Annotated in this window: 47 protein-coding genes, 1 rRNA gene and 11 pseudogenes (2 of these 59 cut by a window edge); 24 read left to right on the top strand and 35 right to left on the bottom strand. The window is 58.1% G+C overall.

What is annotated here, in order from left to right:
* The 8 genes and pseudogenes from AB4N76_RS05175 to AB4N76_RS05140 all read right to left on the bottom strand — a co-directional run.
* Positions 1-624: the 5' end (the start) of an HD domain-containing phosphohydrolase gene (locus AB4N76_RS05175; protein WP_460164236.1), read on the bottom strand. It extends 2,325 nt beyond the left edge of the window; only the first 624 of its 2,949 coding nucleotides appear in the window; its start codon is at positions 622-624; the stop codon falls past the left edge of the window.
* A gap of 49 nt (positions 625-673) precedes the next feature.
* The gene (locus AB4N76_RS05170) at positions 674-4,318 is read right to left on the bottom strand and encodes a transporter substrate-binding domain-containing protein (protein WP_046032397.1); all 3,645 of its coding nucleotides are present in this window, start codon (positions 4,316-4,318) and stop codon (positions 674-676) included.
* Between the two features lie 8 nt (positions 4,319-4,326).
* A complete protein-coding gene (locus tag AB4N76_RS05165) occupies positions 4,327-4,953 on the bottom strand; it encodes a response regulator transcription factor (protein WP_046032396.1) in 627 nt (208 codons plus the stop codon).
* 227 nt (positions 4,954-5,180) lie between these two features.
* Positions 5,181-5,585: a response regulator gene (locus AB4N76_RS05160; protein WP_046032395.1), complete on the bottom strand. Its 405-nt coding sequence runs from the start codon at positions 5,583-5,585 to the stop codon at positions 5,181-5,183.
* Positions 5,586-5,737: 152 nt separating this feature from the next.
* Positions 5,738-7,069, bottom strand: a complete 1,332-nt coding sequence (locus AB4N76_RS05155) for a deoxyguanosinetriphosphate triphosphohydrolase (RefSeq protein ID WP_046032394.1) — start codon at positions 7,067-7,069, stop codon at positions 5,738-5,740.
* Between the two features lie 163 nt (positions 7,070-7,232).
* Positions 7,233-7,575: pseudogene (locus tag AB4N76_RS05150) on the bottom strand (hypothetical protein).
* On the bottom strand, positions 7,572-7,961 hold the full coding sequence (locus AB4N76_RS05145; RefSeq protein WP_046032392.1) for a phage holin family protein: 390 nt from the start codon (positions 7,959-7,961) through the stop codon (positions 7,572-7,574). The pseudogene AB4N76_RS05150 and the gene AB4N76_RS05145 overlap by 4 nt, the downstream one beginning before the upstream one ends.
* Before the next feature lies 1 nt (position 7,962).
* Complete coding sequence (locus AB4N76_RS05140; RefSeq protein WP_046032391.1) at positions 7,963-8,277, bottom strand: ElaB/YgaM/YqjD family protein; 315 nt, start codon at positions 8,275-8,277, stop codon at positions 7,963-7,965.
* 308 nt (positions 8,278-8,585) lie between these two features.
* Here AB4N76_RS05140 and AB4N76_RS05135 point away from each other — a divergent pair.
* Positions 8,586-9,795 (top strand): annotated as a pseudogene (locus AB4N76_RS05135) (ammonium transporter).
* A gap of 1 nt (position 9,796) precedes the next feature.
* Here AB4N76_RS05135 and AB4N76_RS05130 read toward each other — a convergent pair.
* On the bottom strand, positions 9,797-11,509 hold the full coding sequence (locus AB4N76_RS05130; RefSeq protein WP_046032389.1) for a cation:proton antiporter: 1,713 nt from the start codon (positions 11,507-11,509) through the stop codon (positions 9,797-9,799).
* A 207-nt stretch (positions 11,510-11,716) separates the two neighbouring features.
* On the opposite strand from AB4N76_RS05130, the gene AB4N76_RS05125 reads away from it, so the two are divergent.
* The 3 genes and pseudogenes from AB4N76_RS05125 to AB4N76_RS05115 all read left to right on the top strand — a co-directional run bounded on the left by AB4N76_RS05125 (position 11,717) and on the right by AB4N76_RS05115 (position 13,403).
* Positions 11,717-11,953: a glutaredoxin family protein gene (locus AB4N76_RS05125; RefSeq protein WP_007973483.1), complete on the top strand. Its 237-nt coding sequence runs from the start codon at positions 11,717-11,719 to the stop codon at positions 11,951-11,953.
* A gap of 170 nt (positions 11,954-12,123) precedes the next feature.
* Positions 12,124-12,426: pseudogene (locus AB4N76_RS05120) on the top strand (transcriptional regulator); the annotation flags it as partial.
* 85 nt (positions 12,427-12,511) lie between these two features.
* Positions 12,512-13,403, top strand: a pseudogene (locus AB4N76_RS05115) (pseudouridine synthase).
* A 65-nt stretch (positions 13,404-13,468) separates the two neighbouring features.
* Here the strand turns inward: AB4N76_RS05115 and AB4N76_RS05110 are convergent.
* Complete coding sequence (locus AB4N76_RS05110; RefSeq protein ID WP_046032385.1) at positions 13,469-13,690, bottom strand: YgdI/YgdR family lipoprotein; 222 nt, start codon at positions 13,688-13,690, stop codon at positions 13,469-13,471.
* A 72-nt stretch (positions 13,691-13,762) separates the two neighbouring features.
* Positions 13,763-14,305 (bottom strand): annotated as a pseudogene (locus tag AB4N76_RS05105) (NTP transferase domain-containing protein).
* A gap of 146 nt (positions 14,306-14,451) precedes the next feature.
* On the opposite strand from AB4N76_RS05105, the gene moaB reads away from it, so the two are divergent.
* Together moaB and AB4N76_RS05095 are read left to right on the top strand one after the other, a co-directional pair.
* Positions 14,452-14,991, top strand: coding sequence for a molybdenum cofactor biosynthesis protein B (moaB, locus tag AB4N76_RS05100; protein ID WP_077431667.1), 540 nt, complete (start codon positions 14,452-14,454; stop codon positions 14,989-14,991).
* The gene (locus AB4N76_RS05095) at positions 14,975-16,201 is read left to right on the top strand and encodes a molybdopterin molybdotransferase MoeA (RefSeq protein WP_460164235.1); all 1,227 of its coding nucleotides are present in this window, start codon (positions 14,975-14,977) and stop codon (positions 16,199-16,201) included. The genes moaB and AB4N76_RS05095 overlap by 17 nt, the downstream gene beginning before the upstream one ends.
* 64 nt (positions 16,202-16,265) lie before the next feature.
* Here the strand turns inward: AB4N76_RS05095 and AB4N76_RS05090 are convergent, their stop codons facing one another.
* Entirely contained in the window at positions 16,266-16,574 is a 309-nt protein-coding gene (locus tag AB4N76_RS05090; RefSeq protein ID WP_046032381.1) for a hypothetical protein, read from the bottom strand.
* A 322-nt stretch (positions 16,575-16,896) separates the two neighbouring features.
* On the opposite strand from AB4N76_RS05090, the pseudogene yegS reads away from it, so the two are divergent.
* Positions 16,897-17,814: pseudogene (gene yegS / locus AB4N76_RS05085) on the top strand (lipid kinase YegS).
* Here yegS and AB4N76_RS05080 read toward each other — a convergent pair.
* The 3 genes from AB4N76_RS05080 to AB4N76_RS05070 all read right to left on the bottom strand — a co-directional run bounded on the left by AB4N76_RS05080 (position 17,798) and on the right by AB4N76_RS05070 (position 20,224).
* Positions 17,798-18,457 carry a response regulator transcription factor gene (locus AB4N76_RS05080; protein WP_046032379.1) on the bottom strand — a complete coding sequence of 220 codons (660 nt, stop codon included), beginning with the start codon at positions 18,455-18,457 and terminating at the stop codon, positions 17,798-17,800. The pseudogene yegS and the gene AB4N76_RS05080 sit on opposite strands and share 17 nt — an antisense overlap.
* Complete coding sequence (locus tag AB4N76_RS05075) at positions 18,454-19,347, bottom strand: sensor histidine kinase (RefSeq protein ID WP_046032378.1); 894 nt, start codon at positions 19,345-19,347, stop codon at positions 18,454-18,456. The genes AB4N76_RS05080 and AB4N76_RS05075 overlap by 4 nt, the downstream gene beginning before the upstream one ends.
* Before the next feature lie 406 nt (positions 19,348-19,753).
* The gene (locus tag AB4N76_RS05070) at positions 19,754-20,224 is read right to left on the bottom strand and encodes a hypothetical protein (protein ID WP_046032377.1); all 471 of its coding nucleotides are present in this window, start codon (positions 20,222-20,224) and stop codon (positions 19,754-19,756) included.
* 462 nt (positions 20,225-20,686) lie between these two features.
* Here AB4N76_RS05070 and AB4N76_RS05065 point away from each other — a divergent pair, with 462 nt between their 5' ends.
* Together AB4N76_RS05065 and AB4N76_RS05060 are read left to right on the top strand one after the other, a co-directional pair.
* A complete protein-coding gene (locus AB4N76_RS05065) occupies positions 20,687-21,622 on the top strand; it encodes a chemotaxis protein CheV (RefSeq protein ID WP_046032376.1) in 936 nt (311 codons plus the stop codon).
* 91 nt (positions 21,623-21,713) lie between these two features.
* Positions 21,714-22,521, top strand: a pseudogene (locus AB4N76_RS05060) (MOSC domain-containing protein).
* Between the two features lie 68 nt (positions 22,522-22,589).
* On the opposite strand, the gene ppnP reads toward AB4N76_RS05060, so the two are convergent.
* From ppnP to AB4N76_RS05020, 8 genes and pseudogenes are all read right to left on the bottom strand, one after another.
* Positions 22,590-22,874: a pyrimidine/purine nucleoside phosphorylase gene (gene ppnP, locus AB4N76_RS05055; protein ID WP_085647581.1), complete on the bottom strand. Its 285-nt coding sequence runs from the start codon at positions 22,872-22,874 to the stop codon at positions 22,590-22,592.
* A gap of 68 nt (positions 22,875-22,942) precedes the next feature.
* Positions 22,943-23,485 (bottom strand): 3'-5' exonuclease, encoded by a 543-nt coding sequence (locus tag AB4N76_RS05050; RefSeq protein WP_077431672.1) that lies wholly within the window; start codon positions 23,483-23,485, stop codon positions 22,943-22,945.
* 71 nt (positions 23,486-23,556) lie between these two features.
* Complete coding sequence (locus AB4N76_RS05045; RefSeq protein ID WP_460164234.1) at positions 23,557-25,518, bottom strand: acetyl/propionyl/methylcrotonyl-CoA carboxylase subunit alpha; 1,962 nt, start codon at positions 25,516-25,518, stop codon at positions 23,557-23,559.
* A gap of 116 nt (positions 25,519-25,634) precedes the next feature.
* Positions 25,635-26,433, bottom strand: a pseudogene (locus AB4N76_RS05040) (enoyl-CoA hydratase/isomerase family protein).
* A complete protein-coding gene (gene atuD / locus AB4N76_RS05035) occupies positions 26,430-27,587 on the bottom strand; it encodes a citronellyl-CoA dehydrogenase (RefSeq protein WP_046032371.1) in 1,158 nt (385 codons plus the stop codon). Before atuD ends, AB4N76_RS05040 begins: the two are co-directional and overlap by 4 nt.
* Before the next feature lie 123 nt (positions 27,588-27,710).
* Positions 27,711-29,327 carry a geranyl-CoA carboxylase subunit beta gene (gene atuC / locus AB4N76_RS05030; RefSeq protein ID WP_046032370.1) on the bottom strand — a complete coding sequence of 539 codons (1,617 nt, stop codon included), beginning with the start codon at positions 29,325-29,327 and terminating at the stop codon, positions 27,711-27,713.
* Between the two features lie 3 nt (positions 29,328-29,330).
* Positions 29,331-30,201, bottom strand: a pseudogene (locus tag AB4N76_RS05025) (SDR family oxidoreductase).
* 12 nt (positions 30,202-30,213) lie between these two features.
* Positions 30,214-32,004 (bottom strand): acyclic terpene utilization AtuA family protein, encoded by a 1,791-nt coding sequence (locus AB4N76_RS05020; protein WP_460164233.1) that lies wholly within the window; start codon positions 32,002-32,004, stop codon positions 30,214-30,216.
* A 190-nt stretch (positions 32,005-32,194) separates the two neighbouring features.
* On the opposite strand from AB4N76_RS05020, the pseudogene AB4N76_RS05015 reads away from it, so the two are divergent.
* Positions 32,195-32,822 (top strand): annotated as a pseudogene (locus AB4N76_RS05015) (TetR/AcrR family transcriptional regulator).
* Positions 32,823-32,911: 89 nt separating this feature from the next.
* The gene (locus AB4N76_RS05010; protein ID WP_175648982.1) at positions 32,912-33,706 is read left to right on the top strand and encodes a substrate-binding periplasmic protein; all 795 of its coding nucleotides are present in this window, start codon (positions 32,912-32,914) and stop codon (positions 33,704-33,706) included.
* A gap of 33 nt (positions 33,707-33,739) precedes the next feature.
* Here AB4N76_RS05010 and AB4N76_RS05005 read toward each other — a convergent pair whose 3' ends face one another.
* From AB4N76_RS05005 to dsbD, 4 genes and pseudogenes are all read right to left on the bottom strand, one after another.
* The gene (locus AB4N76_RS05005; RefSeq protein ID WP_077431677.1) at positions 33,740-34,288 is read right to left on the bottom strand and encodes an RNA polymerase factor sigma-70; all 549 of its coding nucleotides are present in this window, start codon (positions 34,286-34,288) and stop codon (positions 33,740-33,742) included.
* Positions 34,289-34,544: 256 nt separating this feature from the next.
* Positions 34,545-35,315 carry a thiol:disulfide interchange protein DsbG gene (gene dsbG / locus AB4N76_RS05000; RefSeq protein WP_046032364.1) on the bottom strand — a complete coding sequence of 257 codons (771 nt, stop codon included), beginning with the start codon at positions 35,313-35,315 and terminating at the stop codon, positions 34,545-34,547.
* Positions 35,291-36,159, bottom strand: a pseudogene (locus tag AB4N76_RS04995) (TlpA family protein disulfide reductase). The gene dsbG and the pseudogene AB4N76_RS04995 overlap by 25 nt, the downstream one beginning before the upstream one ends.
* A complete protein-coding gene (dsbD, locus tag AB4N76_RS04990) occupies positions 36,159-37,892 on the bottom strand; it encodes a protein-disulfide reductase DsbD (RefSeq protein WP_460164232.1) in 1,734 nt (577 codons plus the stop codon). The pseudogene AB4N76_RS04995 and the gene dsbD overlap by 1 nt, the downstream one beginning before the upstream one ends.
* Before the next feature lie 151 nt (positions 37,893-38,043).
* Between dsbD and AB4N76_RS04985 the strand changes: the two genes are divergently transcribed.
* Both AB4N76_RS04985 and AB4N76_RS04980 read left to right on the top strand, forming a co-directional pair.
* Complete coding sequence (locus AB4N76_RS04985; protein ID WP_046032361.1) at positions 38,044-38,724, top strand: response regulator; 681 nt, start codon at positions 38,044-38,046, stop codon at positions 38,722-38,724.
* Complete coding sequence (locus AB4N76_RS04980) at positions 38,721-40,046, top strand: ATP-binding protein (RefSeq protein WP_046032360.1); 1,326 nt, start codon at positions 38,721-38,723, stop codon at positions 40,044-40,046. The genes AB4N76_RS04985 and AB4N76_RS04980 overlap by 4 nt, the downstream gene beginning before the upstream one ends.
* Positions 40,047-40,181: 135 nt before the next feature.
* Here the strand turns inward: AB4N76_RS04980 and AB4N76_RS04975 are convergent, their stop codons facing one another.
* The gene (locus AB4N76_RS04975) at positions 40,182-40,640 is read right to left on the bottom strand and encodes a VOC family protein (RefSeq protein WP_077431680.1); all 459 of its coding nucleotides are present in this window, start codon (positions 40,638-40,640) and stop codon (positions 40,182-40,184) included.
* A gap of 263 nt (positions 40,641-40,903) precedes the next feature.
* Between AB4N76_RS04975 and AB4N76_RS04970 the strand changes: the two genes are divergently transcribed.
* The 3 genes from AB4N76_RS04970 (at position 40,904) to AB4N76_RS04960 (ending at position 43,632) form a co-directional block, all read left to right on the top strand.
* On the top strand, positions 40,904-42,118 hold the full coding sequence (locus AB4N76_RS04970) for an SfnB family sulfur acquisition oxidoreductase (RefSeq protein ID WP_460164231.1): 1,215 nt from the start codon (positions 40,904-40,906) through the stop codon (positions 42,116-42,118).
* Positions 42,119-42,121: 3 nt separating this feature from the next.
* Positions 42,122-42,787, top strand: coding sequence for a methionine ABC transporter permease (locus tag AB4N76_RS04965; RefSeq protein ID WP_046032358.1), 666 nt, complete (start codon positions 42,122-42,124; stop codon positions 42,785-42,787).
* A 74-nt stretch (positions 42,788-42,861) separates the two neighbouring features.
* Positions 42,862-43,632, top strand: a complete 771-nt coding sequence (locus AB4N76_RS04960) for a MetQ/NlpA family ABC transporter substrate-binding protein (RefSeq protein WP_046032357.1) — start codon at positions 42,862-42,864, stop codon at positions 43,630-43,632.
* 84 nt (positions 43,633-43,716) lie between these two features.
* Here AB4N76_RS04960 and soxR read toward each other — a convergent pair whose 3' ends face one another.
* On the bottom strand, positions 43,717-44,184 hold the full coding sequence (soxR, locus tag AB4N76_RS04955) for a redox-sensitive transcriptional activator SoxR (RefSeq protein ID WP_109787096.1): 468 nt from the start codon (positions 44,182-44,184) through the stop codon (positions 43,717-43,719).
* 94 nt (positions 44,185-44,278) lie between these two features.
* Between soxR and AB4N76_RS04950 the strand changes: the two genes are divergently transcribed.
* Positions 44,279-44,644 carry an antibiotic biosynthesis monooxygenase gene (locus AB4N76_RS04950; RefSeq protein ID WP_077431683.1) on the top strand — a complete coding sequence of 122 codons (366 nt, stop codon included), beginning with the start codon at positions 44,279-44,281 and terminating at the stop codon, positions 44,642-44,644.
* On the opposite strand, the gene AB4N76_RS04945 is transcribed toward AB4N76_RS04950, so the two are convergent.
* Entirely contained in the window at positions 44,641-45,744 is a 1,104-nt protein-coding gene (locus AB4N76_RS04945; RefSeq protein ID WP_460164230.1) for a sigma-54 interaction domain-containing protein, read from the bottom strand. The two genes, AB4N76_RS04950 and AB4N76_RS04945, sit on opposite strands and share 4 nt — an antisense overlap.
* A gap of 301 nt (positions 45,745-46,045) precedes the next feature.
* Between AB4N76_RS04945 and AB4N76_RS04940 the strand changes: the two genes are divergently transcribed.
* The 4 genes from AB4N76_RS04940 to AB4N76_RS04925 all read left to right on the top strand — a co-directional run bounded on the left by AB4N76_RS04940 (position 46,046) and on the right by AB4N76_RS04925 (position 50,268).
* Complete coding sequence (locus AB4N76_RS04940; RefSeq protein WP_077431685.1) at positions 46,046-46,315, top strand: hypothetical protein; 270 nt, start codon at positions 46,046-46,048, stop codon at positions 46,313-46,315.
* Positions 46,316-46,418: 103 nt separating this feature from the next.
* On the top strand, positions 46,419-47,033 hold the full coding sequence (locus AB4N76_RS04935; protein ID WP_046032352.1) for a LysE family translocator: 615 nt from the start codon (positions 46,419-46,421) through the stop codon (positions 47,031-47,033).
* Between the two features lie 204 nt (positions 47,034-47,237).
* A complete protein-coding gene (locus tag AB4N76_RS04930) occupies positions 47,238-48,395 on the top strand; it encodes a cysteine desulfurase family protein (RefSeq protein WP_046032351.1) in 1,158 nt (385 codons plus the stop codon).
* Positions 48,396-48,459: 64 nt separating this feature from the next.
* Positions 48,460-50,268, top strand: a complete 1,809-nt coding sequence (locus AB4N76_RS04925) for an aminopeptidase P family protein (RefSeq protein WP_077431686.1) — start codon at positions 48,460-48,462, stop codon at positions 50,266-50,268.
* On the opposite strand, the gene AB4N76_RS04920 is transcribed toward AB4N76_RS04925, so the two are convergent.
* On the bottom strand, positions 50,261-51,181 hold the full coding sequence (locus AB4N76_RS04920; protein ID WP_185752286.1) for a LysR family transcriptional regulator: 921 nt from the start codon (positions 51,179-51,181) through the stop codon (positions 50,261-50,263). The genes AB4N76_RS04925 and AB4N76_RS04920 overlap by 8 nt on opposite strands.
* A 106-nt stretch (positions 51,182-51,287) precedes the next feature.
* On the opposite strand from AB4N76_RS04920, the gene AB4N76_RS04915 reads away from it, so the two are divergent.
* Positions 51,288-52,286: a zinc-dependent alcohol dehydrogenase family protein gene (locus AB4N76_RS04915; RefSeq protein ID WP_046032348.1), complete on the top strand. Its 999-nt coding sequence runs from the start codon at positions 51,288-51,290 to the stop codon at positions 52,284-52,286.
* Here AB4N76_RS04915 and AB4N76_RS04910 read toward each other — a convergent pair.
* Together AB4N76_RS04910 and AB4N76_RS04905 are read right to left on the bottom strand one after the other, a co-directional pair.
* Positions 52,283-52,873, bottom strand: a complete 591-nt coding sequence (locus tag AB4N76_RS04910; RefSeq protein ID WP_460164229.1) for a 2-hydroxychromene-2-carboxylate isomerase — start codon at positions 52,871-52,873, stop codon at positions 52,283-52,285. The genes AB4N76_RS04915 and AB4N76_RS04910 overlap by 4 nt on opposite strands.
* Positions 52,874-52,909: 36 nt before the next feature.
* Positions 52,910-53,638: an SDR family oxidoreductase gene (locus tag AB4N76_RS04905; protein ID WP_046032346.1), complete on the bottom strand. Its 729-nt coding sequence runs from the start codon at positions 53,636-53,638 to the stop codon at positions 52,910-52,912.
* A gap of 90 nt (positions 53,639-53,728) precedes the next feature.
* Here AB4N76_RS04905 and AB4N76_RS04900 point away from each other — a divergent pair, with 90 nt between their 5' ends.
* Positions 53,729-54,301 carry a TetR/AcrR family transcriptional regulator gene (locus AB4N76_RS04900; RefSeq protein WP_046032345.1) on the top strand — a complete coding sequence of 191 codons (573 nt, stop codon included), beginning with the start codon at positions 53,729-53,731 and terminating at the stop codon, positions 54,299-54,301.
* On the opposite strand, the gene AB4N76_RS04895 is transcribed toward AB4N76_RS04900, so the two are convergent.
* On the bottom strand, positions 54,288-54,569 hold the full coding sequence (locus AB4N76_RS04895) for a hypothetical protein (RefSeq protein WP_046032344.1): 282 nt from the start codon (positions 54,567-54,569) through the stop codon (positions 54,288-54,290). The genes AB4N76_RS04900 and AB4N76_RS04895 overlap by 14 nt on opposite strands.
* Before the next feature lie 168 nt (positions 54,570-54,737).
* Positions 54,738-55,625 carry a threonine/homoserine exporter RhtA gene (gene rhtA, locus AB4N76_RS04890; RefSeq protein WP_046032343.1) on the bottom strand — a complete coding sequence of 296 codons (888 nt, stop codon included), beginning with the start codon at positions 55,623-55,625 and terminating at the stop codon, positions 54,738-54,740.
* Positions 55,626-56,249: 624 nt separating this feature from the next.
* Here rhtA and AB4N76_RS04885 point away from each other — a divergent pair.
* Positions 56,250-56,921 (top strand): 16S ribosomal RNA (locus tag AB4N76_RS04885) (it continues 865 nt past the right edge of the window).

Here is a 56,921-nt window from a genome sequence, read left to right as displayed (position 1 = left end):
GAAAAACACATAAGGTTCGGTCGTGATCTGGCCTTCATCACGGCGCGCGCTGGTAAACCAGGCGCGAGTGCGCGGATCGTAGGTTTCGTCGGGGTTATCCTGGCGGTTGATGAGGGCCAGCTTCTGATCAAAAAACAGTGACAGGGACCGCGCTTTCTCACCGCTAGCCGGACGCTCGATGCTCCAGACTTGATAGGCCGCCGAGTCCGGGGCATTAGTGAGTGTTCTCAGGGCCGGGGTTCGCAGGGGGCGTACCATGAAAAAGTCGCCATTGCTGTATCCCAGGTACAGCGAGGCCAGGTTGGGATTGCTTTTGAGCGACTGGCTAAAGGGCTTGAGCAGTGCGAGTCGTTGCTCCAGCGCGGGCGCCTCGGTTGCCGGATTGTCCACCAACAAGCTCAGCAGGTGGCGAATCGGTTCATAGGTGCCTTGCAGGTCCAGCCGGACATCCTGCTCGATGCGGTTGAACAGTTTTTCGCTGCTGGACAGGATGATCTGCGTGGTTTGGTGGTAATTAAAAATGCCCAGCACCACGCCCGTGAGCAGCAGCAGGAAAGTAAACATCACACTGATATGGACGTGCAGCGGAAGCCGTCGTTGATCGGTGCGCAGTGGGCTGGACATTACTGGTCTCTCCGTGATGGTTAACACACTGCTCAGCGCTCAAGCATAGTTAAGGCTCTTTCTTTCTGCTTCGGTCGTTGTGCCCTATTTGTTGCTGCAATGCCTGCTCCAGTTCGAGCATGGTGAGCTCTATGGCCTTGGTGCAATTGGCGACATCTTCGGGGTGGAAAACATCATGGCAGGCGCTTTCGAGTGCCTCACAACTGTCGATCACTCGACTCGCCTGGACGATGCGGGCCGCGCCCTTGATTTTGTGAGCGACGTCCAGGAACGACTGGCGGTCTTTGCATTGTGATAGCGCCAGCAATTCCTGGCGGTCCAGTCGATTGCTGTTCAGCAGTTCGGACAACAAACGCTGGTCCAGCTTCGGATTGCCGCCGGTCAGCAGTTGCAGCCCTTCGAGGCTGAATGCCGGCTCGCGGGCGATCGGTTTGATGCGCTCAATCCATTGCCTCAACGCCATCAAGCTGAGGGGCTTGAACAGGCAGTCGTCCATTCCGGCATTTTTGCAGCGCTGTATTTCTTCCGGCTGCGCGTTGGCGGTGAAGCCCAGCAAGGTGCAGGCCGCGCGCGGCTGTTGCCGTTCATGTTGGCGAATCAGACGGGCCAGTTCATAGCCGTTCATGACCGGCATGTTGCAATCGACAATCACCAGATCGAACCCTCCGTTTTTCCATGCGTCCAGCCCGGTCTGGCCATCCGTTTCAGCGCAGTAGTGGTGCCCCAGAAACTCCAGTTGCTGACACATGAGCAAGCGATTGGCCGGGTGATCATCGACCACCAGGACATTCAAGGGGGATGAGGTGGGGGGAACAGGCGCTTCGGCGGTGTTCGTTACCGGCTCGGGTGGCAACGTGGCCATTTGCAGCGAAATCTCGACCTGAGTACCGACACCGGGCTGACTGCGCAATTGCAGGCTGCCACCCATCATCTCGCACAACGTGCGGCTGATCACCAGACCCAGCCCCGCCCCCCCACGAGTCGACTGCGCGCTATGGGTCGCCTGAGCGAAGGGTTCGAACAGGCGCTGTTGATCCTGTTCGCTGATGCCGATTCCGCTGTCCTGAACCTGCAAACGCAACAAAACCCGATCGGTTTCGTCAGTGGCATGCAACTCACTCACAATCCGGACCTGACCTTGTTCGGTAAACTTGATGGCGTTGCTGACCAGATTGGACAGCACCTGCTTGAAGCGCATCGGGTCTAACAGGACGTCGGTTGGCATTTGGGCAGGGTTGAAGTCGAGCAGCAGGCGTAGGTTTTTCTGGCGGGCAAGGCCGTCGAAGATCCTGACCACCGAAGCCATCGTTTCGCCCAGGTTGACGCGTTCCGGGTTCAAACTCAGGTGCCCGGATTCGATTCGCGCTATATCAAGAATATCCCCGATCAGTTCCAGCAGATCTCTTGCCGAGTTGTAGGCGACGTCGATGGCGGGTCGGTCTGGATGATTCGCTTCGATACGTTTGAGGGTCAGTTCCAGCATGCCGATGATTGCATTCATCGGGGTGCGAATTTCATGGCTCATGGTCGCCAGGAAGGTGCTTTTGGCCCGGTTCGCTTCATCGGCACGTTCCTTTGCGGCGCGAAGTTCATCGAACAGTTGTCGCCGTTCGCTGATATCGATCCAGCCGCCGATGATGCCCTGCACTTCACCGCTGGAGTCCCGGTAAGGCAAAACCCAGTGATAAATCGTCATCTGGCGATTGCCGATGTGCAGCGTGCGATCGAGAATCAGCGGTATCCCTTCACTCATGACGCGCTGGTAATCCGTCTCGTATTCACGCGCTTCGAAAGCATTGCTCATCTTGCCCTCAATGACGCTTTTGCCGATCACGTCTTCGTATTTCGCACTAAAGGCCTCCAGGTAACTGTCGTTGCAGCTTTGCAGTAATCCCTGCCGATCACGCACGTAGATTGGATGCGGCGTTCCATTGACCAGCGACCGCATGAACTCAAGTTGATCATTCAGCGCGAGCTCGGCCGACTGACGCTGTTTTATCTGACGACGCATGTAAGCGTTCCAGGCAATGGAAATCAGCAGCAGCACGCCTACCCCCAGGACCACCTGATAGAACACCCGGTGATAGCTTTGCCAGGTGTTTTGCGAAGTCGACGCGTAACCCCGCCAGCGGCTGTTGATGATGCCCAACTCTTCCGGGGTAATGCTCAGCAGCGCCTTGTCGAGGATGGCACTCAATTCCTTGGCATCACGCCCGGTCGCCAAAGAGAACGCCGCCTGCTGAGTGCCAAGAGTGGAAGTGATCTGAAGGGTGTCTTCGAAGATTCTGGATGAAACAAAGTAGTTGGCGATCACCAGTGAATTGACCGCACCGTCAGCCTGGCCCTCTGCAACTAGTTGCACGGCACTGAAAGTGTCCGGTGTTTCGATCAGATTGATGTGCGGATACTGATGGCGCAGGTAATCCACCATCGGGTTACCTTGGGCAATCGTCAGGCGCTTGCCTGAAAACTGTGTGAGGTTTGTCGAGCTGCCAGCCCCTTTGCGCGTCAGCAGGACAAAGGAGTTTTCCAGATAGGGACGGCTGAAGTTCAGCAGCGTTTCACGTTGTGTGCTGGGTAGCAGCGCGGCAATCAGGTCGGCCTGATGGTGACTGACTCGCTCGATCATCTCGTCATCGCTTCGAGTTCGATGGATCTCGAAGCGCAGTCCGGTGCGTAACCTGATCAGCTCCAGCAGGTCGGCGGTGACTCCCCGGAAATTGTCGTCGTTATCGAAAAACGTCAGCGGCGCAAACGCTTCATTGACCACTACGCGCACGACCGGATGTTGCGCCAGCCAGCGTTCTTCGCGACCGGTCAGTTGCAGCTTGTGATCGGTGAGAAGAATGTCACTGCCGGCACTCCAGCGCTTGGCGATGTTTTCTCGCTCGCTGGTGGGCGTGGCAATCAGTATCGCGTTGATAATCCCAAGAAGGTCCGGGTTGTTCCTGTGCACGGCAAAACTGAAGCCGTGGACTTCGTGCTTACCGAAGTTCGCCATCCGGATGTTGTTCAGGTAGCCCTTGTTGATCAGGTAATGGGTGGAAATGGTGTCGCCAAGAAAGACATCGGCCTGGTCGAAAGCAACGGCGTTGATTGCATTCTGGTAAGACGGGTAGGACGTGATGATCGCCTTTGGATACAGGGCTTTGACTTCTTCCATGGGCAAATAGTGGTACACCATGCTCAACCGCAACCCGGCAAGGCCATCGGTCAGGGATCGGGTTTCTCCTTCCCGTGTCACCAGAACAGGTTGATCCGCGGCGTAAGGTGCTGAAAGCACAATATTGGCGTTACGTGCCTCGAATCCGTTGGCACTGCCGAGCATGTCGACTGCGCCGCTTTCCAGTGCCTCGATCGCGTCTTCCCGGGAGGCATAGCGCTGAACCTTGACTGGCAGGCCGGTGGCCTTGCCAAGGATACCCGCATAATCGGCGGTGAAGCCTTCATAGTCGTTGCCACTTTGCGTCAGGTCGAATGGCGGGTAGTCGGGGGCTGAAGTACCCAGGATCAGTTCACGTTTATTGTTGATCCATTGTCGTTGTGATGAATCCAGTTGGACTTCCATGTGCCCGACCATTGATCGACTGAGCAAGGTGAAATGTTCGCTGGCGGAATGTGCCGCAGACACTGAGGGGCTCAGACAAAAGCCTGCGGTTATCAGTATTAGATAGTCCTTTAAACGACTGGGCATCCGGTCTCTCACACTAAGGCGTTACGTTTTGCCATATCGATGAGTTCAACCAGTGATTTGGCTTTGAGTTTTTGCATCAGGCGCTTTTTATAGGTGCTGACCGTCTTGTTGCTCAGGAACATGCCCTTGGCAATTTCCTTATTGGTGCGACCTTGTGCAAACAGTTGCAATACCATCAACTCCCGGTCGTTGACCGACTTGAAGAGTTCCAGATCGGCGTATCGCGAGTCATCGCTACGGACAGGGTTCAAAGCCTGGCTGGGAAAGTAGTTGTAGCCCGAGAGCACCGCTTTGATTGCACTCACCAGTTCACTGAGGTCTTCCTGTTTGCATACATACCCCGAGGCACCGGATTGCATGCAGCGAATACCGAACAGTGTCGGGCACTGAGCGGTTAACACCAGCGTTTTTAACGGGGTGCACATGGCGTTGAAACGCGAGAGGACTTCCAGTCCATCCAGTTTGGGAATGCTGATGTCGAGAATCACCAGGTCCGGCATGCATTCGCGAACCATCTGCATGGCGTCGACCCCATTATCAGTTTCGCCGACGACTTTATACCCCTCATGTTCGAGCAACATTCGGACGGCAAGACGGATAACGGGGTGATCGTCGACAATAAATACGGAGTTCATAATCAGATCCCATGCGAGCTCAAATAAAGCGCGCACCTTAGCTCAGATAGTTGAGGGGGCGCATGAACTGACAAGCCGATAGCAGTGATATAGGACAAATCCTACAATCAAAGAGGATATGGACTACACCTCAACTAGGTTTTTAATGAAGATCAATGGAAATGCTATATGTGTGAGCAGGACTCTAAATCTATAGTTAGTGTATTAAGTGTGTTGGATTAAAGGACTTATAGTGAGGCCAGGGTCAACAAGTTTCTAAAATCTGATTGTTGCAATGGTTTTATCAAGTAACCCAGTAAGGGGAGATCATGTTCGTCGGCTATTTTTTTGAGCTCGTCCAGTTCTCGGGGTGTCAGACTGCTTAGAAGTATCGCTTGCTTGATCATTCCCTGGTGGCTGGCGAACTCGATCAAATCAAGGCCCGGGAGATCCGGCAGGCATTGATCACACAGAAGAATGTCGAAGGGCTGTGAAGACTCGAGCATCCGGCGTAAAGCGCTCGCGGCACTGTCCGAGGCGGTGAGTTGGGTGAAGCCATAACTCTCTAGCAGGCATTGGGTCGCTTTGAGCTGAAAGGGATGATCTTCCACCAGCAAGATGCGCCAATCGTGTTTGAACCTGACATTTTTCATGCTTCATGTGTCGAGCAGAGTGGACGGTGATTATTGCGCCAGCAGGCGCAGGCAGTCGATCAGCCAGCGCTGCGCACGATGTAGGGCGATTCTGTTTGCGAGTGAACATCAACCAGCTCTTCAGGCAATCTGAACAGCTGGTCGAGGGGGATTCACCCGCGGCTTGAACGACCGGTCATTTCCAGGGCCATTTCACTGGCGTAGCTGTCGGTCATACCGGCGATGAAGTCGATCATGCGCAAGAAAGACGTATGCAAAGGCCCGCGAGGATCGGGTGCATTGTTCCCCAATAGATCAAGGATGCGACGACTTTTGAACGAGGGCGTTCGACCGTTGTGTTGTTCCAGCGCCGCTCCGCAAAACGCGTTCAGAAGAATTTCAAGCGTGGTGTAGGCGCCGATTTCGTGCAGCGTCTTGCGTTTGTCCTGGAAAATCTTTTTTCTGGCCATGTCTTTGGCATTCAAGACGCAACGCTTGGCCGGGCCATGCATGTGCTCCACCAGATCACCGGGCAGTGTGCCGGCCAACAGGGCGTCCTGTTGTTCGACGAAGGCGCGCGCCGCAGCATTGGTCAAGTGTTCGATGGCTTTGCCCCGCAGGATGGCCAGTTTGCGACGCCGCGAATCCAGTGGACCGAGTTGGCGATAGGTTTCCGGAAGGTCGTCGCCCACAAGGTTGAGTAGCAAAGACTCGACTTCGGCGTATTCCAGCAACTCCATTTCCAGACCGTCTTCCAGGTCGATCAGCGCGTAGCAGATGTCATCGGCGGCTTCCATCAGGTACACCAATGGATGGCGCGCCCAGCGCTGCTCTTCCAGTTGTGGCAGGCCGAGTTTGTGAGCGATCTGCTCCAGCAACGGCAGTTCGCTCTGATAACAGCCGAACTTGTGCTTTTTGTAACCCAGTGAGTCCGCGTGCTTCGCCGTCCAGGGATATTTCAGGTACGTACCCAGCGTGGCATACGTCAGCCGCGTACCACCGTCGAACTGATGGTACTCCAGCTGAGTGAGCACCCGGAAGCCTTGGGCGTTGCCTTCGAAATTGAGGAAATCGTTGCGTTCGACTTCGCTCATGGCGTCCAGCCAACCACGGCCTGCGGCCTGCTGGAACCAGTGTCGGATGGCGTCTTCGCCGGAGTGGCCGAAGGGTGGGTTGCCAATGTCATGGGCCAGGCAGGCCGATTGCACCACCATTCCCAGATCGCTCGGGTCGCACCAGTCGGGCAGGGCGTCGCGAATGGTTTCGCCCACACGCATGCCCAGTGAGCGGCCGACGCAGCTGACTTCCAGTGAGTGGGTCAGGCGCGTATGGATATGATCGTTGCTGGTGACCGGATGGACTTGGGTCTTGCGTCCAAGCCTGCGAAAAGCGCCTGAGAAAATAATGCGGTCATGGTCTTTATGGAAAGGGCTGCGGCCGAGTTCTTCCGGGCTGTGCAGAGGTTTTCCGAGGCGTTCGCGGGTAAGCAGGGTTTGCCAATCCAAGGCGGGTCTCTCCGTCAGGTGACTGAGCCCTTAGCTTCCGGGTTCGCGCCGGTGCCTGCAAGTGGAACTGGCGCCCGGCGGCGTCGATGTCGATGTCGATGGACACGCAGGATCGAACCTCTCGATAAAGAGGTTCGTCCCGCGGGTGTTGCAAGCATGCCATTCAGTCTTTACGCGAATTGCTTTGCAGGACCAGTTTGATCAAGGGTGCCAGGCTGGTGCCCAGCCGTACCAGGCGAGTCAGGCTGCTGACGCCACCGCGTTCTGGCGCCTTTGCCGGTCAGGAAGCCCAGCAAAGTGACAGCCGCCACGCCCCAGAGCGGAGCATGCTTGATGCCAAAATTCTCCTGCAGGTTTTGCGTCATCCCGCGCATCCGCTGCAAGGGCAGCAGCAGTTCCCTGGATTCATGGCGAATTTCCTGACGGTGCATTTCCATGCGCAGGCGAATCAACGCCTTGCGCATTTCCGCGCGCGAGCTGTTATGAGGCAGTTCAGGCAGGCTCATGGCAGCAGACGCTCCCGATCGTTGGCCAATTCTTGCAGGGTGCCATGGAAAGGCGAGGACTCATCGAAGACCGCTGCTTTCAAACGCAGCCCACAGAATATGGCGGCCAAGGTATAGAACACGCAGAGCCCGATGATGGCGGCCAGGCGATAAGTGTCCCAGAACACGATCAACACCAGTGTCGACAACCCCACCAGCAGCAGTAATGCAAAGACCAGCGCCAGGCCCGCAAACAGCAGCAGGCTTACGGTGCGCGCTTTTTGTTCCTGCAACTCGATGCCGAACAGTTCGACATGGCTGTGCAACAGTCCAAGAAAAGCGGCGCCCAGGCGTCGTGATGTAGCGCTTGTGCCCGTCGCAGACGAGCTGGATTCGCCGATAGACATATCAGCGCCGAGAAGCCAGCAGGCCAATCAGGAAGCCCACCCCGGCGGCGATCCCGACCGATTGCCATGGGTTGGCCTGAACATAATCCTCGGTCGCGGTGACCGCTGCCTGGCCGCGCTCTTTCAATGAGTCTTCGGTCAACTTCAAGGTTTCCCGGGCACGCAACAGGCTGTCGTGGATCTGGTTACGCAGCTCATCAGCCTGATCGCCGGCCAGGCTGGCGGTGTGTTCCAGCAACCGTTCGGTGTCGCTGACCAGAGTCTGAAAATCGTTCATCAGGATTTCTTGAGCAGTCTTTGCCTTGATGCTGGCCATGGGTGGATCTCCGTCTGTGGCTTCTGATGGGTTCGAGTATGAGCCTTGCGCGAAGGTTCATTACAAATGACTGGTACAACTTTTGCTGTGTCGTGGTGCGTTTGCCGGTGCTGATGCGCTGTTGCCGGGCATGATTTCAGTAATGCCCTGACGCAAACAATCAAAACTCGCGCGAGGGTGACGCTTCTATGCGCCAAAACGGTTCGCAGGGATCAGTGATTCGATCCAGGTGAGCCGCAAACTGGTGCATCGTTTGCTTGCGCGAACTGCTTTGGTGCTTTTTTCAGCCTTAAGGTCTGCCAAACTCCATGGAAAATCTGCAAAGCGCGGTGGACAGTCTGGTCCACAGCTCCAATACATTGTTCATCCTTATCGGCGCAGTCATGGTGTTGGCCATGCACGCCGGTTTCGCCTTTCTTGAGGTTGGCACGGTTCGGCAAAAGAACCAGGTCAACGCCTTGTCGAAGATTCTCAGCGACTTCGCCATTTCGACCCTGGCCTACTTCTTTATAGGCTATTGGATTTCCTATGGCGTTACCTTCCTGCAACCGGCAGGCGGTGATCAACGCCGACCATGGTTACGCACTGGTGAAATTCTTCTTTTTGCTGACCTTCGCCGCGGCGATTCCGGCGATCATTTCCGGCGGCATCGCCGAGCGCGCCAGGTTTGTCCCGCAGTTGTGTGCGACAGCGCTGATCGTGGCGTTCATCTACCCCTTCTTTGAAGGCATGATCTGGAATGGCAATTTTGGTTTGCAAGCCTGGTTGCTGGTCCATGTGGGGGCCAGCTTCCATGATTTTGCAGGTTCTGTAGTGGTTCACGCCATGGGCGGCTGGCTGGCGCTCGCGGCGGTGTTGTTGCTCGGGCCAAGACAGGGGCGCTATCGCGACGGTCGTCTGGTGGCGTTTGCGCCGTCGAGCATTCCATTTCTTGCGTTGGGTTCGTGGATCCTGATTGTCGGCTGGTTTGGCTTCAACGTCATGAGCGCTCAGACGCTGCAAGGCGTGAGCGGACTGGTGGCGGTGAATTCGTTGATGGCCATGGTCGGCGGAACCATGGCGGCGCTGATTGTCGGACGCAATGACCCTGGCTTCCTGCATAACGGCCCATTGGCCGGTCTGGTGGCCATTTGCGCTGGCTCCGACCTGATGCACCCGGTGGGTGCGCTGGTGACGGGGGGCATCGCGGGCGCGCTGTTTGTCTGGTGTTTTACCGCGGCGCAGGGCAAATGGCACATCGACGATGTGCTGGGGGTTTGGCCGTTGCACGGTCTGTGTGGTGCGTGGGGTGGCATCGCATGCGGCATTTTTGGTCAGACCGCGCTGGGCGGTTTGGGTGGGGTGAGCCTGATCAGCCAGTTGATCGGCACCTCTTTGGGTGTGGTCGTGGCGCTGGCCGGTGGCTTTGCCGTGTATGGGACGATCAAGGCGTTTCACGGGCTGCGCTTGAGCCAGGAAGAAGAGTATTACGGCGCGGATTTGTCGGTGCACAAGATTGGCGCCGTCAGTCAGGACTGAATCAGTTCTCTTCATCTACAGCCCCGGGATAGAAACCGTGGAGCATCCGGTAGCGATCGTGCCGTATCTGATCGACTCGTTCCTGTACCTGATGGGCGGGTAGCCCCAGCATGATCAGCGCATGGGAGGCGAGCATCAGGCTGGACTCCAGCAATTCGGGCACGACTTCGTTGGCGCCGGCCTCTTTCAATTCGGCCAGCTGACTGTCGTCCCGGGTGCGGACCAGAATCGGCACACTTGAATTGAGCCGGCGTGCCTCCTTGAGGATCTCCAGCGCGATTTCAGCCTGGTCCACGGCGATCACCAGCAGTTTGGCGCGCGCCAACCCGACGGCCTCCAGCAGTTCGCCGCGTCGGGAGTCTCCGTAATGTACGCAGCTTTCACTGACGGCCGCTTCTTCGATCCGTACCGAATCGTGGTCCAGCGCAATGTAAGGTTGTTGCTGTTGGCGCAGGCAGCGACCGATGGACTGACCAACGCGACCGTAACCACAAATGACGACATGCTTGTCCAGCTCTGCGTTCAAGGCGCTGATTTCTTCAAGTTTTGCTTCCCTGTTGGACTTGCGGTGCAGGCGCTTGGCAATAGTCGGGGCCGCACGTAGCATCAATGGCGTGACCAGCATCGAACAGAAGGTGGCGGCCAGCAGCAGGCCGCTAAGTTGTGCGGGAATCAGATCGTTTTGTTGCATTTGCGCCATCAGTGCAAAGCAGAACTCACCCCCCTGGGCCAGTGCCATGCCGCTGCGCCAGGCGGTTTCGCCATCGCTGCCACGCCATTTGACCAACAGCGCCACCACGGTGCCCTTGATCAGCAGTAACCCCAGTGTCATAGCGAGGATCAGCGGGGCGTGACTGGCAAACAAATTCAAGTCGATGAGCATGCCAATGCTGACGAAGAACACCCCGAGCAGAATGTCGCGAAACGGACGGATATCCGCCTCGACCTGGTGTCGGTAATGACTTTCACCTAACAGCATGCCAGCGAGAAACGCGCCCAAGGCCGGGGAAAGGCCCAGCAAGTGAGTCAGCCAGGCGGTCAGCAGAACAATGACCAGCGCCAGCAGTACGAACAGTTCGGGAGAACGGGCAGCAGCGACTTCGTGGAACAACCGTGGCAGCAGCCAGCGACTGACCAGCATCAGACCACCAAACAACACCACGGTTTTTACCAGTGTCAGGGGCAGCGCCCAGTACCAGGCTTGATCGCTGCTGCCGGCGAACACAGGCACCAGGGTCAGCAGCAAGACGGCCACAACGTCCTGGAACAGCAGTACCGCGATGGCATTCTGGCCATGACTGCTGAAAATTTCGCCGAGGCTGCTCAACTCCTTGCTGACAATGGCGGTGGACGACAGCGACAGTCCCGCGCCCAGTAATAAAGCAGGTGTGGTCGGCATCCCGAACATTATCAACAAAACACCCAGCAAGAGTCCGCTGACCAGCACTTGCAAACTGCCAAGACCAAACACCACACGGCGTAATGCGATCATTTTCGTCAAGGAAAACTCGAGACCGAGCGAGAACAGCAGGAACACCACACCGAGCTCGGCAAGGTATGGCAACCCTTCGCTTTCATTCACCCAGTCGAAGGCGGTCGGACCAATCATCAACCCAACGCACAGATAGCCCAGAACCGGTGGCAATCGCAGGCGCTGGAACAGCGCGATGACCACCAGAGAGGAAACGAGGATTATCAAGAGATTGGCAAACACGAATAACTCCGCTGATAGACACTGGCTACTCAAGCGTAGAAGCAAAAAAACGTGAGCATTGCTTAAATGGCACGAGCGGCGACTGATTTGCATCAGGGTTATACCGCCCGCCCTTGCGATTCATCCTCCTGAGCAGAAGATTCAATGGCTCGACGGCTTTTCAGGGCAGGCCTAGAATAGACACTTAATTTTTTCGGTTGAGCGCTCATGCTTCCTGAATGTCAGCTGTTCGGCACTCTTGGGTGCCACCTCTGTGAAGTCGCCGAAGCCATGCTGATGGAGTTTGTCGAACGTGGCCTGTTGGTCGAGCTGGTCGATATTGCTGACGACGAAACCTGGTTCGCCGCCTACAGCCTGCGCATTCCGGTGTTGCGACGAGTCGATACCGGCGCTGAATTGGGGTGGCCATTCAGTGCCGATGAGGTAGTGGCGTTCTTGCGTTAAGCGTTTTTTGTGTGGTCGGCGGTCCCGCCCGTCGAACTTTGCGATTGATCCCCTTGGCTTAATCGATACTCTTCGGATACTGTATGCGCATACAGCTATTCGTAATGCTGCCATTCCATCCCGGGTTTTCGGGGATGGGCAGGCGGTTCGGGGTATGAGAGGGATAAATCGTGGTCAATGTCGAACAACTGAAAAACAGCGTGAACCGGATGTCGGTCGATGTTGTGCGCGAGGCCGTCCTCGAATTGCGTCTGGACGGTCTGGTGACGGAAGGCAAAACGCCCTTCAATAAAGTGCATTTCAATACCTGTTTTGCCGAAATCGAGGCGTTGTTCCAGCGTGCGGGTTACCACCGGCAGCTGGATGTCGTGGGCTATCAGGGGTTGTTGTACGCGCTTTACGATCCTGCTCGCTGGGAAGCCGTCGATGTATTGCGCTGGCTCAAGGAGTTCACCGAAGCGGCGGCGCGGCACAAATTCCAGCATGAGGATTCTCTGCTAGGTTCGACTCGGCTGCTGTTGGATAATGCCGGCCTGTATCGAGGGTCAGAACGTTCGTATGTCCACTTCAACTTTTTCTGCGGTACACAACCAGGCCAGCACACTCTATCTGCCGCCTGGTTCGTGGCAGACCGTCATCGATTGCCTGTGCGAACACTTCAGCGCTATCGGCCGTGACCAATGGCTGGACAGAGTGGCGCGTGGTCGGGTGCTGGACGGGCACGGAATGCCGATCACGGTTGATCTACCCTACAAGGAAGGCCTGCGGATTCATTATTTTCGTGAGGTGCCGGACGAGAAGCCGATCCCGGTAGTCGAGACGATTCTCTATGCCGACGAGCACTTGGTCGTCGCAGACAAGCCGCACTTTCTGCCAGTGACGCCGGCTGGCGAATACGTGGAGCAGACGCTGCTGCGCGAGGCTGATTCGTCGACTGGATAACCCTCATCTGGTGCCGTTGCATCGCATTGACCGGCATACGGCGGGGCTGGTGCTGTTTTCGGCTAACCCTCAGAGCCGTTCAGCGTATCAGTCGTTATTTCCAACACGACAAATCGAGAAACGCTACGAAGCAATCGCCCGTGCCTTGCCTGAGCTGTCTTTCCCATTGGTTCATAAAAGTCGTCTCATCGATGGCGAACCGTTTTTTCGCATGCAGGAAGGTCCAGGCATCTGCAACACCGAGACAGCAGTCGAGGTTCGGGAAAAGAACGGAGACCTGTGGCGATATGCGCTTTACCCGGTGACGGGCAAGAAACATCAATTGCGGGTACACATGACTGCGCTGGGTGCAAGTATCTGCAACGACCCGTTTTATCCGCAGGTGCTCAATGACATTGAAGATGACTATGCCAATCCGCTGAAATTGCTCGCACAGGGCTTGCGGTTTCTGGACCCGGTCACCGGCCAGGAAAGAGTCTTTGAAAGCACTATCACGTTGCAGTGGTGAAAAATACCGCCCACGAAAATGCCCGCATTAAGCGGGCTTTTTGTATCCGGTCGGAGCGGCAAAGATTACAACTCTTTAACGGTGCGAACCTGATCCTTGTTGATGCGGGTTTGCTTGCCGTCCAGCTGTTCGAATTCGTAGAAGCCTGATTCTTCATCGTACCGTGGCGAGTCGACGGCCTGGATTTCGCGACCGTCATTCAGGGTAATCACTGATGGCGATGCGCAGCCGGCGAGGGTCGCGATGCCCGCGGCGAGCATGAAAGTGGCGAGGATCCGTTGAGTCATGAGAGTGTCTCCAAATATGAATTCTTTTGATTACTGAGCTTGAGACGTATACAGCGCACGCAAGTTCCTTGGCTAGAGTCGTTCTGACTCGGGGCTATGCGCGCTTAACAGTTCCGGGGTATTCAGGTTGGCCAGGCGAGGGTCGTTTTCGGCGCATTGCAGAGCGCTGGCCCCCAGCTTGCGCATAATGCGCCCCGGACTGCGTTCACCGTCATTCCATGCGGAGTCGAACGCCGCGCAAAGCGCGACCGGGATGATACACAGCAGCGGCTCCCAGTGTTCGCCCTGGCGCAGCATCAGCGGTTTGTCCGGATGCTGGTTGGCAGTTTCGCGCATGCTCTGAAGCAGGGCGGCGCTAATGCGAGGTACGTCGCACGGCAACACCAGCAGATGAGCGTGGCGCGCAGCTTTGAGACCCGCGCGAATCCCGGCCAACGGTCCAGGAAATCACCTTCGTCGTCATGGACCAACTGATCGGCATACGGCGCGTACATGTCCAGGTTCCTGTTGCACGAGATGATCAAGTCATCGCTCAGGCCACGGGTTTTTTCGATGTAGGTGCGCAATCAGCGGCTCGCCATGCCATTTCAGCAAACCTTTGTCCTGACCGCCCATGCGTTGGCCGCGACCACCTGCCAGGAGCAGAATGGAGCAGGGTGGCAATGGTGAATTCGAGGTCATGGCAGGTCTCCATGGGACGCTGAAAAATTGAAGCGCTGTGATATAACACCGAGCTGTTTTTCCTACAACTGGACGAGCCTATGAAAGCCAAGGCTGATGTACCGTTCGCACCGCTTAACATCGCGGTGCTGACGGTCAGCGATACTCGAACTCTGGAAACCGATACGTCAGGCCAGGTTTTTGTCGACGGCTTGAGCGCAGCCGGCCACAACCTGGCCGCTCGAGTGTTGCTTAAAGATGATCTCTACAAAATTCGTGCGCAAGTCGCCAATTGGATTGCCGATGAAGTGGTTCAGGTGGTGCTGATCACTGGCGGTACCGGGTTTACGGGGCGCGACAGCACGCCAGAGGCGGTGAGTTGCCTGTTGGATAAGCAAGTGGATGGTTTTGGTGAACTGTTCCGGCAGATTTCCGTTGCCGATATCGGCACCTCGACCGTGCAGTCCCGGGCTCTGGCCGGTTTGGCCAACGGGACGCTGGTCTGCTGCTTGCCAGGTTCTACCAATGCCGTTCGCACCGGCTGGGATGGCATTCTCGCCGAACAGCTGGATTCTCGTCATCGTCCCTGCAATTTCGTGGCCCACTTGAAGCAGGCGGCACCCTGTGAATCCCGCGGGTAAGCCAGGTAAAAGCGGTAGCCTGATGCCTGTCGAGGTGGCGCTGGCGCGTCTGCTGGAAATGGCGGACGCCTCGCCCATCCACGACCGTGAACGTTTGCCGGTGGCACAGGTTCAGGGGCGTGTGCTCGCCGATGACCTGGTCTCGACGCTCGATCTGCCGCCTTGGCCGAACAGTGCCATGGACGGTTACGCCTTGCGAGTTGCTGACTGGACGGGAGAACCGTTGGTGGTCAGCCAGAAGGTATATGCCGGTCAGGCGCCTGAACCGGTGAAGTCGGGTACTTGTGCCCGAATCTTCACCGGTGCGCCCGTGCCAGCAGGCGCCGACTGTGTCGAAATGCAGGAGAATGTCGAGGTTCTGGCAGATGAACGGATCCGCTTCATCGAACCGATGAGCCCCGGTCAAAACATCCGGCCACAAGGTCAGGAAACGACGGTCGGCGAACTGATTTTGCCGGCCGGCACGCGACTTGGGGCTATCGAACAGGGGCTGGCGGCATCGCTGGGTTGTGCTGAACTGGACGTGGTTCGCAAGGTTCGTGTTGCGGTTCTCTCCACCGGAGATGAATTGGTTGAACCGGGTCAGACCCTGGGCCCGGGACAGATCTACAACAGCAATCGGGTGTTGCTGTGCAGTTGGTTGCAGCGGCTGGGCTGTGAAGTCATCGATGCCGGCATTCTTCCTGATGATCTGGCGATCACCCGTGCCCGTTTGGGCGAGTTGAACGATGTCGATTTGATCCTCTCTACGGGAGGGGTATCTGTAGGTGAAGCGGATTTCCTGGGCATGGCGCTGCGCGAAGCGGGCGAACTGTCTCTTTGGAAACTCGCCATCAAACCTGGCAAGCCGCTGACATTCGGGCATTTCCGGGGTGTACCTGTGATCGGGTTGCCCGGCAATCCGGCGTCGACACTGATCACTTTTGCTTTGTTGGCAAAACCCTATCTGATGCGCCGCCAAGGTGTAAAAGAGGTCGAGCCATTGAAGTTTCAGGTGCCCGCAGGGTTCGACTGGCCTAAAGCTGGCAATCGCCGAGAATACTTGCGTGGGCGCCTGGAGAACGGCCGGGCAATCATTTACAAGAATCAGAGCTCTGGCGTACTTCGTAGTGCTGCCTGGGCCGATGGTTTGGTTGAGGTGTTGGAAGGGCGGACGTTGATCTCGGGTGAATATGTCGTGTTCATTCCGCTGAGCGAAATCCTGAACTGACCTCAAAGCACGCTCTTGCCGCAAGCCCGGTGAAACTGCCGGGACTTGCGTGCATGTCCAACGCTTAACGGACCAGAAGTGTCACGACCTGGTCAAAGCGGCTATTGGCGACCCAACCCAACAACCCGAGAACTACTGCTGCGCCGCCAGCCGAGTAGGCAAGCCTGTGCTTGATGGATTTGACGTCACTGCGCACTTCATCCATGTCTCTTCGGATGTATTTCAGATGGGTCTCCAGCTCAATGACGCGAGGTTCCATATCAACTGCTCCAGCGGGTTTTGCGTTTTTGTTGAATTCAGTCTGATGATTGGCGCGGCTTTCCGAGAACGGCATCACCGGGCTCATCGGTAACGTGATGTCATGAGCTTGCATGGAGAAAAACGCTCCTTGCATCAATGCCCTTCGGGTCGCCGAAACTCGAATTGATTGTGTCTTTTAAGGCCCTTGAAGGGTGTCTACTCATTGCTTGCACATCCCTGTGTGATTGCTGTTGATGGCTGATATTCGCCGACACCAAAGTGTACCAATCGTCCAGGTTGGTCAATTGAGCCGATTCCTCACATGTCGTAAGAAAATATCCCGCCCTGTAGGAACACAAACCTGTGCGCGTCGAAAAAACTCAATACGTTGCGACCTTTCCAGGGCTCTGTGAGGTCAACATCTCCAGAATGAATCCCAATCAGGAGTGACAACAATGGGTGAGCGCAAGGCGCTGTTGATTCTGCATGGCAAGCAGGCACTCAATGAGGCAGTTCGTGCGGCCGTCGAAGGCAAGCGCGAACAGGGCTGGGATCTGGCCGTCCGATTGACCTGGGAGGCGGGCGACGCACAGCGGATGGTGGAAGAGGCGTTGAGCGCAGGCTATAAGCAACTGATTGCCGGTGGCGGCGATGGCACTTTGCGCGATATCGCCGAGGCCATGTCGATGCACCCGAATCAGGCCAGTCTGGTCTTGATGCCGTTGGGCACCGCCAACGATTTTGCTTGCGCCGCCGGTGTGCCGCTTGTGCCGGTACTGGCACTGGAACTTCTGGATGTTGCGCCGCACGCTATCGATTTGGGGGAGGGTGGGGGGGCAAATCTTTCTGAATATGGCCACCGGCGGTTTCGGCAGTCAGGTCACGGCCAATACATCGGAAGAGTTGAAAAAAGTTCTCGGCGGCGCAGCCTACCTGTTTACCGGTCTCTCACGCTTCAGTGAGTTGCATGCCGCTTATGGCGATTTGCAGGGGCCAGGTTTTCATTGGAGCGGCGAACTGTTGGCACTCGGCATCGGCAATGGTCGGCAAGCGGGGGGTGGGCATGTGCTATGCCCGGAAGCGCTGGCGGACGATGGTTTGCTGGACATCAGCATTTTGCCGGCGCCACAGGAAGTGATCGGGACCTTGAAAAACCTGCTGGCCGATGGTTTTGGCATCGACAACATGTTTGTGCGCGCTCGATTGCCCTGGGTCGAGATCAAGGTTTCGGAAGGACTGCACATCAACCTTGATGGCGAGCCTCTGGAAGGCGACAGCTTGCGTTTTTCTGCGCGTCCAGCGGCATTGCGCGTGCATTTGCCGGAGAATTCACCGCTATTGCGAGCATCGCGGTAGCTAATCGTCCAGGCTGATGATTTGCTCGCGTACCGCGAACAGGACCAGGCCAGCCACGTCGTAGATCTGCAGGCGTTTCATGATCTGCGAGCGGTGGGTTTCAACGGTCTTGATACTAAGGCCCAAGCCGTTGGCGATTTCCCGGGTGGATTTTCCGCGAACAATCAGTCGCAGGATTTCCAGTTGCCGTGCCGTCAGGTTGTGTGAGTCGGGTACTTCCGGTTGCTGCTTCTGGTTGCGGATCAGCGCCTGGTTGATAACCGTGTGGGCGATGGCAGGGCTCAGGTAGCGTTCGTTGTTGCGCAAGGCATCCAGGGCATGTTCCAGCTCGGTGGCCGTGGTGTCTTTGAGCAAATAGCCATGAGCGCCGGACTCCAGGGCTTGCATGATCAGTGCAGGATCAGTGTGCATCGACAGAATCAGTACTTTGCTTTGAGGGCGCACTTGTTTGAGTCGCTGCAAGGCTTCAAGGCCGCTGGTCTCCTTCATGGAAATATCCAGCAGAACAATGTCAGGGGACAGTTTCTCGACCATTTCGAGCAACTGTGCGCCGTCGTTGGCCTCGCCAATAACTGCATAGCCGGGAATATCCAGCACCAGAGCGCGCACGCCGGCCCTGATAAGCGAGTGGTCATCCACCAGAAGTAAGTTACAAGTCAATGCATAACCTTATTCGTACTGGCCCGTTCGAGCGCGCGGGGCGCCCAGGGGAGGAGTGCTTCGATTTGAGTACCTTTACCCGGCTCGCTGGTCACGGCCAACGTTCCGCCCAACTGATCGATCCGCTCCCGCATCCCGGCCATCCCACGCTGGCCCTCTCGACCAGGATCAGCGGCCGGTGCGAAACCCTGGCCGTCGTCGCTGATCAATAATGACAGGCCTTGGGGCATGCGTTGCAGGCGAACCAGCAGATTTTTTGCTTCAGCGTGACGCTGGATATTGGTCACTGCTTCCTGGGTAATTCGAAACGCTGCCACCGCCATTTCCTCTGGTATGCCGGTCAAGCGTTGATGGCATTCCAGGCTCCAGTGCATTGATGTATTGGCCAGGGTCTTGAGCAGATGCGCACGAAGGCTGGCTTCCAGCCCGAGACTCGTCAACTGCCTGGGATTGAGAATGGCCGAGACGTCACGAACCTTGGTCAGGGTTTCTTCCAGTGTGTCGCAAAGCACTGAACACTGGCCCTGCATGTCTTCTGGCATCCGGCGCTTGAGCCATTCACTTTGAAGTTTTGCAGCGGTCAGCAATTGGCCAATATCGTCGTGCAATTCTCTGCTCAGCCGATGGCGTTCGTTTTCCTGTACTTCCAACAGGCGGTCCGCCAGCTCTTGCGGCTGAAATTTTATGGACGTGCTCGAGAGGCGATGCTGCACCCAGACGCTGGTCAATGCCGCGATATTGAGCAGCAGCAAGCTCAATGGAAGGGGGGCGGACAAACCGAAGACCAGCAGGGTGCCAAGGGTCGAGCAAACGCACAGCAACAGCGTGAACCGTCGCGCGTTATTTTGGGAAGGTGGCCATTGGGTGAGTGACTTGAGGCTGGCGTACATAGCGGATGGAGCCAATGAATGTTCGCTGCGGGCAGACCGGCCATAGTGGCTGACGGGTCTCTGTCTGAAAAACTGTAGTGGTCGTCTTGAACAGAGCGCGGTCCAGTGGTGGAAATTCAACCTTTATCGGCCTGCTCTCATCTGGCGTCACTTTGCCATTAATTGGCGTCAACTAATGGTCGGCATAATACCACCTAAGATACCGTTGGTCGCGTTTGGTATATATGTCCACAGAGTCAGGAAGCAAGAAGGCTGGACGATAGTTCCACAATAGAAAAAGTTTTACGGAGGGGGCGATTAATGACTGTCGTTTGCAGGTACGAAGTATTCAATTGCGACACGAGCGCTCATATAGGGAGCTGCATCAGGGTAATAAGAATGCGCACTGCAAAGTTGTCTGACTAATTTAAGCCTGTCGTTCCGAATAGGTAACGAGCGTAAAGGGTTTGGAATTAACCGGTAACTGAAAATGACTTTGTCCGATCTGGACCGCAAAGGCTTCGATCAGGGACGTCTGTTCACTGTCATCAAGGCTGAGTTGGCCGGTGGTCTGGTCAATGAGTTCGAGCTGCCAGGCCATCAGCGTGAAGCAGTCCTTCAGTGCACCCAGTGCCTGCTCGTGCAGGTCAATGTGGTTGTGGCTCAGGTTGAGCAAACCGTGGATATGCAGGGAAAACTCCGACACGGCTTGCAGTGCGAGGGCGTCGGCCCGGCTCGCCAGTTTGAGCAGGCTGCTGAGCATGCAATCGATTGCGTCCTGGTCATTACTGATCAGTTGCAAGTGGTTCAGGCACTCCTCCGATTTGGCCAGGAGGGTTTCCGCCTCAACAAGAAACTCGGGTAGACGCTGAGCCCACTGCTTCGATTTGTTCGGCATGCTTATCTCCACAACGTCATGTCAAATGAGGGGATGTCGCGTATGTCGACGAGGACGTCTTGCGTCCCGGCGCTGCCATGCCGGCATGAGATCGCGCTCCGGCAGGCCTGGGCTAAGGCTGGGGAACTCGAGCGGGTGGGTGGCCACTTACCTGCGATCGCACACAAAAGCCTGACTCCGTTCATGCAATGAGAATGGCGTCACATTAATGGCTATTGGATATTGCGAATATCAGGTTGGGCCTGATTGTTACTAGGGGAATCCCTTACGTGAGGGGAACCTAACGTGCAAACCGTGGTCGCGCCGCAGGGAGTAAAGCTGATTGAGTGCGGATGCAGTAAAGCATGATGTTAATGTGACATCAATGCTCGATCGTGGCATTTTGTCTCAAGGTCAAGATCTGGCAATAACAGCCGATAAACCCTTTTAGTGAATTAATCAGAACAAGCCCAGGAGTCATTAATGGCCGGCATTCTCGACACGGTAGACCAACGCACGCAACTGGTGGGTGAGAATCGCCTGGAAATTCTCATGTTTCGCCTGGCCGGCCGGCAATTATTTGCGATCAACGTTTTTAAAGTGCAGGAGGTGCTGCAACTGCCGAAACTGACCCTGATGCCGCAACGCCATCCTTTTGTTTGTGGCGTGGTCAACCTGCGTGGCCAGACTTTGCCGGTGATTGATCTGTCCCAGGCCATCGGCATGCGTCCGCTGGTGCCGAGCCCGACCAGCACGATCATCGTCACTGAATACAACCGGTCGGTGCAGGCGTTTCTGGTCGGGGGCGTGGACCGCATCGTCAACATGAACTGGGAAGCCATCCTGCCGCCGCCGACCAGTGCCGGTCGCCAGCATTATTTGACGGCGATCAGCAAGGTTGACGACCAGTTGGTCGAAATCATCGACGTCGAAAAAGTCCTGGCCGAAATCGTGCCGTACAACGCCAAAGTCTCTCGCGAAAAACTCGAAGACCCGGTGCTGGAACGCGCCCGTGGTCGGGAAGTGCTGCTGGTCGACGACTCCAACGTCGCCCTGTCGCAATTGCGCGACACCCTGGGTCAGTTGGGCGTGAAGATGCACATTGCCAGCGACGGTCTGAAGGCACTGAACATGCTCAAGGCCTGGGCTGATACGGGCGTATCGATGACCGACAAATTGCTGATGGTGTTCACCGACGCAGAGATGCCGGAAATGGACGGCTATCGCCTGACCACAGAAATTCGCAATGACCCACGTCTACGCGGCCTTTATGTCGTCCTGCACACCTCGCTGTCGGGCAGCTTCAACGACTCGATGGTCAAGAAAGTCGGTTGTGACAACTTCCTCTCCAAATTTCAGCCGGACAAACTCGTCGACGTGGTGCGCCAGCGCCTGATGCTCGACGAAGTGCCAGCCTGATTCCGGAGCGACAGGCTGGCGGTTACGTCAGCCTTTGATTCGGCGATCAAGCTCGTATAGGGTGGGTTTTTTGCCCACCAAGGAGCTGGCCATGCTGCGTCTGAGCGCGCTTTATCGTTATCCGTTGAAATCCGGCAAGGGCGAACCCTTGCAGCGCGTCGGCCTCGACAAGCTGGGTTTGGACGGTGATCGACGCTGGATGCTGGTCGATGAGGCCAGCGGGCGCTTCCCTGACCCAGCGCGCGGTAGCGTCAATGAGCCAGTTGTCGGCGTTGTGGAATGCCGATGGCGGGCTGACCCTCAATGCACCGGGCCACACGTCAATCGATATCGCCTTGCCCGGTAACGACGCGCCACTGCGTGGTGTGACTATCTGGCGTGACACCTTGCGTGTGCCGGATGCCGGTGACGCAGCAGGTGCCTGGGTCAGCGAGTTCATTGGTAAACCGACGCGGCTGGTGCAAGTTCCTCTGGATCGTGCACGCACCACGGAGGCCGGTTACGGCAACGACGATGACCAGGTTGCGTTCGCCGACGGCTACCCGTTATTGCTGATCGGGCAGGCGTCCCTGGAAGACTTGTCGCAAAAGGTCGGGCGTCCACTTGAGATGCTGCGCTTTCGACCGAACCTGGTCATCGAGGGCAGCGAAGCCTTTGCCGAAGATGGCTGGAAGCGTATCCGCATCGGCGATGTCGAGTTCCGGGTGGTCAAGTCCTGTTCACGCTGCATTCTGACCACCATCGACCCGCAAACCGGCGAGCGAAGCGAAGACCGGGAACCACTGGCCACGCTGCAGAAATACCGCGCTGAAGCCGATGGCGCGATGTTTGGGCAGAATCTGGTCAACGACAGCAGCGGTCGTCTCGAAGTCGGAATGCCGGTGACGATTCTCGAATAAAAGCCCCTGAACGAAAAATGCCCGTGTCCAAGGACACGGGCATTTTTTGTGTTGAGAACCCGGGGGGGTTAGCCGCGGTATTCACACAGGTAAGCGGTGTCGACGGCCACTTTCAACTGGAACTTGCTGTTGGCAGGCACATTGAACTGGCTGCCGGCCGCGAAGGTTTCCCAGTTGCTGCTGTCCGGCAGTTTGACAGTCAGGGCACCACTGACCACGTGCATGATTTCACGCTGGCTGGTGCCGAACTCGTACTCGCCCGGAGCCATGACGCCGATGGTCGCAGGACCTTCAGCGGTGCCAAAGGCGATCGACTTGACGGTGCCGTCGAAGTACTCGTTGACTTTAAACATGGGCGATTCCTCGAAAAGGGCTAAAAGGGCCGGCCAGTATGCACAAGGCCTCGAACGCCGTCACCTCTCTAGGTGGGGAAAACCAGCGGCAGCAAGCGTGCTGTATTGCGCGCATCTTCCAGTGCCCGATGTTGCTGCCCGGTGAACTGCAGGCCCGCCAGTTGCAAGGCGCCATTGAGACTCAGCGGACGCTCCAGTCGTCTGACCTTGGCAAAGCGCTGCTTGAGGTTCATGTGCGGTACCCGGCTCAGGGCGCTGTCAAGTTGCAGGCGCTCCCACTCCTGAACCAATTGTTTGCGATCGTAATCGCCCCAACTCGCCCAGCCTTCCAGACGAGAATGATGCGGGTCCAGCCAGCGCTCGAATGACGGCCAAACCTCGGTCAGCGGTTGTGCGGTATCAATATTGCCTTGGGTGATGTGAGTCAGCTCCCGGCAAAACGGAGTCAGCAATGGCCGACGCAGCGGTTGCACGAAACGCTGGAAGTGATCCAGCTCGCGACCTTTGCGGTCCACCAGGGTGGCACCGATTTCGATGATTTCCATTTCCGTTACTGGCCAGCCACCTTCATCGGTGGTGGCTTCCAGATCTATCACCAGCCAGTGAGGCATCGCAGGGTTCCTGGTATCCGCGTCCTGATAGGGCTTGAGCGTAGCCAAACCCGGCGGATCCGCCTAGCGTCTTATTCGACCTCCAACAAAATCTGACGATTTTTGACCTGATCGCCGACCTGCACCTGCAAGCGTTTCAGCACGCCGTCGATGCCTGACTTGAGCGGATGCTCCATTTTCATGGCTTCGAGCACCACCAATAGCTGGCCTTTGCTGACCTGGCTGCCCTCACTGACCAGAACGTCGACGATGGCACCGTCCATAGGTGCCTTGAGCGTGCCGTTACTGACGCTGGCCTGAGCGCTGACCAGTGCCTGGGTCCGATCCACCAGTTGCAGGCTGCCGGGGCGGGTGAACAACCACAGTTGCCCGGCTTGGAGACGATAGGCATGACGCTGGCGGATGCCGTTGATGTCCAGCGTTGCCCAGCGCCCGTCGCTCTGGATGATCTTCAATTCCAGCGCTTGCCCGGCGACACGAATGCGCATGGGTGCGTCAGGTGTGGCGTTCAGTTCCACCGGCCAATCCTGTTCATTCAGGCCGATGCGGTAGTGCAAGGGCACACTGGCATTGTTGCGCCAGCCAGTCAGTGGTGCCGGGTGAGCCTGTGCCGAGGCGTGATAGAACAGTGCGGCAGCGATGGCCAGTTCTGAGGCGTTCGGGACATAGGCCTGCAAGCACGGATGGTCAACGAAGCGGGTCGGTATAAAACCGGTGCTGAATTCACCGCTGATGAAGTGCGGGTGGTCGAGCAGGCTGGCGAGCAAACGCTGGTTGCTCTGCACGCCCAGCAACACGCTGTCCTGCACGGCCCGCAGCAACTTGCGCCGCGCCTCTTCGCGAGTCGCGCCGTGGGCGATGATCTTGCCGAGCATCGGGTCATAAAACGGGCTGATGCTCTGGCCTTCTATCAGGCCATGATCGATCCGTACACTGCCCGGCAATGCGGGTTCCCAAGCCGTGACCTGACCGGTTTGCGGCAGAAAACCGTGGGTCGGGTCTTCGGCATACAGGCGCACTTCCATGGCATGCCCGTTGAGCTGTACCTGTTCCTGTCGTAACGGCAGTGGTTGTCCTTCGGCGACGAGTAACTGCCAGGCCACCAGGTCCAGCCCGGTGATCAATTCAGTGACCGGGTGTTCCACTTGCAACCGGGTGTTCATTTCCAGAAAGTAGAATTGCCCGCGCGCATCCAGCAGAAACTCCACGGTGCCTGCGCCGACGTAATTCACCGCCCTGCCAGCCTTGAGCGCGGCCTCGCCCATGGCCTGGCGCAACTCGCTGGTCATCACCGGGCAGGGCGCTTCTTCGATGACTTTTTGATGGCGGCGCTGGATCGAACAGTCGCGTTCTCCGAGGTAGATGAGGTTACCGTGTTGATCGCCGAACAGCTGAATCTCGACGTGGCGCGGGTCGATCAACGCTTGTTCGAGGATCAGTTCGTCGCTGCCAAAACCATGCTGCGCTTCGGAGCGTGCGGTGCGCAGTTGTTCCAACAACTCGCTGGCATCCGGCACCAGGCGCATGCCACGTCCGCCCCCGCCCGCACTGGCCTTGATCATCAACGGATAACCAATGCGCTCGGCTTCGCGGCTCAGGGTGGTGTCGTCCTGTTCGGCACCTTGATAGCCTCTGACACACGGCACGCCGGCCTCGATCATGGCGATTTTCGACAGATGTTTACTGCCCATCAGCTTGATGGCTTCGGGGCTGGGGCCGATGAAGGTGATGCCGGCGTCGCGGCAGGCAAGGGCGAAGCCGGCGTTTTCCGAGAGAAAACCGTAGCCGGGGTGGATCGCATCGGCCCCCGTGCGCCGGGCGGCGTCGATGATGGCCGGGACGTTCAGATAAGACTGCTGCACCGGGGCAGGGCCGATGTTGATGGCTTCGTCGGCCATGTGCACATGCAGGGCATCGGCGTCGGCATCGCTGAACACTGCAACCGTGCGATAGCCCAGCGCTTGCGCAGTACGCTGGATACGGCAGGCGATTTCACCGCGGTTGGCAATCAGGATTTTTCTGAGTCCGGGCATATTCTGTTCCCTTGGTTTGCGGTGAATGTGATGACCCCATCGCGGGCAAGCCCGCTCCCACATTGGATCTCTTTATGCTGAAGATCTCTTGTGGGAGCGGGCTTGCCTCGATGCTTTCAGGAGGCCCATCCCGGTTTACGCTTTTGTACGAAAGCCATCGTCCCCCTCGACACCTTCCGCCCCGGTCACTGCCTCGCTAAACCATTGCGCCGCTTCATCCAGCAACGCATCCGACGGTTGCCCGGCACTCGCCAGCAGCAGTTTTTTAGTCGTCGCATTAGCACCCGGCGCGCAGCACAGCACATGGGCGAGGATTTCATCGAGGCGCTCGGCCAGTGCTTGCGCGTCATGTTCGACAAAATGCACCAGGCCCATGCGCCGCGCCTGCGTACCGTCGAAACGCGCGGCAGTCAGCGCCAGTCGCCGGGCCTGGGTCAGGCCGATGCGCTGGACCACGAAGGGGGCTATTTGCGCGGGCAGCAAACCGAGGCTGGTTTCCGGCAAACCGAATTGCGCCAAGTGATCGGCCAGGGCGACATCGCTGACGCATGCCAGCCCCAGGCCGCCCCCTAACACCGCGCCTTGCAGCACCGTGATCACCACTTGTGGCGCGTGTTGTACTTCTTGTAGCAGGGCGCCGAACGCCCGATTCAACTCGCGGTAGGCGCTCGGGCCTTGAGCGCGAGCGTTGGCCATGTCCTTGATGTCGCCACCGGCACAGAAATGCCCGCCGGCGCCGCCAATCACCAAGGCCCGAACCGCGCGATCATCGCGCACCGCCCCGAGTACCGAGCGCAGTTCGGCGACCATCTGCAAACTCATGGCATTGCGACTTTCCGGGCGATTGAGGGTGATGTGCAGCACGCCGTTATGCGGCTCCAACAGCAACGTCTGGCAATCGGGCAGGGGGCTCATTTCTTTTTCCCCGGCAGAATGCCCATGAGTTTGCAGATGATCCCCAACATGATTTCGTCGGCGCCGCCGCCAATCGACACCAGTCGCACGTCACGGTAAGCACGGGCGACCGGGTTGTCCCACATGAAACCCATGCCACCCCAATATTGCAGGCAGCTGTCGCTGACTTCGCGGCCCAGACGCCCGGCCTTGAGTTTGGCCATGGAGGCAAGGCGAGTGACGTCCTGGCCTTTGACGTATTGCTCGGTGGCCTGATAGACCAGCGCCCGCAGGCATTCGATTTCGGTTTGCAGCTCTGCCAGGCGGAAGTGAATGACCTGATTGTCGATCAGTGCACTGCCAAAGGTTTTGCGTTCCTTGCAGTACTCGATGGTGCTGTCGACGCAATACTCCAGGCCCTTGATCATGTTTGCCGCGCCGAACAGGCGTTCTTCCTGGAACTGCAGCATTTGCATCATGAACCCGGCCCCTTCATGGCCGACGCGGTTACGCTGAGGCACCCGCACGTTGTCGAAAAACACTTGGGCGGTTTCCGAACTGCGCATGCCGAGTTTGTCCAGGTGCGAACTGAGGCTGATGCCTGGCGTGTTCATCGGCACCATGATCAGCGATTTGTTGATGTGCGGCTTGTCGTCCGAAGTGTTGGCCAGCAGGCAGATGAAATCGGCGCTTGGCGAGTTGGTGATCCACATCTTGCTGCCGTTGATCACGTAGTCGTCGCCGTCCTTGCGGGCGGTGGTTTTCAGCCCGGCGACGTCGGAACCGGCACCGACTTCCGAGACGCCGATGCAGCCGACCTGTTCACCGGTAATGGCCGGGCGCAGAAACTCGTCGCGCAATTCATCGGAACCGAACCGCGCCAGCGCCGGGGTGCACATGTCGGTCTGCACGCCGATGGACATCGGAATGCCGCCGCAATGGATAGTGCCGAACTCTTCGGCGGCGACAATGGAGTAGCTGTAGTCCAGCCCCATGCCGCCGAATTTTTCCGGTTTTGATATGCCCAGCAGGCCGAGATCGCCGGCCTTGCGGAAGATCTCGTGGATCGGAAAACGACCGGCCTTTTCCCATTCTTCGACGTGAGGGTTGATCTCGTGATCGACGAATTGGCGGACGGTGCGGCGCAGTGCTTCGTGTTCCTGGGTGAAGATCATTTTTGTTGTTCTCCTGATCGTTCCCACGCTCCGCGTGGTAATGCCTCTATGGACGCTCTGCGTCCGCTTTGGGACGCAGAGCGTCCCGGGCTGCGTTCCCACGCAGAGCGTGGGAACGATCCATCAAAAACGCGCGACGCCAAAACTGTTGGCTTGCAATGGCCGCACTTCGGCCTCGTGGCAGATATCCAGCAAGTAACCCAGCAACGTCCGGGTGTCCCGCGGATCGATCAGCCCGTCATCCCACAGATTGGCGCTGCCATAGAGAGCGGTGGACTGGCTGTCGAGTTTTTGCGCGGTGACCTGTTCCAGCATGTCGAGCATTTTCGGGTCGGGCACCAAGCCGTCCTTGAGCTGCTTGGCCTCGGTGACGATTCGCAGCACCTTGCCGGCCTGGGTGCCGCCCATTACGGCGGTGCGACTGTTGGGCCAGGCGAAGATGAAACGCGGGTCGAGGCCGCGACCACACATCGCGTAGTTGCCGGCGCCATACGAGCCACCGACGACAATCGTCAGTTTCGGCACCCGAGCGTTCGCCACGGCTTGAATCATCTTGGCGCCGTGCTTGATCACGCCTTGTTGTTCCGATTCGGTGCCGACCATGAACCCGGTGGTGTTGTGGAAAAACAGCAGCGGCGTCTGGCTTTGGTCGCAGAGCTGGATGAACTGCGCAGCCTTGCTGGCGCCCTTGGGTGTGATCGGGCCGTTGTTGCCGATAAAACCGCAGGCTCGCCCCTGAATTTTCAGTTGGCCACAAACGGTCTGTTGATCGAACTCACCCTTGAACTCAAGGAAATTCGAACCGTCGGCGATACGGGCAACGATGTCGCGCACGTCATAGGGTTTTTTCGGGTCGTCAGGGATCAGGCCCAACAGCTCATCGATGGGGTAGAGCGGTTCTTCATATTGACGTTCGGGTAACCAGGGCAACTGTTCGTTCCACGGCAGCAGGCTGACGATTTCGCGCACGTGTCGCACACCGTCGGCATCGTTCTCGGCCAGGTATTCGGCGGTGCCGGCGGTTTGCGCATGCATCTCGGCGCCGCCCAGTTCTTCATCGGTGGCGACTTCGCCGGTCGCCGCTTTGAGCAGGGGCGGGCCGGCGAGAAACAACTTGGCCTTGCCGCGTACGACCACCACGTAGTCCGATAAGCCCGGCTGATAAGCACCCCCCGCAGTGGCCGAGCCGTGCACCACCGTGATCTGGGGCAAACCCATGGCCGACATCCGCGCCTGGTTGGCGAAGCTGCGCGCGCCTTCGACGAAAATGTCCGCGGCGTAGTTCAGGTTGGCGCCACCGCTTTCGGCGAGGGTGATCACCGGCAGTTTGTTCTCCATGGCGATCTGTTGCAGGCGCAGGGACTTTTTCAATCCGCTGGGGGAAATGGTGCCGCCCTTGATCGCGCTGTTGTTCGCCACCACCAGCACCCGTACGCCGGACACGTAACCGATCCCGGCAATCAAGCCACCGCCGGCAGCACTGCCATCCTTATCATCGTGCAGCTTGTAGCCGGCCAGGCTCGCCAGTTCGAGGAACGGAGCACCGGGGTCGAGCAGCAGGTTGAGACGTTCGCGCGGTAGCAGTTGCCCGCGTTTGTCGAATTTTGGTTTGGCTTCGGCGGCCTTGTTCAACAGGTTCTGTTCGAGCTGGCGGACGTGTTCGATCACGGCCAGCATCGCGTCACGGTTCTGGGCGAACTGGGCGCTGAACGGGTCCACATGCGATTGAATCACCGGCATGGCTTATTCCTTGTCCTTGAGCACTTCTGGTAAGTACGCGCGGTGAAAACCGTTGTACGACTCACTGTTGGTAGCCTTGTGGATCGGCCAGGCGCGACCGCCCAGGCTCGCGGCACCGTCGATGCGCAAGGTGCTGCCGCTGACAAATGCCGCGGCCGGGCTGAGCAGGAACACAATCGCCGCGCTCACTTCCGATTCCGTCCCGATGCGTTTCAGCGGCACGTGTTCGCGCAAGGTCGGAATCACCGCTTTGAAAGCGCCTTCGTAAGTGTCCATACCGCTGGACGCGACCCACCCCGGCGCCACCGCGTTGACCCGCACCCCGGCGTAACCCCATTCGAATGCAGCGGTCTTGGTCAGGTTGTCCATGCCCGAACGCGCAGCACCGGAATGCCCCATACCAGGCATGCCGCCCCACATGTCGGCGAGCATGTTGACGATGGCGCCGCCATGCTTGCTCATGGATTGATTGAACACTTCCCGGGCCATCAGGAAACCGCCCACCAGATTGGTGCGCACCACGGTCTCGAAACCTTTCTGATTGATCGAGGCCAGGGGGTGACGGGTATTGCCCGCCGGCATTGTTGACCAGCCCGTGGATCGGCCCGTGTTTGCGAATCAGCTCGCTGACCAGGTGCTTGACCGCTTCTTCCTCACGAATATCGCAGGTGGCCCAATCCGCCTTGCCACCGTCTTCGGCAATCTCGGCGGCGACGCTTTTCAGCTTGTCGGCCTTGCGCCCGACCAGCAGCACGTGCGCGCCGAGGGCCGCCAGTTCATGCGCGGTACACCGGCCGATGCCGCTGCCGCCGCCGGTGACAATGATGGTTTGGCCCGCAAACAAATCGGCTTTGAAAATCGAATCGTAAGCCATGGCGACAGTCCTCTAGTTGACCTGGTCGGCGATGCGCTGAGGCACCGGAATCTGGATCTCCAGCAGCTGCTGGGCGAAGGCTTTGCCTTGCGGATCGATCCGCAGGCTGGCCACGCCACCGCCGCCGAGGGCGTTTTCCAGTAGAAAATTCAGGCTGTGGGTGCCGGGCAAATACCAACGTTCCACGCGCCCGTGAAGAGGATCGAGGACGTGGCTCATCCAGTCGACCATCACCTCGGGTGTCAGCGCTTCGGCGATCCACGGCAGGTACTCGGGGTCGCGGGCCATGACGCCGATGTTGCTGTGATTGCCCTTGTCGCCAGAGCGGGCCACGGCGAGTTTGACCAGGGGCACGCTGGCATCGGCGCGGTCTGTGGGTGTGGGCGGTTCGAAGGCGACGGGCAGGTCTGCGGTGTCGAGCACATCGAGCGCGGGCAGGGCGCAGGCATAGCGCTGGCCGTTGAGGTTAATGTCCAGCGTGCAGAAGGTTTTGTCGATAAGGAAGGAGAACAGGCGGATCAGCGGATACACCGTTGGCCGTCCACCGACGATTCCGGTCAGCCCCGGCGCCATGCCCGTTGCGGCTTGGGCGATTTCCCGGGAGAACATGATCAATGCTTGTTTGTTCGGGTGGCGCACGGCGAGTTTGATCACCACTTCGCGGCTGTCCCGGCGCTGGCCGTGGGGGCCGTAAGTGGCTTCGCTGCCGAGCAGTTCAATGTTCACTTCGCTGTAGGGCGCCCACCCACGCTGGCTGAACATTTGCGAGGTCTTGTTGATGATCGCTTCGCTGACCCGATGTGCCTTGGCGACTGCATCGATGCCCGCGATCAGGCAACTGGCGGTGCAGCGGAAGCCGTCCGGATACGTCGCGCTGACTTTGTACTGACCGGTCGGCGGCAGGCCTTTGGCACCGTGCACCTGAACCGCGTTTTTACCGTGTTGCCGGAGTTTGACCTGGGTGAAATCGCACACGACATCGGGCAACAGGTACGCCCGTGGGTCGCCGATTTCATAGAGCATTTGCTCGCCAACGGTCAGGGGCGTGACCAGGCCACCAGAGCCTTCGGGCTTGCTGACGATGAACTGGCTGTCGGCACCTACCTCGACGATGGGGAAGCCGATGTGTTCGTAATCGGGTACGTCGCGCCAGTCGGTGAAATTGCCGCCGGTGCATTGGGCGCCGCATTCGATGATGTGGCCGGCCAGCGCGGCTTGCGCCAGCTTGTCGTAGTCATGCCAGGACCAACCGAACTCATGCACCAGCGCAGCGCTGACCACGGCACTGTCGACCACGCGACCGGTGATGACGATTTCCGCGCCCAGGCGCAAGGCTTCGACGATGCCCGGCGCGCCCAGGTAGGCGTTGGTCGAGACGCACATGGGCGGCAACGGTGCGCCGCTGAACATTTCATGAATGCCGCTGTTGCTCAGTTGTTTGAATTGCGGTTGCAGGTCATCGCCCAGTAGCACCGCGATTTTCAGGGCGACGCCGGCCTTGTCGCACGCCGCCTGAAGCGCGGCAGCACACGCTTGCGGATTGACACCGCCGGCATTGCTGATGACGCGAATGTTCTGTTCGGCGAGGCGGGTGAGCAGTGGGCTGAGCACTTCGATGAAGTCGCCCGCATAGCCGGCTTGCGGATCTTTCATCCGCGCGCCGGCCATGATCGACATAGTGATTTCAGCCAGGTAGTCGAAAACCAGATAGTCCAGGCGTCCACCTTCCACCAACTGCGCGGCGGCGGTCGAGGTGTCACCCCAGAAGGCGCTGGCGCAGCCGATGCGAATCGTTTTAGGCACAGTCAACTCCATAACCACCTCCCACTGAAGTGGATCGAGACTACCAAGCAAGCGCTTGGTTTGTAAACGTCTGAAATATCTTCTGCCCGAGCGCTTGCTTGGTTGCCGCGGCCAGCTTAGATTGCCCGCGCAACCCCGCAGTTTTAGCGGCGAGCGGTGTATTTGATTGATCGACTGTAGGAGAGAACGGGTGGACGAGCAAAAAGCCCTGAGGGTCATGCGCGAATTGGTCGACAACGGCCAATTGACCGACCCGGACAGCGCCCGCGGCAAACTGCTGCAAGTGGCGGCTCATCTGTTCCGCAACAAAGGTTATGAACGCACCACGGTGCGCGACCTGGCGGGGGCCGTGGGCATACAGTCAGGCAGCATTTTTCATCATTTCAAAAGCAAGGATGAAATCCTGCGGGCCGTGATGGAAGAAACCATCCGCTACAACACGGCATTGATGCATGCAGCCCTGGCCGACGCCGGTAATGTGCGCGAGCGCGTACTGGCGCTGATCCGCTGCGAATTGCAGTCGATCATGGGGGGGCAGCGGCGAGGCCATGGCGGTGCTGGTGTATGAGTGGCGCTCGTTATCCGAAGAAGGGCAGGCGCAGGTGTTGGCGCTGCGTGACATTTATGAAGAGCTCTGGCTGCAAGTGCTGGGTGAAGCCAAAGAGGCGGGTTTTATTCGCGGCGATGTGTTCATCACGCGTCGTTTCCTGACGGGCGCGCTGTCCTGGACCACGACCTGGTTTCGCGCTGGCGGCAGCATGAGCCTCGATCAATTGGCCGATGAGGCACTGATTCTCGTACTCGAAGAAAAGCAGTAAGGTTGTGCCGGACCAGGGAAACTGGCTAAGTGGCTGAAACCGCCTAGCTTGAATGCATTGATGCGTATTTTTGGGGAGTGGTTGTTTTGATGTCTTCGCCAATCAGGACGGCTTCGCGGCTTTTGCTGGCGTCGCTTGCGGCGCTCTGGGTTTTGCCGTCCCAGGCTGCGCAACTGGTGCGGGTGGGCGCCGCCCATTTTCCGCCTTACACGATCCGTCCGGAATCCGGTGCCGACACCGGCCTGCTGCCACAATTGGTCGAGGCGTTGAATCGAGAACAAAGTGACTATCATTTTGTCCTGGTACCCACCTCCATTCCCCGGCGCTTCGGTGATTTCAAGCAGGGCCGGGTCGACATGGCTATTTTCGAGAACCCGCAATGGGGGTGGCAGGACATTCCCCACACCAACGTTGACATGGGCCTTGAAGACGCCGAGATTTTTGTCGCGCAACGCCTGCCGGATCGACAGCAGAGTTATTTTACCGACCTCACCGGCAAGCGCCTGGCCCTGTTCAGCGGCTATCACTACGAATTCGCCAACTTCAACGCCGAGCCTAAATTCCTCGCGCAGAACTACAACGCTACGCTGACCTATTCCCACGACAGCAATTTGCTGATGGTGCTGCGCGGTCGAGCGGACATCGCCTTGGTGACGCGCTCTTATCTGAGCGATTACCTGCTGCGCAACGATAAAGTTGCCGATCAGTTGCTGGTGTCCCAGCGCATCGATCAGGTCTATCACCACTACGCCATCCTGCGCCCGACCGCACCCATCAGTGGCGAGGCATTCGGCAAGTTGTTGCAAGGCCTGCGGGACAATGGCGAGATGCTGAAGATTTTCGACCCGTACAAGATCGCGGTGGTGCCGGTGCCGCGAACCTGATGACGCGCGCCACGGGTGGCTGAAATTCAGATGTTAGCGACGGATAAATGTATCCGCCTGACGCCCCGACACTTTGCGGCAGTGCACCAGCGCATCGCGGATCATGAAGTTCACCAGGGTCGGCGAAACGCCGAGTTCCTTGGCAATATCCTTTTGCGGTACTCCGTGCAGCCGGTACATCTCGAAAGCGTAGCGGGTACGGCTCGGCAGTTCCGTCAGCGCGTCGGCAATGTGCTCAAGGGTCGAGAAATTGATGTGCGAGGTTTCGGGTGACGCACCTTGAATCATCACGTTCAAACCTTCCTCTTCAGGGCCGGAATACTTCTGCTCCAACGCCTGTTTGCGGTAGTGGTCGATCGCCAGGTTGCGCACGATCTGGAACAGATAGCTGAGTTGGGCCTTGAATGAAGTCGTGATCGGCGGCGCTGATTGCAACCGGAAAAACGCATCCTGCACGACGTCTTCAGCACGTGACCTGCAACCGGTGATGCGAGCGGCAATCTTGACCAGTATCAGTCGATTCTCGACGAAGGCCTGAAGTAGCGGTGAGTCGCACCTGCTTGTGAATACTTGTTCCGTCATGGAAATCACCTTGCTGCCAATAGGTTGGTGGGACGGCACGCAGACTTGAGCCGTCCGACACATTGAGCAATAAGCTAGGCTTGATGATAATGATTGTCAATTGGGAAGAAGAATTGATACTGAGACTGGGTGCGACGTGCGAACACCGGCATGCGGTGTCCTCGTTTGCAGCCACTGGCCTGTCAGCGCCTATTTCGGCGCGATGCAGTACGTGCCGCAAAACGTGCCATGCCGTCGGACTGGCGCACCAGTGGGTTCACTTCGGCCCGAGGATTTTCGCCAGTTTTTCCGGCGAAGGCGCACCTTGCTGTTGTTGCAGTTCACCCTTGTCGTCCATATAGAAAATCGCTGGCGTGGCCTGCAACTCCAGGTCTTCCATCAACTGCATGTTCGCCGCCAGTTTTGCCTGAATCGCTGGAGGGACTTCTTTCAGCGCTTTGAGTGAGCTGTCCTTGCCAGCCTTTTCGTGTTCTTCCAGCGCTTTGCCCGGGTCTTTGGCCGCCAGCAGTGCAGCCGATTTACCCGGGCTGTCTTCGCGAATGATGCCGACCATGATGTGGCGCAATTGCACCTTGCCAGCCTTGACCCACGGCCGCGCCTGCTCCCAGAAGACGTTGCAGTAAGGGCAGTTCGGATCGCTGAACAGGTAGACAACACGCGGGGCATCTTTTTTGCCGTCGCCGATCCAGTTACTGGCTTCCATCTTGCCCCAGACTTCCTTCGACATCGGTGCGTAGACCAGCTTCTGCAACGGCGCGGAGGTCAGGTCGTTGCCGTCAGCATCGTAGAGATTGCCGAGCAACACATGCTTGCCATCCGGGGTCAGGTACAGCGCCATGCCACGGTTTTGGTATTGCGCCGCATAACCGCGCAAGCCGTCAGGCGCGTCGAACTGGCCGACGATTTTCGCACCCTTGGCTTCGATCTTCTTGATCGCTTCAGGCAGTTCTTCGGCGGCCTGTACCGACGGCAGGTGCAGCAGGGCTGCGCCCAGGGTGAGCGTCAGCAGGTGGCGGAGGCGTGGCATGGCAGTTTCCTTGAAGGGGTGGACGGTGTGGCAGAAGGAGGGGGGTGTCGAAGTTTTCCAGGGCACGGGCGAGGCTGGCTTGCGAGAGTTCGCCCAAATGGCTGCCCAGCAGGCGACCGTCATTGCTATAGAACAGCGTAGTCGGCAATGCCATGGAACCCACGGCTTGGCCCAGGCGACCGCTGCCATCGAACAACACGTTGCTCAGGCTCAGGCCCTGGGTTTCCAGGAACGTGCTGACGCTTTGCATGCTTTCGGCCTGATTGACGAACAGGAAGGTCAAGTCCGGGCGTTGCTGCTGGGCGTTTTCCAGCACCGGCATTTCCCGACGGCAGGGCGGGCACCAGGTCGCCCAGAGATTGATCACCAGCGGGCCACCCTTGTAATCGGCCAGTTGCACAGTTTCGCCGGCGGCATTGCGCAAGGAGATTTCAGGCAGGCGCGTGCCTTGTTCGTAAATGCTCAGGGAGAACGTTGCCAGCAGCCAGAACGCCAGGCCGCTGCCTACGCCAAAGCCCAGCGGCCGGCGTAAACCCGGACGGCGCCAGCCGCGATACAGGCTGGCAAGCAGCAGCACAATCACGCCAGGCCAGGCCAGGAAACCACCGTCGCGCAGGTCGATGATCTGCCACGGATCGTTGCGATAGTGTGCCCAATACACCGCCACGAAACTGACCCTGGCCGCCAGCATGCCGATCAGGAACAGGCTGAACAGCACCGACTCGGGATTATCGCCACCGCGCTTGGCCACCCGCCAGCCGACAAACGTTGCCAGCGCCAGAGCACTGATCAGCAGCAGGTGGTTAAGCGCGATGGCAAAGGTGCCGAGGGTGAAAGTCAGCATTAACGGGCGTCTCGGGTAGTGGTCCAGCGTTGCAGGAAGGTGTCGGCATCGACCTCGCCGGTGATGCGCTGGCTGCGACGCTCTTCGCCGTCGGCGCCGATCCACAGGAAACTCGGTGGCCCCGGCACTTTATAACGGCCGAGCAGTTCGCGGCTGGCGGCATTGTCGGCGGTGACGTCGAGCCGGAGCAAGCGCACATCGCTCAACGCTTGCATCACGTGGGCTTTACCGAAGACCTGTTTTTCCATGACTTTGCAGGAGGTGCACCAGTCGGCGTAGTAATCGAGCAGCACCCATTGGCCCTGCGCCCGCGCCGCGTCCAGTTCCTGTTGCAGCGCATTGGGGTCTTTGATCGTGGTGAAAGCCTCGTGGCCGACCGGTGCAGAGGCACTGGCCGTGTTGGAGCCGCGATAGACCTGCAGCGGTTGAAACAGGTCATCGCTGCCACCTGCAGCGCCTATCATCAGCAGGCTGCCCCACAAACCGAGCAGCAATGAACCGGCGCCGAACACCTGCGCCGTTCGACCAAAACCACTGGACTGGCGCCAGGCACTGTAAGCGGCAATCAACAGCAGCGCGCCGCACAAACCGATCCAGAGCGATTGATCCAGTACCGGGCGCAACATCAGCAGTGCAGTGGCGAGGAACAGGAAACCAAACACGCCTTTGAGCAGGTTCATCCAGGCGCCCGGTTTGGGCAGGAAGCGGTTGCCGATCGTCACCAGCAACAGCAGTGGCACACCGATGCCGATGCCCATGGCAAACAGAATCAGTCCGCCATGCAGTGCATTACCACTTTGCGCGATATAGAGCAGGGCGCCGGCCAACGGCGCGGTCATGCACGGCCCCACCAGCAGACCAGACAAGGCGCCCAGTGCACCGGCACCGACCAGACTGCCGCCACGCTGATTGCGTGAAACATTTTCCAGGCGGTCGCGCACGGCCACCGGCAGTTGCAGTTCGAAGAAACCGAACATCGGCAATGCCAGCAACACGAACACCGCCGCGAAACTGCCCAGCAGCCACGGGTTTTGCAGCAACGCTTGCACGTTCGCACCGAGCAGTGCGGCCAATACGCCCATCGCCGCATACACCAGCGCCATGCTGACCACATAGCTGCCCGCCAGGGCAAAACCACGTTTAGAGGTGGCGCCGCTGCCCACAATCAAACCAGCCAGGATAGGCAGCATCGGCAACGAGCAAGGGGTGAACGCCAGCAACAGCCCCAAACCGAAAAACACCAGCAAACTCCAGCCCAGTGCCCGCTGTTGCAGGTCGCTGGCCAAGGCTTGATCCGGTGCTTCGTTTGCGGCAACCGTGACGTTGCCGCCCAAATCCACCACCTGCGTTTGCGGCGGGTAACACAAGCCTGCATCGGCACAGCCCTGGAAACCGACTTTGATCTGACCGGTCGCGCCGGCCGGGATCTTCAGTTCCAGGCCCTGGCGGTAAACCTGTTGTTCGCCAAAGAACTCATCACTGTGCGCTTCGCCTTCAGGTAGCACGGGGTGCTGCTCAGCAGGCAAACCGTCGAATTTGAGGCGCTTCTGATAAAGGTAATAACCGTCCGTGATCTGCCAATAGAGCTGGGTCTCACCCGTCTCAAGGCGTTCAGAGGTGAAAGCGAACGCCTTTTCCACCGGCAGAAATTCAGGTTTGGTATCGAACGGATTGGTCCCTGCCTGGGCCAGACCCGAGATCAAGAGGACAAAAAATAGAAACAGACGACGCATGGGTAAGCCTTATCCCTGTGCAGGTGAGGTGCACAATGGGAGGTGGCGATTAACCAGTGATTAACCGTGCCGGCCTTGTTGTCATGGTGCTTGCGGCATAATGTCCGCTTAATCGGCCAACGGCTTAATCACCTTTTTCTGCGGGGCTCCCATGCACGTACTGGTTTGTGAAGACGATGAGCTGATTGCCAGCGGCATTGTTGCCGGGCTCACCGCACAGGGCCTGACGGTCGAGCACGTCGCCACCGCGTCGTCGGCGCGAGCGATGCTCAAGGTCGCGGAGTTTGACGTCATGGTGCTCGACCTCGGTCTTCCCGATGAGGATGGCCTCAAGCTGCTACAACAGCTGCGTCACAATGGCCTGGAGATTCCGGTGCTGATTCTCACCGCGCGCGATTCAGTAATGGATCGCGTCGATGGCTTGCAAGCCGGTGCGGATGATTACCTGCTTAAACCTTTCGATCTGCGTGAGCTTGCCGCGCGCCTGCACACCTTGTTGCGACGCGTGGCGGGGCGCAGTGTCAACTTGATCGAGCACGGTCGCCTGACGTACGACCCCAGCAGTCGCGAAACCTTGCTCGGCGGACAACCCGTCGACCTGTCGCGCCGCGAGCAGGCGTTATTGCAGGCTTTGTTGCATAACCGCGGGCGCGTGCTCTCCACCGAGCAACTCAAGGACAGCGTCTACGGTTTCAACGACGAACTGGAAAGTAACGCCCTCAACGTGCACATCCATCACCTGCGGCGCAAACTCGGCAACGGCATCGTCGAAACCGTGCGCGGCCTGGGCTATCGCCTGGGGCCGGCTGATGGCGGAGAACAGTCGAAGTGATGAGCCTGCGTTTGCGCCTGAGCCTGACTCTTGGCGCCGCTTTTGCCTTGATCTGGGCCCTGGCGGCAGCCTGGATGCTCAGCGACTTGCGTAACCAAATGATGTTTTCCCTCGACCAGCGGCTGGTGGCTTCAGCGCGGATGGTCGCCGGGTTGCTGGAACAATTGCCGGCATTGCCGAGCAAAGGCGAGGGCACCCATTTCAGTGCGGAGCAACTGAACATTCCGGGTGGCATGGCCTGTCAGGTCAGTTCATTGCGTGGGGAAATTCTCGCTCGCAGTCACAGCGATCCCGAACAAAAACTGGAAGCCGAAAAAATGGGTTTCCACGATCAGATGATTGATGGTGCGCCGTGGCGCAGTTTCACGTTGGCCCGGGGTGACCTGCGCATTACCACGGCCGACCGGCAAATCGAGCGCGAGGCATTGAACATGTCGATTCTGCTGGCGGCGTCGGTGCCTGTCGGGGTGGCGTTGCTCGGTTGTCTGTGCCTGTTGTGGCTCGGTATCGGACAAGGTCTGGCGCCGCTCAACCGGATGCGCGATGCCTTGATGCGCCGCAGCGCCGACTCCCTTGAACCCTTGCAGATTCAGCCGCTGCCGAGTGAACTGCAACCGCTGCTGGAAACCCAGAATCAGCTGTTGCAGCGCATCGGCAAGACCATCGAGCGCGAAAGACGCCTGACCGGCGACGCGGCGCACGAACTGCGCAGCCCGCTGACCGCCATCAAGACCCACCTGCAAGTGGCGCGCATGACCGACGGCGCGTCTCGGGATCAATCACTGGCCCGGGCCGAAGAGGGCGCTGACCGCATGCACCGCACCCTTGAACAATTGCTGTTGCTGGCGCGGGTCGAGGGCAGCCTGTCGTTTGACGACGGTGTGCAGTGCAGCGCCGAGCAAGTGGCGAAACTGGCGATTCAGGATGCGGCCAGCGGTGATCGCCAACGCATCAGACTGCAGATGCCGAGCACATTCTCCACTGCGCCGGTGCAGATGCCCGCCGTGTTGTCGATTGCTGCGTTGCGCAACCTGCTCGATAACGCCTTGCGCCACACCCCTGGGGATGGGGCGGTGGAGTTGAGCCTGGAAACCACCGGCAACCGTGTGCGTTTTCTGGTTCGCGACCATGGCCCGGGTATCGCCGAAGAGGACTTGCAACACCTGACCCAACGCTTCTGGCGCAACGGTCAGAGCACCGGTTGCGGGTTGGGGCTGGCCATTGTCCAGGCGATTGTCCAGCGTTGCGGCTGCACCTTGCATTTCAACAGTCAGCCGGACGGGTTGCGGGTTGAGCTGACCATGCCGTTGCAGTCCATCTGACTCGCATGGGTTCCATGTTGCGCGTAAAAAAAGCCCGCTGAACCGGTGGCCCGTCAGCGGGTTTTTTTCAGGTCTGAAATGTGTGTTGACGGTGAGGCCTCTTTCGCGAAGGGGCCAGAAGTGGCAACAACGATCTCAACCCTGCTGAAACATTTCCTTAGCCCGCTGCTCAATCTGCGCTTGAGTCAAATCCTCCTTGCGCGTGGCCAGGAACCACAAGTGCCCATACGGATCTTTCAACGTCCCGGAGCGGTCGCCGTAAAACTGATCCTTGACCTCGGACACCACCGTGCCGCCCGCGTCAATCGCCTGTTTATAGGACTTGTCCACGTCCGTCACATACAGATGCAGGCCCACCGACGGTGACTTGTCCGGGTTGCTCAATGGACCCTGGTCGCAAGGTGTGCCGAGCATGACCGGGCAGTCGCCGATCCGCAGTTCGGCATGCCCGATCCCGCCGTCCGGCATGGCCAGGCGCATGACTTCGATGGCACCGAAGGCCTTCTTGTAGAACTCGATGGCTTCGGCGGCTTTTTGAATGCCCAGGTACGGGGTGATGCTGTGATAACCCTCTGGAATGGGTTTAACGCTCATGATGAATCTCCCTGTTTGTTGTTGTGGGTGAAAAGGTGTCCTGTGCCGATTTCCGACCGGATAAATATAGGTCACTCCCTTGTTGGCATCCGCGCACCCGACGAGCAGCAACACTGTTCAGCCATCAACAGCGAAGCAGCAGATTGCTGGGCTGCGTGACGCCAGGACTTGAAAAACCCCGTCAACTGCCCGAAAACATTGGCGCGGGACCTCGGCACAGAAGCTGCAATGGCTCTGATAAACACTGCTGCCCGGAACCTCAAATGCCTGAATCTGCCGTTTATCCGATCAACCCGCCGGCCGCCCATCGGATCGCCGATGACACCGAAGCCTTGCGCGTCGCCGAGCGCGTTGCCGCTGTATTGCTGGAGCAGGACGCCGAACGCGACCGCACCCGACAGGTGCCCGTCGAGATCGTCGATCTGTATTCCAACAGTGGACTGTGGGGTATCAGCGTGCCGAAGGCATTTGGTGGTGCTCAGGTGTCCTGTGCGGTGCTGGCGCAGGTCATCGCGATCATCTCGGCTGCCGATCCTTCTCTGGGGCAGATCCCGCAAAACCACTATTGCCTGCTCGAAGACATCCGCCTGCAAGGCACACCCGAACAGCAGGCGCATTTTTTCGAGCTGGCGCTGCAAGGGCATCGCTTTGCCAATGCCTTGTCGGAAACCGGCGGCAAAAACGTGCAGGACATCCAGGCGACGATCCGCCGCTATGGCGATGGTCATGTGATCAACGGGCGCAAGGGTTATTGCACCGGTTCGCTCTATGCTCACTGGCTGGCGGTGCTGGCGCTGGATGAAGAACAGAAGGGGCAGTTGGCCTTCGTCGAACGCGGATCAAAAGGGTTGGTGATCGTGGATGACTGGGACAGCATCGGTCAGCGCACAACGTCCAGCGGCACCGTGCTCGCCGAAGACTTGCACGTGTCGGCGTTCAATCTGTTCCCGGCCTATCGGTCCTATGAAACGCCAACGCTGGCCGGCCCCTTCGCGCAATTGACCACGGCGGCCATCGACGCCGGCATTGCCCGTGCGGCACTGCGTGACACCATTGCTTTCGTTCAGCAATACGCTCGGCCGTGGATCGACGCGGGCGTGGCGAAGGCCAGTGAAGATCCGCTGACCATCATTCAGATCGGTGGCCTGGAGATCCGTCTGGAAGCCGCCGAAGCCTTGCTGGAACGGGCAGGGCGAGCGCTGGATGCGGCGCGTCCGGCGCCCGATGAAGACAACATCGCCCAAGCCTCCCTGGCGGTGGCCAAGGCCAAAGTGCTGACCACCGAAATCGCCATCGAAACCAGCAATAAACTCTTCGAGCTCGGTGGCACCCGCTCGACCTTGAAGAAGCACAATTTCGACCGGCACTGGCGCAACGCCCGGGTCCATACCCTGCACGACCCGGTGCGCTGGAAGTACCACGTCGTTGGCAACTGGCTACTCAACGGCGTGAAACCGCCGCGCCACGACTGGTCGTGATTGATGGCCGAGTTGCTGAAAAATATCTATTGGGCCGACATCGCCCAGGCCTGCCTCGACACCCTGAGCATGCTCGGCGCGGCGCTGGGGTTCACCGTGCTGCTGGGGTTGCCGTTGGGGGTGGTGCTGTTTCTGACCGGCAAGCGCCAGTTGCATGAAGCGGTCGGCGTTTACCGTGTGCTGTCGGTGGTCGTGAACATGCTGCGTTCGCTGCCGTTCATCATTTTGCTGATCGTGTTGATTCCCCTGACCACACTGCTGGTCGGCACCTCGCTCGGTGTGCCGGGGACCATTCCGCCATTGGTGGTCGGCTGCACGCCGTTTTTTGCACGGTTGGTGGAAACCGCGTTGCGCGAAGTGGATCGCGGTGTCGTGGAAGCGACCCAGGCGATGGGCGCGAATACGTGGCAGATCATCCGCCACACCTTGTTGCCCGAAGCACGGGGAGGGCTGTTGGCGGCGGTCACCGTGACTGCGATCGTGCTGGTCGATTACACGGCGATGGCCGGTGTGATTGGCGGTGGCGGACTGGGCGATCTGGCGATTCGTTACGGTTATCAGCGTTTTCAGACTGACGTCATGGTGGTCACGGTGGTGCTGTTGCTGATTCTGGTTCAGGCCCTGCAAATGACCGGCGACCGACTGGTGGCGCGTTACAGCCGACGTTAAATATTCGATCCAAAAAATACAACAGGCCCCACGTCCACCCCACGACGGCCACTTAATCTGTCTAGGAGCAAAGCATGAAAAAGACCCTGGCCATTCTGGCTGCCTTAGTGTCGTTGAGCGCTCACGCCAACGAAAAACTCATCGTCGGCGCGACCCCGGTGCCGCACGCGGAAATCCTCGAGTTCATCAAACCGACCCTGGCCAAGGAAGGCGTGGACCTGGACATCAAAGTCTTCACCGATTTTATCCAGCCCAACCAGCAATTGGCCCTGAAGAACCTCGACGCCAACTATTACCAGTACCGCCCGTTTCTCGATGACTACAACAAGACTCGCCACACCGATCTGGTGCCGGTCGTCGGCGTGCACATTGAACCGTTCGGTGCCTACTCGACCAAAATCAAAAACATCGCCGAGCTCAAGGATGGCGCCACCGTGTCGATCCCCAACGACCCGGTGAACACCGGCCGTGCGCTGGTGCTGTTGCACGAAGCCGGGCTGATCAAACTCAAGGACCCGAGCAACACCTTGGCCACCCAGCGGGACATTATCGAAAACCCCAAACACCTGAAGATTCGTGAGCTGGAAGGCGCATTGCTGGCGCGCTCGGTGAGTCAGGTCGACCTGGCCTTTGTCTTCGCCAACTACGCACTTGAAGCGGGGATCGACACCAACAGCGCGTTGATCGTCGAGAAGGGCAAGAGCTTGTACATCGAGTTTCTGGTGGCGCGGCCAGACAACATCAATGATCCTGGCTTGCAGAAACTGGCAAAAGCATTGAATTCGGATGAAGTGCGGCAGTTCATCCTGACCCGCTATAAAGGGCAAATTGCGCCGGGGTTCTAAACACTCGCCGACCAGAAGGTCGCCTTCGCGAACAAGTTCACCACTGTACCTGTGGGAGCGGGCTTGCCCGCGAAGGCCGCGTCGCTATTTCGGTTCTGCAGCGGATTCCAGCAGCTGCGCTCCCGGCCCACGCTCCCCCAGCACATCGCCAAAATTGCGCAGTGGACACGCCTCCATCGACAGACACCCACACCCGATGCAGCCATTGAGCTTGTCGCGCAGCAACATCAACTGATTGATCCGCGCGTCCAGATCCCGGCTCCACTGCGCTGACAACGCCTTCCAGTCTGCCGCCGTCGGCGCCCGGTTATCCGGCAACGATTTCAGCGCCTCACCGATCTCCACCAATGGAATTCCCAGACGCTGGGCCACTTTGATCAACGCCACCCGCCGCAACACTTCTCGTGGATAGCGCCGCTGATTGCCCTGATTGCGGTTGCTTTTGATCAAACCCTTGGACTCATAAAAGTGCAGCGCCGTGACCGCCACACCGCTGCGGGCGGCCAGTTGGCCGACGGTGAGTTCTTTATGCAGATTTTCCGGGGTGATCATTTGAACATTGCCTGTTGACCTCTAGTTAACTAGAGGTTTTACCCTGCAGGTCTTCGGATCGCAACAATCGGTTTACACATGAAGGGGACTGTTCATGCAATTGTCAGCAAACAACCGCGGCTTCACCCAATTGATCGAATTCGAGATCGAGCCCCATCGGCAACCGGCGCTGGTGACGGCCCTGTCCCTGCAGACCGAGCGCCTGGCCCGGGATTTCAGTGGCTTCTTGAGTGCGAGTATCCAGGCCAGCGATGATGGCCGGCGGGTACTCAACTACTTGCAATGGCAAACGCGCGAAGCCGGTGAAGCCGCATTTCGCAGCTTTGAGCGGGGTGAGCAGGATTTCTGGGGTTTGATCCGCGCCCACCAAGCGAAAACCGTGACGTTCGGTTCGTTCCAGGTGCTGCACAGCTTGGCGCTTGGCCCCGATGATGCGCTGCACTGCAATCTGGTGGGCTAAATCGACAACTGCATCACGCGCTCGCCCTGGACATTCTGCGTGGCCCGACGCTTGTTGACTGCCAGTTCGCCGATTTTGATCAGCCGCGTGCGGGTTACGTTACGGCTCAGACCCAGCAGGGCAGCGGTGTGCACCTGATTGTAATGACAGAAGCGATAGGCTGCGCGCAACAACGCATCTTCGACTTTTTCATGCAGTGCACCGGCCTGTTCTGCGAAGAGTTTTTGAAAGGCCTGATTCAGCATGGCTTCCGGTGAATCATCGGTGCCGACGTGTTGGTCATCCTGACGCTCGATGCGCATGTTGGACAGGCGCAGGTCATCGCGTTCAATCACGCCGTTACGGCAGATCAACAGCGTGTGGTGAATAACGTTTTCCAGCTCTCGGATGTTGCCCGGCCAACTGTAGCCTCGCAGTTTCAGTTCGGCATCTTTGCTGAGGGTGATGCTGCCGTAACCCAAGCGTTGACTGTAGACCTGGATGAAATGCCGGGTCAGCGGCAGGATGTCGCCGGGGCGTTCGCGCAACGGGCTGAGGTCCAGGCTGACCACGTCGAGTCGGTAATACAGGTCCTCGCGAAAATGCCCGGCATTGATGGCCTTTTCCAATTGCACGTTAGTCGCCGCCACTACGCGCACATCGATGGGAATGCTCTTGCGCGAGCCGAGTCGGACCACTTCACGCTCCTGCAGCACCCGCAGCAGCTTGACCTGGATCGCCATTGGCAGGTCGCCAATTTCATCGAGAAACAGCGTGCCGCCGTGGGCCTCCTCGAACCAGCCGGCCTTGGCGTTCAGCGCGCCGGTGAATGCACCTTTTTCGTGACCGAACAATTCGGCCTCAACCAGCGATTCGGAAAATGCGCCGCAATTCACCGCCACGAAGGGCCGGTTGCGTCGGGTACTCAGGTTGTGGATGTGCCGCGCCACCAACTCCTTGCCAGTGCCGGTTTCGCCACTGATCAGTACGCTGGCTTCGCTGGGCGCGACCTGCTGCACATGGGCAAGCAAGGCTTGGGATTTCGGATCTTCGAACACCTGCGCGGTGGCGCGGATCGAGGTCGCCAGCGCGGGTGAGGGCGGCAAGGTCAGCAGTTGCATGGGGGTCGCTCCATGAGGAAATGGCTATGAAAACAAGTCCTGACTCAGCCTCTCGTTTGAAAGACATGGGACGCGGGCCAGTCGGCAGTGGGTGAGGCGCTTGAGGTGTTATAAAGAGAGTCTGTTATTCCGTAAAAGAACATAAATAAATATTTATAGATCTTTTGGAGATATGCAGGTTGAGAACAGAACGACGTTTGCCAAAGTTGATAGCCACTATCGAGAGCGTTGATTTCTGCCCTTGAAGCCGCGCAGGTAGCCTGTGTTCATTGCCCCGAACCCAGATGCCAGGACGCTAACAATGAACACTCTCACCGCCACTTTCCTGCTGCTCGCGCTCTCTGTTCTCGCCGGTTGTGCCAGCCATGTGTCTCCGGAATTGCGGCCATATACCGCCGAAGAATCCAAGGAACTGGCGCTTGAGGAATTGAACCGTCGTGGTCTGTCTTTTGAGGAGTACCACGCCAGGAAAGCCGCCTTGCTCGGGCAGCCGCAAAAATCCTTTGGTTTCGATAAACAAGGCGAGATGAACGCCGAGCGTGCTGTACAGCTTCACGGTCGACCAAGCTGATCAAGAACTGTACCGCTCGAAGTTTTCCGTAACTGTCCGTGGGTTTCCCGCAAGGCGTGCGATAGGGTCTTAACACCCGATTGACCCTTTTGGACTGCCGCTCATGACGCTTTCACTCGATCTGCTGATGGGCCTGGCCCTGTTTGCGCTTGTCACCTCGATTACTCCCGGCCCCAACAACACCATGTTGCTGGCATCGGGTGTGAACTTCGGCTTTAACCGCACCATCCCGCACATGTTGGGCGTCACCTGTGGTTTCTTTGTCCTGGTGGTCGCCGTCGGGTTCGGCCTCGGCGCCGTGTTTCAAACCTATCCTTTGCTCTACACCGTGTTGCGCTACGTCGGCGCGGCGTATTTGCTTTATCTGGCATGGAAAATCGCCCATTCAGGTCCGGTCTCCGAGAGCGAGAACGGCGAAAGCAAACCCATCACTTACCTGGGCGCAGCGGCGTTCCAATGGGTCAATCCCAAGGCGTGGATCATGGCCATCGGTGCCATCAGTACCTACACGCCGATGCAGGGCTATTTCACCAATGTGATCATCATTGCGGCGGTGTTTGCCGTGATCAACCTGCCGAGCGTTGGTATCTGGGCCGGGTGCGGCACGTTGTTACGCAATGTGTTGAAGGACCGCCGCTGGTTGCGCCTGTTCAATTGGGGCATGGCCCTGCTGTTGGTGGCTTCTCTGTATCCGTTACTTCTTGAAAGCTTTAGCTGACGCATTGCTTCATCCGGTTGCCCGATGCCTGTTAAGCTCGACTTCAGGAGCGTTCCTACGCACTTTTAAATGAAGTTGTTCTTCTTTAACGGCTTCCGATCAGGTATTTCTAACGTGCTGAAGTATCGGCGCAGCTCACAAGGCTGCGCTTTGACGTTTCCGTTATGAGCTTCCTGATCCCGGAACACGCTCTGCGAGTCTTTTATGAATAAACGTCCGTTGTATTTCGACTACGCCGCCACCACGCCGGTGGATGAGCGGGTCATCAAGGTCATGGTCGAGTGTCTGGGTTTTACCGGCAACTTCGGCAACCCGGCGTCCAGCTCCCATGCTTATGGCCAGCAGGCTCGGCGGTCGGTGGACCACGCACGGCAGCAGGTCGCCGAACTGGTGGGCGCTACCGCTGACCAGATCGTCTGGACCTCCGGCGCCACCGAATCGAACAACCTCGCGCTCAAGGGCGTGGCCCCGGCACGCGGCGTCAGTGGCGGGCACCTCATTACCAGCCAGATCGAACACAAGGCGATTCTCGACACGGCCAAACAGTTACAGGACGCCGGTGTGGCGGTGACGTATCTGGTGCCAGACACCGACGGTTTGATCACGGCGCAAGCGGTCAGCGAAGCGATGCGCGAAGACACCTTTCTGGTGTCGCTGATGCTGGTCAACAACGAACTGGGTACGCTCAATGACATCGCGGCCATCGGCGAAATCGTACGCGCCCGCGATGCGCTGTTTCACGTTGACGCCGCTCAAGGTGCAGGGAAAGTTGCCATCGATCTGGCCCACCTGCCCGTGGATTTGATGTCGTTTTCCGCCCACAAAATCTACGGCCCCAAAGGCATCGGCGCGCTGTACGTCGGCCCGCGCGCGCAACCACGCTTGCAGGCGCAGATTCACGGCGGCGGTCACGAGGGCGGTTTACGTTCCGGCACCCTCGCGACTCATCAGATCGCAGCGATGGGGGTGGCCTTCGCCTTGGCTGGCGCTGCGTTCGATGAAGAGAAAGCCACGATCGTCCGGTTGCGGGAGCGCTTGCTTGAGCAACTGCTGAGCCTTCCCGGCGTTCGTCTCAATGGCAGCCCGACCCAACGCATTCCCCATACTCTGAGCCTGACCTTCAGCGAAGGCGAGTTCAACTCCGCGGCATTGAGCCATTCGATCGCATTTTCCGCGACATCGGCCTGCAACTCTGCCAGCAACGTTCCATCCCATGTGTTGCTGGCCCTGGGGCATGACGCCCGCTCGGCGAGCCGCACGATTCGCTTGAGTCTCGGGCGGTTCACCACCGAGCAAGACATCGACCAAGCGGTGCACCTGATCAAAGCCGCCTGCGCCAGTGCCCCGGCATTCTGGCAGTAGCGCCTTAAAGCGCCGACTCAGATCGGCACTCAACAATAAGCTGAAGTGATTAGCAGGAGACATGATGAGTACGCAGCCTTCGATCAATGGATCGGTGCCCCAGCGCCTGGCGCAAACCCGCGAACTGATGAGCCGCGAAGGCATTCATGCCTTGCTGGTGCCGTCGGCCGATCCGCACCTCTCGGAATACTTGCCAGGCTACTGGCAGGGACGGCAGTGGTTGTCGGGCTTCCATGGCTCGGTCGGCACACTGATCGTGACGCCGGACTTTGCTGGCGTCTGGGCCGACAGCCGTTATTGGGAGCAAGCGACCAAGGAGCTCAAAGGCAGCGGCATCGAGTTGGTCAAGCTGCAGCCGGGCCAGCCAGGCCCGCTGGACTGGCTGGCCGAGCAAACCCCTGAAGGTGGCGTCGTCGCGGTGGACGGTGCGGTCATGGCCGTGGCCTCGGCGCGAACGCTGGGTGGCAAGCTCGAAGAGCGTGGCGCCCGCCTGCGTACCGATATCGATTTGTTGAGCGAAGTCTGGAGCGATCGCCCGACGTTGCCGAACGAGCCGATCTATCAACATTTGCCACCGCAAGCGACGGTCAGCCGTGGCGAAAAGCTCGCGAAGGTGCGCGAGGTAATGAAAGATCGAGGCGCTGACTGGCATTTTGTCGCCACCCTCGATGACATCGCCTGGTTGTTCAACCTGCGCGGCGCAGACGTGTCGTTCAACCCGGTCTTCGTGTCCTTCGCCCTGGTCAGCCAGGAGCAGGCAACCCTGTTCGTGGCACTGAGCAAAGTCGATGCCGAGCTGCGTGCGGTACTGGAACAAGACGGTGTGATCCTGCGTGATTACAGTGAAGTGGACGCTGCCTTGCGCGCCGTTCCGAGCGGCACGAGCCTGCTGGTAGACCCGGCGCGTGTCACCGCCGGTTTGCTGGACAACCTCGATGCCGGCGTAAAACTGGTCGAAGGCCTGAACCCGACCACGCTGGCCAAATCGCAGAAAAGCCTGGCCGATGCCGAGCACATTCGCCAGGCCATGGAGCAGGACGGTGCCGCCCTCTGTGAATTCTTCGCGTGGCTGGACTCGGCCTTGGGTCGTGAACGCATCACCGAGCTGACCATCGACGAGCACCTCACTGCCGCGCGTACCCGACGTCCCGATTACGTGTCGCTGAGCTTCAATACCATCGCCGCGTTCAACGCCAATGGCGCGATGCCGCATTACCACGCGACCGAAGAAGAGCACGCGGTGATCGAGGGTGACGGCCTGTTGCTGATCGACTCCGGCGGTCAGTACCTGGGTGGCACTACCGATATCACGCGAATGGTGCCGGTGGGGACTCCGACGGATGAGCAGAAGCGCGACTGCACGCGAGTACTTAAAGGTGTGATTGCACTGTCCCGCGCGCAATTCCCCAAAGGGATCTTGTCACCGCTGCTGGATGCCATCGCACGCGCTCCAATCTGGGCAGAAAACGTCGACTACGGTCACGGCACTGGCCATGGCGTTGGCTATTTCCTCAATGTTCACGAAGGCCCGCAGGTCATCGCCTATCAGGCCGCTACTGCGCCGCAAACCGCGATGCAGCCGGGCATGATCACTTCCATCGAGCCGGGCACTTACCGTCCGGGGCGTTGGGGCGTGCGGATCGAGAACCTGGTGCTGAACCGTGAGGCGGGCAAAAGCGAGTTCGGAGAGTTCCTCAAGTTCGAAACCCTGACGCTATGCCCGATCGACACCCGCTGTCTGGAGCCGTCGCTGCTGACTCTGGAAGAGAAACAGTGGTTCAACGCTTACCACGCCGAGGTGCGCGAACGCTTGAGTCCATTGCTCGATGGCGCCGCCCTTGAGTGGTTGAATACCCGCACCGCGGCTATTTGACGGGTTGGAGGTCAGGCGCTTGGTCGAGCGCCTGACTCATGTAGTCGACAAATGCTTTGACCCTGGCGGATTGGCGACGATTCGCCGGGGACACTGCATGAATCGGCAGCGACTGCGTCGTGTAGTCTTGCAAAATGGCTTTCACCCGGCCGGCCTTCAGATCCTCACTGAACAGCCAGACTGGCGACAACGCAATCCCCAATCCCCCCAGCACCATTTCGCGGATCGCCTCGGAGTTGTTGCTTTGCGCGTTACCCTTGATGCGTACTTCGTGTTGCTGGGCGCCTCTTTTGTAAATCCATAGGTTTTGACTGTTCAGCAAGTTGAATTGCAGGCAGTTGTGCGCGCCGAGGTCTTCCGGGGTTTGGGGCTGGCCGAATTGCTTGAGGTACTCAGGCGCTGCAACGGTTATCCGGTGGGTGGTGCCGATGTGGCGTGCGAGCAGACCGCTGTCGCTCAGCTCACCGATTCTGAATGTCACGTCCAGCCCTTCACTGACCAGGTCCTGGTTTTGATCGCTGAGTTGCAGGTCAATTTGAACCTGAGGGTGCGTTTTTAGAAAGTCGGGGAGGCGCGGTGCGATCTGTAGGCGCCCGAAACTCACGGATGAGCCGATTTTCAAGTTGCCGGAAATGGATTCGCGTCCTGATTGAAAACGATGTTCTGCCGCGTCCACCGCTGCAAGGATTTGGCGACATTCGTCGTAGTACCTCTGACCTTCATCCGTCAGTGACAGTTGACGGGTGCTGCGGCTAATCAGCTTTGCGCCGAGTTTGGTTTCGAGCGCTTTTAAAATTTTGCTGATGGTCGGCTGGCTGGTCTGCATCTCCCGGGCGACGGCCGAAAAGCTGCCGCGTTCGACGACACGGACGAAGGTTGCCATTGCGTTGAGTGTGTCCACGGGAGTTCTCATCGATGCCAAATGGGCATACGTACTATAGCTATATGGTGTCTTATCGGCATGAGTGATCTGGACGAAGATTAATCCCGCACACACACTTCTGACGGGAATCTGCGAAATGACTGACTCACTTGAAATGCGCGCTCTGATTGTTGACTCGGCCAATGGGCCTTTACGCTTGGTTCTCCTGTCGCGGCCCGTGCCGGGAGTGGGTCAGGTGCTGATCAGGATCAAGGCCAGCGGGGTGAACCCTTTGGATGGAAAGATTCGTGCGGGGCAAGCTGCTCATGCGCGTCAGCCATTACCGGCCGTATTGGGCATGGATTTAGCGGGGACAGTTGAGGCGCTGGGAGAGGGCGTCAGTGGATGGATGCCTGGTGATGAAGTCTTCGCGATGGCGACCGGTATCGGTGGCGCGCAGGGTTCCCTGGCGGAGTTCGCGGTGGTCGATTCGCGGCTTCTGGCACGCAAACCGGGCAACTTGAGTATGCGCGAGGCCGCAGGGCTGCCTTTGGTATTGATCACCGCGTGGGAAGGGCTAGTTGATCGGGCTCGGGTGCGGGCCGGTCAGAAGGTGCTGATCCATGGTGGCGGCGGCGGTGTCGGACATGTGGCTGTGCAAATTGCCCGGGCGTTCGGTTCTGACGTGTTCGCAACCGGTTCAGCGGGGCAGCGGGCAACTATCGAAAGTTTCGGTGCAACGTTTATTGATTACCGTGCGTCTTCGGTTGAAAGCTATGTGGCTGAATTCACGGCCGGGGAGGGCTTCGATATCGTCTATGACACAGTGGGTGGCGCGGTGCTGGATGACTCGTTCAAGGCCGTTCGGGTTTATGAGGGGCATGTAGTGAGCTGTCTGGGTTGGGGGCAGCACAGCCTTGCGCCGCTCTCGTTTCGTGGGGCGAGTTATTCCGGGGTGTTTACGCTATTGCCGTTGCTGACGGGGAAGGGACTTGAACGTCATGGCCAGATTCTTAATGAAGCGGCGCGGTTGATTGAGGCGGGTCAGTTGAAGCCGTTGCTCGATTCTCGGCAGTTCACGCTGGAAACTGCCGAGGCTGCTCATGAACTGCTCGTTTCGGGAGCAGCGAAGGGGCGGTTAGTGATCGAGATTTAACTCAGGGCTTCAATCACGAAGTCCAACCGATCCTGGCCGAAGAACAGCTGATCGCCGACGAACATACTCGGTGCGCCGAATACACCGCGCTGTATGGCCTTCTCGGTATTGTCCTTGAGAGCGGCTTTGACCTCCTCATCGGCCGTCAGGGCGAGGACTGTTTGCGGGTCAAAACCGTTTTGAGTCAACACGGCGGCAACGGTGGCAGGATCATCAAGGCTACGGCCTTCGACCCAGAGGGCAGTGAACAGGCAGTCGATAAACGCCGGGAAACGTTCGGGCTGACGTAACTGAATTCCAGTCACTGCGCGCATGAGCATCAGTGTGTTGATGGGGAAGTGCGGATTGAATTTCAGTGGTACACCGTAACGTTCTGCGTAGCGGTCGAGATCTTGAAACATATAACGACCCTTGGCCGGGATGGTCGCCGGTGAAGCGTTGCCGGTGGCTTTGAACACGCCGCCCAGCAGCATTGGCTTGTAAATCAGTTGGCTGTCGGTTTGTTCGCAGATTTTCGGTAGCTGGGTATAAGCCAGGTAGGTGGCCGGGCTGCCGAGGTCGAAAAAGAACTCCACGGTTTTGCTCATGGTCGGTGCACTCTGTTTATTGTTGTAGGGGAGGGCTTACCAGCGTTCGCTCCAGGGGCGTAAATCCAGCTCGAATGTCCAGGAGTCCCGCGGCTGGCTGTGCAGATACCAATAGTTTTCGGCGATGTGCTCGGGGTTAAGAATGCCGTCTTCGTCCTTGGTTGCGTACTTTTCCGGAAAGCTCTCGCGGATGAAGTCAGTATCGATGGCGCCGTCGACAACGACGTGAGCAACGTGAATATTCATCGGGCCGAGTTCTCGCGCCATGCTTTGCGCCAAGGCACGAATGCCATGTTTGGCACCAGCGAACGCAGCAAAGCCTGCGGCACCGCGCATGCCTGCTGTAGCCCCGGTGAACAGGATCGTGCCCCGCTGACGCTTGGCCATGCGCTTGGCGACTTCGCGAGCATTGAGAAAGCCTGAGAAACAGGCCATTTCCCAAATCTTGAAATACTTGCGGGCGGTTTCTTCAAGAATGCTGCAGGGCACGTTGGCGCCGATATTGAAGACAAACGCTTCAATGGGCCCGATCTGGCTTTCGATTTGTTCGACTAGCGCTATTACATCTTCTTCCTTGCGTGCGTCGCAGGCAAAGCCATGGGCATCTCCGCCATCAGCTTTGATGGCATCGACCAATGGCTGAAGTTTGTCTGCGCTGCGCCGGGTGACACAGGCGACGAAGCCTTCCTGTGCAAAACGCTTGGCAATGGCGCCGCCGGTAGCATCACCAGCGCCGACAACCAGTACGACTTTCTTATTATTCATAGGTGGTCCCTTTGCTAAACGATCGTTAACTAAACGAACGTTATGCTACGATTCCACAGACGTCAAGACGATCAATCCTGAGGACTTGCAATGCGCTACTCGGCCAATCACAAGTTGGAAACCAAACAAAAGTTGCTGGAAAGCAGTTCGGTGTCTGCCAAGAAGTCAGGTTTTTCCACGGTCGGCGTCGACGGATTGATGAAGGCAATCGGTTTGAGCGGCGGGGCTTTCTACAGTCACTTCTCATCAAAGGATGAACTGTTCTCTTCAATCGTCGAGCGTGAACTGGGCCAAAGCGTGGAACGATTAGGCACCGATGGAGGGAGCGAAAAACTTGAGCGATGCCTGAAGCATTACTTGAGCATGGCGCATGTCGAGCATCCGGAATCCGGATGCGCGCTGCCCGCATTGGGCGCGGAAATTGCTCGTTCGGACATGGTGGTTCGCAAGCAGGCAGAGCGCTGGATTTGTCAGCTACAGGAGAGTTGGGCGCGTATTCTGGAAAGCGACAGCCTGGCTTGGGCAATTCTGTCGCAATGCATCGGTGCTTTGGTTGTCGCACGGATGCTGGCAACGCCAGACATCCAGCGCAATGTGTTGAAATCTAGTTACGACGAGATTGGCCGTCAGATTGCGGGGCGGCATCAGCCTATTTGCAAATGACGATCATGCTGCGGCTGGTGTAACCGGCAGGGTTGAGGCCGAACGGATAATCGCCTGGCTCCTCCACCGCGTCCCCCGACTTGGCAATGACCTTGTACCCTTTGGGTGCGCAAGAGTTGGCGGCGCTGGTGTAGCACTTTTCCCACGAGGATGAGAGCCCCGAACAGTTGATATGCAGCCCTTTCTTGCCATGTTTGACTTGTGTTTTCGAGGTCGCCGCACAACCCGCAACTGCCAGAACGGCGATCAATATCAAAATTCGTTTCATTGCTGTCCTTACTAGCGTTCCCGGATCTTGTGCCCGGGTCTGGCTGCATTCGCTTTCGCTTAAGCGTTTTGGTATCCCTATCCTGAAAAATCCATGTCTGGCGCTGGGTTACGGGCCTAAACATGGCCTAATTGAGCGTCAATTACCAGACCTGCGTTAAATCCTGTATCAATCTGCCGCAACTGCTGGCTTGGCAGCACTGCCCATAGTCATGGTTGCGCCCACGGAAGCCAGAATGATGCACAAGATAGCCATCCACTGTGACAGCGATAGATACTCATGCAGGAACAACAAGCCTGACAAGGCGCCAATCGCAGGTTCGATGCTCATCAATGTGCCGAAAGTCCGTGCGGGCATGCGGGTGAGGGCGACCATCTCCAGCGTGTAGGGCAGGGCGGTGGATAAAATGGCGACGCCTATGGCCACGGGGATCAACGAAGGGGTCAGCAGCGCGGTCCCTGCATGGACGATGCCGATAGGGGCCACGAACAATGCGGCAATCATCACGCCCAGTGCGGCGGTCTGTACACCATTGTCGGCACCGGCCTTCTGGCCGAACAGAATGTAAAGGGCCCAGCAGACTCCCGCCCCTAGGGCGTAACCGGCCCCTACCAGGTCGATTCCGACGGTTGATGCGTCTGTGGGGATTAATAGCAGCAAGCCCGCAGCCGCCAGCGCTATCCACAAAAAGTCGATTGCCCGGCGCGAAGCATAGATCGCCACTGCCAATGGCCCGGTGAACTCCAGGGCTACTGCAATTCCCAAAGGGACAGTGCGTAAGGACATATAGAAGAGGAAATTCATGCCGCCCAGTGCCATACCATAGATGATGACGGTGCGCAGGGATTTTGCAGTGAGCTTCGCCCGCCATGGACGAAGCAGGAGCAGCATGATCACGCTGGCGAAAATGAGGCGTAGGGTGGTGGTTCCTTGAGCTCCGATAACCGGGAACATGCTTTTAGCCAAAGAAGCTCCGGACTGGATCGACGCCATGGCTATTATGAGCAGGCCTACCGAGAACAAGGTCGAGGCAAGGCTGCGGGGTTGATCGTTCATTGCGTGGAGTCGTCCGAAGTAGGAAGCGGAAGTTCTTTGTTGTGCAGTTGGGCAATATAGTGCGCATTCGTGGCGTGTACGTCTATATATGGCGATGATTTTGGGCTGTTTGATAGAAAAGCCAAATCAGTGCTTGACGGCAGATTCAGGATGTCTATAATTCGCCCCACTTCCGGCGCAGTCGAAACGGAAAACTCCTTGGTAAACAAAGAGTTACGCAGTTTTCGGCAGTGAGTGGCTTTGGTTCATCGAAGTCCGAAAGGAGTTGAAAAAGAGGTGTTGACAGCAGCGTGTAACGCTGTAGAATTCGCCTCCCGCTACCGAGTGATCGGAAGCGCAAGTGGTTGAAGTTGTTAAAGATTTCCAAGCGAAACTTTGAAAACTTCTGAAAATAACCACTTGACAGCAACAGAGGCTGCTGTAGAATGCGCGCCTCGGTTGAGACGAAAGATCTTAACCAACCGCTCTTTAACAACTGAATCAAGCAATTCGTGTGGGTGCTTGTGGAGTCAGACTGATAGTCAACAAGATTATCAGCATCACAAGTTACTCCGCGAGAAATCAAAGATGTAACCAACGATTGCTGAGCCAAGTTTAGGGTTTCTTAAAAACCCAAAGATGTTTGAATTGAAGAGTTTGATCATGGCTCAGATTGAACGCTGGCGGCAGGCCTAACACATGCAAGTCGAGCGGTAGAGAGAAGCTTGCTTCTCTTGAGAGCGGCGGACGGGTGAGTAATGCCTAGGAATCTGCCTGGTAGTGGGGGATAACGTTCGGAAACGGACGCTAATACCGCATACGTCCTACGGGAGAAAGCAGGGGACCTTCGGGCCTTGCGCTATCAGATGAGCCTAGGTCGGATTAGCTAGTTGGTGAGGTAATGGCTCACCAAGGCGACGATCCGTAACTGGTCTGAGAGGATGATCAGTCACACTGGAACTGAGACACGGTCCAGACTCCTACGGGAGGCAGCAGTGGGGAATATTGGACAATGGGCGAAAGCCTGATCCAGCCATGCCGCGTGTGTGAAGAAGGTCTTCGGATTGTAAAGCACTTTAAGTTGGGAGGAAGGGTTGTAACCTAATACGTTGCAATTTTGACGTTACCGACAGAATAAGCACCGGCTAACTCTGTGCCAGCAGCCGCGGTAATACAGAGGGTGCAAGCGTTAATCGGAATTACTGGGCGTAAAGCGCGCGTAGGTGGTTCGTTAAGTTGGATGTGAAATCCCCGGGCTCAACCTGGGAACTGCATTCAAAACTGTCGAGCTAGAGTATGGTAGAGGGTGGTGGAATT

The organism is Pseudomonas sp. S2_F03, from assembly GCF_054668335.1.
This window is presented reverse-complemented; position numbering and strand designations above follow the sequence as displayed.

Bases quoted from the DNA above. Each gene is read 5' to 3' on its own strand.
- AB4N76_RS05140 (WP_046032391.1), bottom strand. From the start codon at position 8,277: ATGGCCAGCATCAAGGCAAAGACTGCTCAAGAAATCCTGATGAACGAT.
- AB4N76_RS04920 (WP_185752286.1), bottom strand. From the start codon at position 51,181: ATGAGAACTCCCGTGGACACACTCAACGCAATGGCAACCTTCGTCCGT.
- AB4N76_RS05125 (WP_007973483.1), top strand. From the start codon at position 11,717: ATGCTTCCTGAATGTCAGCTGTTCGGCACTCTTGGGTGCCACCTCTGT.
- AB4N76_RS04950 (WP_077431683.1), top strand. From the start codon at position 44,279: ATGCAATTGTCAGCAAACAACCGCGGCTTCACCCAATTGATCGAATTC.
- AB4N76_RS04975 (WP_077431680.1), bottom strand. From the start codon at position 40,640: ATGAGCGTTAAACCCATTCCAGAGGGTTATCACAGCATCACCCCGTAC.
- AB4N76_RS04930 (WP_046032351.1), top strand. From the start codon at position 47,238: ATGAATAAACGTCCGTTGTATTTCGACTACGCCGCCACCACGCCGGTG.
- AB4N76_RS05145 (WP_046032392.1), bottom strand. From the start codon at position 7,961: ATGTCTATCGGCGAATCCAGCTCGTCTGCGACGGGCACAAGCGCTACA.
- AB4N76_RS05005 (WP_077431677.1), bottom strand. From the start codon at position 34,288: ATGACGGAACAAGTATTCACAAGCAGGTGCGACTCACCGCTACTTCAG.
- AB4N76_RS04960 (WP_046032357.1), top strand. From the start codon at position 42,862: ATGAAAAAGACCCTGGCCATTCTGGCTGCCTTAGTGTCGTTGAGCGCT.
- AB4N76_RS04905 (WP_046032346.1), bottom strand. From the start codon at position 53,638: ATGAATAATAAGAAAGTCGTACTGGTTGTCGGCGCTGGTGATGCTACC.
- AB4N76_RS05170 (WP_046032397.1), bottom strand. From the start codon at position 4,318: ATGCCCAGTCGTTTAAAGGACTATCTAATACTGATAACCGCAGGCTTT.
- AB4N76_RS05010 (WP_175648982.1), top strand. From the start codon at position 32,912: ATGTCTTCGCCAATCAGGACGGCTTCGCGGCTTTTGCTGGCGTCGCTT.
- AB4N76_RS04985 (WP_046032361.1), top strand. From the start codon at position 38,044: ATGCACGTACTGGTTTGTGAAGACGATGAGCTGATTGCCAGCGGCATT.
- AB4N76_RS04925 (WP_077431686.1), top strand. From the start codon at position 48,460: ATGAGTACGCAGCCTTCGATCAATGGATCGGTGCCCCAGCGCCTGGCG.
- AB4N76_RS04945 (WP_460164230.1), bottom strand. From the start codon at position 45,744: ATGCAACTGCTGACCTTGCCGCCCTCACCCGCGCTGGCGACCTCGATC.
- AB4N76_RS05075 (WP_046032378.1), bottom strand. From the start codon at position 19,347: ATGTACGCCAGCCTCAAGTCACTCACCCAATGGCCACCTTCCCAAAAT.
- AB4N76_RS04910 (WP_460164229.1), bottom strand. From the start codon at position 52,873: ATGAGCAAAACCGTGGAGTTCTTTTTCGACCTCGGCAGCCCGGCCACC.
- AB4N76_RS05065 (WP_046032376.1), top strand. From the start codon at position 20,687: ATGGCCGGCATTCTCGACACGGTAGACCAACGCACGCAACTGGTGGGT.
- AB4N76_RS04935 (WP_046032352.1), top strand. From the start codon at position 46,419: ATGACGCTTTCACTCGATCTGCTGATGGGCCTGGCCCTGTTTGCGCTT.
- AB4N76_RS05165 (WP_046032396.1), bottom strand. From the start codon at position 4,953: ATGAACTCCGTATTTATTGTCGACGATCACCCCGTTATCCGTCTTGCC.
- dsbG (WP_046032364.1), bottom strand. From the start codon at position 35,315: ATGCCACGCCTCCGCCACCTGCTGACGCTCACCCTGGGCGCAGCCCTG.
- moaB (WP_077431667.1), top strand. From the start codon at position 14,452: ATGAAAGCCAAGGCTGATGTACCGTTCGCACCGCTTAACATCGCGGTG.
- atuC (WP_046032370.1), bottom strand. From the start codon at position 29,327: ATGCCGGTGATTCAATCGCATGTGGACCCGTTCAGCGCCCAGTTCGCC.
- soxR (WP_109787096.1), bottom strand. From the start codon at position 44,184: ATGATCACCCCGGAAAATCTGCATAAAGAACTCACCGTCGGCCAACTG.
- AB4N76_RS05110 (WP_046032385.1), bottom strand. From the start codon at position 13,690: ATGACTCAACGGATCCTCGCCACTTTCATGCTCGCCGCGGGCATCGCG.
- AB4N76_RS04965 (WP_046032358.1), top strand. From the start codon at position 42,122: ATGGCCGAGTTGCTGAAAAATATCTATTGGGCCGACATCGCCCAGGCC.
- AB4N76_RS05090 (WP_046032381.1), bottom strand. From the start codon at position 16,574: ATGCAAGCTCATGACATCACGTTACCGATGAGCCCGGTGATGCCGTTC.
- AB4N76_RS05160 (WP_046032395.1), bottom strand. From the start codon at position 5,585: ATGAAAAATGTCAGGTTCAAACACGATTGGCGCATCTTGCTGGTGGAA.
- dsbD (WP_460164232.1), bottom strand. From the start codon at position 37,892: ATGCGTCGTCTGTTTCTATTTTTTGTCCTCTTGATCTCGGGTCTGGCC.
- AB4N76_RS05070 (WP_046032377.1), bottom strand. From the start codon at position 20,224: ATGCCGAACAAATCGAAGCAGTGGGCTCAGCGTCTACCCGAGTTTCTT.
- ppnP (WP_085647581.1), bottom strand. From the start codon at position 22,874: ATGTTTAAAGTCAACGAGTACTTCGACGGCACCGTCAAGTCGATCGCC.
- AB4N76_RS04900 (WP_046032345.1), top strand. From the start codon at position 53,729: ATGCGCTACTCGGCCAATCACAAGTTGGAAACCAAACAAAAGTTGCTG.
- AB4N76_RS04915 (WP_046032348.1), top strand. From the start codon at position 51,288: ATGACTGACTCACTTGAAATGCGCGCTCTGATTGTTGACTCGGCCAAT.
- rhtA (WP_046032343.1), bottom strand. From the start codon at position 55,625: ATGAACGATCAACCCCGCAGCCTTGCCTCGACCTTGTTCTCGGTAGGC.
- AB4N76_RS04895 (WP_046032344.1), bottom strand. From the start codon at position 54,569: ATGAAACGAATTTTGATATTGATCGCCGTTCTGGCAGTTGCGGGTTGT.
- AB4N76_RS04940 (WP_077431685.1), top strand. From the start codon at position 46,046: ATGAACACTCTCACCGCCACTTTCCTGCTGCTCGCGCTCTCTGTTCTC.
- AB4N76_RS05050 (WP_077431672.1), bottom strand. From the start codon at position 23,485: ATGCCTCACTGGCTGGTGATAGATCTGGAAGCCACCACCGATGAAGGT.
- atuD (WP_046032371.1), bottom strand. From the start codon at position 27,587: ATGATCTTCACCCAGGAACACGAAGCACTGCGCCGCACCGTCCGCCAA.
- AB4N76_RS04970 (WP_460164231.1), top strand. From the start codon at position 40,904: ATGCCTGAATCTGCCGTTTATCCGATCAACCCGCCGGCCGCCCATCGG.
- AB4N76_RS05045 (WP_460164234.1), bottom strand. From the start codon at position 25,518: ATGCCCGGACTCAGAAAAATCCTGATTGCCAACCGCGGTGAAATCGCC.